Consider the following 57671-nt stretch of genomic DNA (forward strand, 5'->3'; position numbering starts at 1 on the left):
TCTCCGCGATTAGGTCACCCATCATTCTAACCCCAAGTAACTGGACCTACCCTGTTCCCCTACAGTACCCGGTGAAGTACGGGTACGTGGCTACCGTGAACCACCAAGTGGATCCCTCGCTATACTCCTTCTCCTTTCCCGTGTACATCTTTGTGATTTTATTCGTGTTAGTCGCAGTGGTCATGGTGAAGAGGAGACGGTCTCGTAAGGTGTCTTAATTCGTGGAGAGGGAAGAGGTGCATCTCGAGTCTCGAAGAGCTCTGGGTTATGTTGTCGATACTCGGTGAGGTCGAATCGGTCAGGCGAGATGAAACAATAGATAAACAAGCGTGATTCATTTCATGAAGACAAGGCTCGAGTCTCAAACCCAGTTTCCAATCAGTGTAGAGAGAACGTAAAGAGTCCCAAACAACATGAAAATCTGGGAGGTTTCCGCTGGAGAATCGGGCGGGAGTTCCCTAGAAATCTTAAGCGATCTTTTAGCCACGACGAGGCTGGTAAGAACTGATATCAGGCTAGTTGGGGGAAGTAACCTCGCCATCACAAGCATTACAATAATGACATAAGGAGATAACATGGAGAACAGGTACAATCTCCTCGAAAAATTAGGGAAAAGAATTGCAAGCGTCTTTCCTCCCTTTCTTTTATCGCTCTCAACATCCCTTAGGTTATTTACCAAGAGAACGCCGGCAATTGGAAGAGCCAGTGGGACTCCATCCAATACTCCGGCACTTGAGATCATCCCCGTGGAAACGTAATAGCTTCCAAGCACGATCAGGTCATATGTTATAAAGACCAGAACCTCCCCAAGCGCCCTATGCTTCAGATTGAAGGGGGGCCCATTATACATGTATAACAGGAGAACACCCAATAGGCCCAAGGGTAAGGCTAAGGGCCTATAAAGGGTGAGGTAAATGGCTAAGGACAACCCCATCACCCCCAACGCTATACCCAGGATTAAGGTTCCCCTCTCGCTCATGACCCCATGAATTATTGGGTGAAGCCTGTAACCCGTGTTCTCCCTTGTATCTATCTCCTGAACGTAGTCGAAGTAATCGTTGAGTACGTTCACTGAAGCGTTGAGCAGGACAGTTCCGAGGAGCACTGCGACGTAGAAAAGTGGATTAAACGTTCGAAACATGTAATATCCCAAGGAGAAACCAAAGGAAGTACAGATGGCGGGCATAACGAAGGACCAAGGTCTGCTTACCATGAAGATCTTTTTAGAACTTGTTATGAACCCTCTCATGGACACTTCAAAGGCCATGGTCAAGGAAGGGCCGTCATTCCTGGACCTATTCAACTCAACTGTTGATACCATATTAAAATTTTATCATATTAAAATTTATAGTAATTTTATGATAGACATCGCCAAAATTTTTAACCTTGTTTAGTGCTTTGATCGTAAGGTCGAGATTTTCAATGATTATAATACGGAGCGGATCATAGGTTACGTGACGCAGGCCGGTCTCCTTCAACTGGAGGAGATCTATGGGAAGGATGCCGTTGAACAACTGAGAATCAAGAGTGTGGAGGAACTGGTGAAGGTGTCCCTCAGAGTACACAGGGAGGATCCCGGTTCATGAAGAGGGCAGTGGAGGAGAGGTACAGGGGAATTAAGGAGTGGCATGAGAAGAACAGGATCTTGATTGAGTAATACTTTTTCCTGCGACGTTCCCAAGAGCACTACTTGGACCCCTGTCTTTAACTGGGGAGTTAAAACCGCGAAGCAAGCAAGGTTTTAATCTGGGCCTCCTCCCTTTTCCCATGAAGGGTTCAACTCTTCTTCTAGAACTACTGAAGGATTACGACGTGGATAGGGTTTTTGGACTTCCTGGAGAGACATCTATCCCATACTACCCCGAATTCGCAGAGCTTCAGGTGATAACTAGGGATGAGAGGAACGCCGTCTACATGGCTGACGCCTATGCCAGGGTTAGTTTCAAGCCGGGAGTGGTTGAGGGACCGAGCGTTGGCTCGCCCTACATGTTACCAGGTGTGATAGAGGCATACAAGTCCTCCTCTCCCGTGATAGTCATCACCACGGATACTGACCTCTACGGAGAGAGGATGAACATGTTGACTTCCCTGGATCAGACAGCCCTCTTCAAACCCTACACCAAGGAGTCCATCACCGTGACGAAGGCAGACGACCTGTCCCACGCCGTGAGGAGGGCCTTCAGGTTAGCAACCGGAGGGAGACCTGGACCAGTTCACCTAAGGATACCCCATCATGTACTCGAGGAGGAGGGATCCATCTACCTCCCACCGCAGAGGGAGTTCTCCAGGTATCCAGCTCAAAGGCCCGTCGCAGACCGGGATGCGGTGAGGCTCGCGGTCTCAGCCCTCCTGGACAGTTCCAACCCGGTCATTATCTGCGGTCAAGGAGCACTGTACTCCAGGGCGTGGGATGAGGTCGTGGAGTTGGCTGAGCTCATGGGAATTCCAGTGGGTACCACCATCACGGGGAAGGGATGCATCTCGGAGCTTCACCCCCTCTCCATAGGGGTAGTGGGAGGAAGAGGAGGGACTAGCTTTTCAAATTCCTTTCTGGAGGAGGCCGATCTAATCTTCCTTGTGGGATCAAACACGGACTCAGCCAACACAGATAGGTGGAGATATCCTCCCAGGACGAAGACCGTGATCCATCTAGATGTGAGTGAGGCTGAAGTGGGGAACAACTACAACTCCATAAACCTGATAGGGGACGCTAAGGCAACGCTTAGGGAGATAATCAGGGAGGTAAGATCCCGGGGAGTGAAGAGAAGGGAAGTGAAAGTGAATAGGGACGAGTTTGAGGCCAGGGTGAGGGAGATTGCCTCCATGTCCGGGGAAAGGGTCAACCCGGTCAGGTTTGTGAAGGAGTTGGAGAGGAGGGTTAGGGATCAGGTAATAGTAGCAGACCCTGGGGTAGGTGCAATTTACGTCTCCGCCCTTTTCAGAACTGGGAAGGCTGGAAGAAACTTCGTGTTCAACTACGGCCTTGGGGGACTGGGTTACGCGATACCTGCCTCAGTTGGGGCCCAACTGGGATCTGGTAGACAGGTTCTTGCCATGACCGGGGATGGTAGCTTTGGGTTCTCTGCGGGAGAGCTGGAGACAATTGCTAGGTTGAAAAGTGACGTGGTCTTGTTTGTGTTCAATAACTCCAGTTTCGGCTGGATAAGGGCAGAAATGAGGATTCAGGGTAGGGATGTGAGGGGGACCGACTTCTCGTCGCTGGATTACGTTAAGATAGCTGAGGGATTCGGGCTCAGGGGTTACAGGATCTCCACGGACCAAGAGATAGGCGATGTGTTGGACGAGGCCATGGAGAGCACTCCCAGTCTGGTTGAGGTAGTCGTGGATCCTGAGGATAAGTTCTACCCACCTGTGGCACACTGGGCTAGGGCACTACTCCACGACGTGAAACATGTATATTGAGAGGATGAAGTAACGAGTGGTGACATAATCTACGCCTGTTTCCCGCGATCGTGGAGTCATGATAGTCTTTCCAAGATTCATCGAGAAGTTCTTTTTCCATTTCCTCCTTCTCTCACGAGTTGTGTCGTTCAACTTCTTTCGTCTAGATCTCTCGACGTCGGAGGGATAACTGAGAAGTAGAAAGAGTGACCAATTCCTTCGACTAAAAAAGAATCCCTTCACGATTTAGGGGAATATCCGAAGAGCCTCTCAAGGTATGCCTGCTCCCATCTGTCCTTCTGTAGTGTATATTCTCTCTTGAGCTGAGGATCCTTCGCAGGCTTTGGCGGTTGGGTTGTTAAGTCTAGTTGGAACTGGAGGCTCTGGGTCTCAAGTCTTCCCTCGAGATTACCCATATAGGCCCAGCCCACAAACGCATACTGAACGGGAACTTTCTCCGTTACACCCTCCATCTCCAGAATCTTGTTGGAGGCGAAGAGGGCGCTCTCGAAGGCGATCTCCTGGTTCTTAGGGAAGGGTAACTTCGCTGCATCTCCCACTGCCAGGACGTCATCATACTTCGGATGTCTCAAGTCCTGCGGTGACCTAACCTCGACGAACGGCGTTCCTAGTCCAGCCTCCTCCACGAACCTGGGAGCCCTGTTGGGCTCCAGGAGGGCAAGTATGGTATATCCATATCTCTCGCCAGACTTCGTGATCACCTCTTTCTCATTCACCTCAACTATCTCCTGGTTAGTCACAAGCTCTATCCCGGCCTTTTCGTAGACCTGCTTCACAACGTCGGCGATGAAAGGCGGTTGTGTCTTATCGTTTGCGTCCACATGTATTATCCTGAACTTCTCCCTCACTCCCCTGTGCTTTAGCACTGTGTGAGCCAGGAGGGCCGTCTCCGTCGGAGCAGGGGCACATCTGTAGGGAGCCTTTGGGGCATAAATCAGGACTGTCCCCTCGTTCTCGCTCCATAGCCTTTGCCTCAACACGTTTACCCTTCCAGGGTCGTAGACCGTGGTGTTCCTCCACCAGTTCCTATCAAGCCCTGTGATCGAGGAGCCGTCATATACGACGCCAGGGGCAAGCACTAGATAGTCGTACTGGATTTCCCTGCTTGTCAGTCCAAACCCTGATTCAGACAGGGTTATCTTCCTATTGTCGGGATCAACCCTTATCACGTTCCCCGCGACCACCTTAATACCCTTCTCTCCCACCTTTTCGTATCCCCTCAGCATTCTTCCGTACTCTTGCTCGCCTGTAAGGAGCAATGGTCTCGAGGGCCCTGTCACGTAGAAGTTATCCTTATTGATCACGGTTATCTCTGCATTTAACTTACCTGCGAGAGTTGTGGCTACTCCCATTCCTCCTATTCCGCCACCAACTATTACAATTCTCTTGGCCATATGTGAGGATCTCGTTAACGGTATTTAGGACTACTTTTAATGAAATAAAGTAGAAAAACTTTTATTCCATGAAGGCTATATTATCTGTATATTTTTCTAAAAACGTTAGAATCTTTCAGAGATTTCCTTTGTTAACTAATTATGACTCTGAAACTAAGCTAGGTCTAGGGTTACACGAGATTTGAACGCGGTGGTGAGGAGTGCGGGAGGATTAGTGAACCATTCGTTAGGTAGATGGAGCTCCCAGTAGGTCTCCATTTCATGGGATCCGAACATCTCCACTACTTACCGGAAAACTTGCTAATTAGATATCAAATTTACCGGAAAACTTGCCAGTTAACACTCAATCTTTTAGGTAAACTTGCCACTTTACTATCATGTCAATGATATCGCAGATGAGCTTTCAAAACCCCTGGTGGACTCAACCCTCATCCATTGATGATGACGATCACGTGAGGAGGGCAAAGTATTACCTCCCACCCGTGAGGGAGAACCTGCTTATCCTAGGTCCGAGACAGGTGGGGAAAACTACTTACATGAAGACCGTGATCAGGGATCTACTGAGGGAGGTGGAGCCCAGGAAGGTGTTCTATTTCTCCTGCGACTCACTCTCCAGGAAGGACGAGTTAATCCAGCTACTTAACGAGTATCGAACCCTTGTGAACGGAGATGAGGCCTTCATATTTCTCGACGAGATCACGTCAGTAGATGCGTGGAACATGGGCCTTCTTCACCTCTTTAACGCAGGTTATTTCAGAAACTCCTTGGTTTACGTGTCTGGATCCTCCTCTCTTAACCTGAGTAGGGAAACTCTCCCGGGTAGACCGCTCAAGAAGGTCGTGTATTATCCGCTCAACTTTAGGGTTTACTTTGACCTTTTTACACGGAAATTGGACGTCCCCACACTCCCCGTGACCAGTCCCCATGAGATCATGAAGGAGGCGAAAAAGCTACTACCACACCTCTCGGCCCTCAACAAGGCCCTATTAAGTTACGTTGAAAGGGGAGGATTCTTCGCCACAAATCTAAGCTCTGCCTCGCTGTATGAAACGTATAGGGACACCGTTCTAAGCGAGATCGCGAAGACTGGGAGGAGTGAGGCCCTCTTCAAGCAGGTGATTTCCAGGATAATCGAGAGTTATGGTAGCAGAATTTCAGACAACGGGATATCCAAGGAGATTTCGGCATCCCACACGACGGTATCTGAATACCTGGAGCTATTGGAGAGGTTGTTCATTACGAGAACCTATAGGAAATGGGAAAATGGGAGGGTGAACTATAGGTCCTTAAAGAAGGTCTACATGATAGATCCCTTCCTTTTTAGGGTAATGAAGAGGTATTCCCTGGGGAAGGACCTGGAGACGGAGGACATACCCCACGTGATCGAGGGAATAGTTGGGGAGCACCTATCTAGGGAGTACGCAGAGAGCCTCTTCACCTTCTTCAAGGACGGTAGAGAGATCGACTTTCTAGTTAGGGGGATTGGGATTGAGGTTAAATGGAGTGAACGGGTGAGGTCTAGGCCTAAAGCACCAGAGTACGTTCTTACCATGGACGAGTTTGATGAGGAAAGGAGGTTAATTCCCGTGTCCCTATTCCTTTACCTCATTTCCTCGGACAAGGTGTTTTACGACCTGGGTTAGACTTGAGGGTGAAAGTGGAACAGTCCCAGACCCTGGTCTACGCAGTCCCAGACTAGAATTTAATGGGACTAGACTTCACTCGTCACTAAGCCCTATTCTGCATCGCGTTGATAGTTTCAAGTTAGAACTACCCCCGTCAAAAAATTCCTTTCTTAGTACCTTTCAAGTCACTTCATGATAGAATTGTAATCTTTTGATTTTACCCAGATCATACATTGAAATTAATGTTTAGTACCAACGGATGTATCTTTAAAAAATTCACACTCTGTTAACAAAGCTTAAGATCTATTTTTATACAATTATAGTGATGTATGTACAAGAGTTAAATCCTACAGGAAACGTGGGTTTAACCATTTTTCTTTCTCTTGTACCACTGATCACCCTTTTTATATTGCTCATGGTCTTCAGGCTTACCGCTTGGTTAGCCTCAGTTATTGGAGCTATCGTGGGGATAATTGACGCTATAGCGGTTTGGAGAACTCCACCATCCCTTGCCCTGACCTCGTTCCTCATAGGTGCCCTAACTGGGACATGGGCCATTTCATGGATAGTTTTCTGGGGGCTAACATTCTACAACACCCTGGTTCTCACGGGGAAGTATGACGCGTTTAAGCAATGGGTTCTCAGGAACGCCACGGAGGATTCCAGGATACAGGCAATCCTCCTAGCTTGGTCCTTCGGTGCCCTGTTTGAGGGGTTGGTCGGCTTCGGTTACCCGTGGGCACTCGTGTCCCCTGTCTTAATCGGGATAGGATTCGAGGAACTTACTGCGCTAAAGGTGACGGCTATAGCGAATAATGCCCCAGTGTCCTATGGTGCCCTGGGGACCCCCGTAATAATCTTGTCAGCGGTGACAGGTCTTCCCCTACTTTTCGTATCGTCATCCGTGGCGAAGATAGTCGCGATTCTAGCCCTTCTGCCTCCCTTCCTCCTTGCCTACCTCGTGGATGGATGGAGGGGGATCAAGGACGTGTGGCCCTTTGCCCTACTCGCCTCAATCTCGTACATTCTAGGCCAGTATCCCATGGCCTCCTTCGTTGGCCCATATCTTCCTGATATCACAGGTTCCATGGTCTCCTTCCTTATCCTTCTGGGATTCCTTAGGATTTGGAAGCCCAAGAACATTGTGTCCAAGACAGGGAAAGTTGAGAGATCCTCAGTTCCAGGGATAGGTAGGTTCTGGTTGGCTGTGTTGGCGGTGGTTATAGTGGTCACCCTCTGGACTGGACCCTGGTCCCCCCTCACCAAGTTGAACCTGGGGACGCTTGAACTTCATGCCTACTCTCAGCTCTATCATAAGACCGTGGCAGTTTCCTTTGCGTTCAACCCAGCGGTAGCAGGAACGGCAATATTCATGGCGTGGCTTGTCTCTCTTCCCATCCTTGGAGCAAAGCCCTCCACAGTCAAGGAGGCCCTATCCAGGTCCATTCACCAGTACTGGGGTGGAATACTCACGGGAGTCTTCGTGGTGGGACTGGCGCTTGTGTTCAACTACAGCGGGATGGCTTACTCCCTGGCCTGGAAGGCTGCAGATCTCTCCACCTTGTTCATCGTGGTCTCACCAATCTTTGGATGGATTGGATGCGCCCTCTCAGGCAGTAATACTTCAACCAACGCCCTATTTGGGGCATTCCAACTAGCAGTTGCCAAGGTGACGGGATTGCCTGTGGGACTAACTCCTGCTCTTAACTCTGTTGGAGCTGAGGTTGCTAAGCCGATTGCGCCACAAACTCTGAGTGCTGGGGTCTCCACCACGAGTTATGTGAGGAAGGAGGGGATAGTGGCTAGGAATAACCTACCGTGGACGATTCTTCTCTTGGTTTATCTCATCCTCATAGGCGTGCTATACTACCTTCTCGTCCCAGGTCTTTTCACTGGTTGATTTTTTATTTGTCGATAATTAGGTGATTAAGCATGACAGATCAGGTAAAGGTTGAGATAGATCCCCTGGTTAAGGAGAGGTACGGTGTTCTCTTCGGGAATAAGAACGTTAATGGAAAGGTAGTAAACGTTGAGCAGGTCATAGGGGAACTAACCCTCGAACTGAGGGGAGAAATAGAGAGGGCCATGTGGGAAAGGAGGAAGCTACTGGACTCTCGGAGAGAGGTTCGAGATAAATACTCATTCCCCCCAATGGAGGAGAAGTTCACACATCCAGTCACGGGAGAAGTGAGGACATTTCGTGAGATAGTTCAGGGACTCATAGACAATCTTCTGGACAGGAACACTCCCCTCAGGTGGAGGTTAAACGAAAACCTCCCAGTTCCTCCGGAGGTGGATCCATTCAAGGTACCTGGTCTGGAAATTACGGGACCTTGGAACCCCGTGGACATGGCCATAAAGCAGATAAATGCAGACGTTTCCGCAACCATGGGACCAGATGACGAGGACGCGGCTCCGCCAGACTTCATTCCCTTCGGTTCGCAGGAGAAGGAGGTGGGGCTCTACCTCTCAAGGGTCAACGAGCACATGATACTATCTGGGGAGATCTCTGAGGTCGAGATAACGAAGAAGGGCGAAAGGAGGAAGTATAGGATTAATAAGCCTAGGGAGAGGTGGCCCACGAGTATTCATAGGGTTCCGGGGATGCACTTACTAGACTTTCACGTAAAGGTCAACGGAAAACCTGCGCCGAGCATAATAGTTGACTACGTGATTCACGTCCTTAATGACTTCGAGCCCTTGAGGAAGAGGGGTTCGTTACTCTATTTCTATCAGCCAAAGGTTCAGTTCCCAGAGGAGGCCTCCATAATCGCCAAGATACTCTGGAAACTCGAGAGGATCCTGGGGGCAGAAAAACCTGGAACCCTGATCAAGATGAAGGCGCTCTACGAGGAGGGTAATGCGGGAAGGTTCCTCCCCGTCATCATGTGGTATTGGCGCTTCTGGCTTGTGGGACTTAACGTTGGGAGGTGGGACTACACTGCCAGCCTGATTGAGATGTGGAACCAGAGGGTCCTGCCTGATCCCCAGAACGGTCCGCTCATGGGAATGACCGCGAGGCATATGATGGCCTATCAGAGGTATAACGCCATCCTCAACATCATGGCAGGGGGATCGCCCATTGGTGGAATGAACGCGGTCATGCTTTATGCTGAGAATGATCCCTATGGGCGAGCTAGACACAACCCTGTTACCTTGAGGTCCATGTGGTTAGACAAAATGAGGGAGAGACTTGTGGGACTAATCTTCGTGCCGGAAGGTGAAGTGGAGAGCGTGACCCTTGAGGACATCCTGTCAGGAAAGGTTAAGGGGAAGCTCTATGACGGTTATAGGCAGAGCTGGGTAGCGTCTCCAGACGAGAGGTACGTGAGTGCTGGCAACTTACCCCTGAGGGCGCCTCTGGAGAAGCTACAGGCCATGCTCGTTGCCCCTGAGGAGTGGGAGACCGTGGATGGGAAGAGGGTGGCCCCTAAGGTTAGCAGTGGACTCACCGAGTCGGAGAGGAAACTCTTCATCTCCCTGGGTCTTCTGAACGAGAAAGGGAAGATTACCCCCTTCGTGTTGAGGGATATGACGCCTGAGGGTTTCCTAAAGTTGCTGGGAGGAGACCTTTGGGATGCCCTTTACAACATACCGCCAGGGGAGATCACGGTGGAGAACATTCAACACGCGTTCTACATGGCGGCAAACTACGGCTTCCAAATACTAAATGGAAACCTGGCCGCGGCCATCGACGATTACGTCCTCTTCCCTGGGAGGGTGGTGAGGTTCATGAACGACCTTGCAACCTACAGGATCTTTGTGACCTGGTTGTGGACAGTAGTCCAACATGAGCCCGCAGTGACCAAGGACGGATGGCTCAAGGGTCCAAAACTTACGGAGGACGGAGTCATTCCTGCGGATCCCGTGATTCAGCTCAAGGCCGGAGAGAGATTCACCAAGGAGCATTTCCAGAAACTCTGGGAACTGCACAACCAGTGGACCAGGGCATTCTTTGAGGAGTACGACAGGCTGACCGCAATTAGGATAGTTGCCTCCATAATATCCAAGAGAACAGGGATTAACGTTGATAAGTTGGTTCAGGCCATGATCAGGGGAGAGGCAGAGAAGTTAGTGGGACATCAGACCGAGATTGGGGCGATCCCCAGGATTAGGGAGATTGTGTCCAAGGCCTATGGTGCATATCCTAGATATGTAAGGGAGATCTCGCTAGAGGAGGCATCCCACAAGATCTCGGAAATCGTGGGGAATCATGAGTTGGTGAGGAGGGAACTGGAGAGTATGCAACCTAGATTTGACAGATCGAAGGCACCCCTAATAATGGATGTCTTAAGGAGACAGATGCTGTGCCCCAACTTGATACAACACAGCGGGAGAGTCCTCTTCATCATAGCTGACAAGGACGAGAGTACCAGGGAGAAGATCCTCGAGGCAGTTTACTATCTGGACCGGGAGGGTAGGCCGTTATTCAGGGATATGGGTAGGCCGTCACGCGTGCTATTGGCGAGAGCGGTAGAGGAAGGTAAGATGCCCAAATACGCGCTAGAGGCCCATGATTATGTATATGATATACCGGAATCCTGAAACTTGTCGTTCAAGCTAACATCTTTTCAATCTTTCCTTCTTTCAAGAAATTGATTTTGAGGTATTTCCCCACGTTATCTAGTGCAACACTGAATCTTATAGTCAGGCGAGAGCCCTCTCTCATGAGCGGGAATACTAATTAAGATATTAACAACTAGGAAATAGAGGAGCATATCATTTTACTGTAGCATATGGTAAGCGTCTCCGGCCGTTTAACTTTTCATTTAAACCGACAAAAGAAAAACTAGATGGATTTAGTCAATTGTTCGAGGGTCGCCTTGATTTTCTCGAGTTCCTTCCTCAGCTTCTCGTTCTCCTCGCTGAGAGTCGAGTTCATAGCCCTGCACTGCTCCTCTGTGTAATACCTCGTTATCTTTACGTTTTCGAAGTGAAGTTTCTTTTCCTCCCTGTTGTACCTGGCCTCAACCACGATCTTGACTAGATCTAGCTTACCAATTTTCATCTCAGTCAACTTGTTGAAAAGCTCCTTGTTAAGCTCCGAGATATCCCTTATTATTATCTCACGATCCACTATCCTGCTGAGTGACACGAGGGCTACTCTCCTTAACTTGTCCGCAAATCTTGCAGCTATTATGATCCCAGTGGATAGCTCGAACCTATTCTCACCTAGGGGAGACACCCTAGAGGTAGTCACTTCATATTCCTGTGCCCTCTCCATATCCCTATTAATTTCTTCCGCAGACATAATATAATATATCGAAAATTAAGTTAAAAGGTTTACTCGGTTTACATTGTAGTCGAGAGCGGTTTTAGACCCACGGAGAACCGCAAGATGTCACTTATTCGTCACAGGATCTCGCTCAGGATCTCTTCTTGGGAATAATTTTCCCACATGATTGGGCTTGATTTCAAATCATAAATTCCAGATTGCAATGAGTAGTCCGTATTTGCAGTTAACCTGGCGACGGAAGGCCTGGAGCTCCTCAAGTAAAATTACGAAAGGATCTATTCATTCCATATCCACAGCTTTCCCTCTCTTCTATACCTTTTCCTTACCTCCTGAAAAATCTTCTTAACCGTCAAGATAAACCCCTCGTCTCCGCACATGATGACCCCATCCTCAATTACCTCAAGAAGAAAGGTACTTCCGTCCCTCAACTTTTTCAGGAAAACCTCCGTGTTATAGGCTGTGGGAATGACCCTGGGCTCCTCTATTCTGTAGGCCATACGAAATGCCTCCCTTGGGTCCTTAGGAAGCTTATCTGATACTACCAAGATGTCCACGTCACTGTTATTTGTGTAGTTCCCTCTAGCATATGACCCAAACAGGATCACTAGCCTCGGGTTAAGATCCTGGAACAGATCACACCACACGTCCCTTCACCCAGTTTAGAACTCTTCTGGCACATTCCATACAACGCTCCGCATCTCCCCTATTGTAATAATCCAGAGGTCCTCCCTCGTCGTAAGCATCTGGATAACGTGACGGAATATAATGTTTGTCCAATTCTTGGGCACATTCCAGAACTTCACTGGGAACCTCTAAAGTGACAGCTCGTAATAGGAGTGTTATGGAGTGACCCCTTTCCTCCCTGTGTAGATGGGCTAGGAGGCCCTTGACAGCTTTCTCCGCGCATTGTTGCGACTCATAGCAGGACTCCTCATAGAGTCCGTGCTGATAGTTAACCTCGGCCGATTTAAGATTCCTCTCAGCTTGTCTTAACCAATCACTAGTTCTGCTAGGCATCTAAAGGAAATGGATGCCTGGCTTATTAAATATTCTAATTCAATTCAGGTAGTTATGCGAACGATCCTGCCCTTTCAGATGTGGGATCTCCACTTCTAGATGTGGGATCCTACCTCTTAACTCACTGAAAATTAAATAATATTATTAGACTTCTCTAGCTATATTTGACGTTAAATGAAAACTCAGGCCGTCTCAGCTTACAGGTTAAGGTGGGAATCCTTCATCTTGTACAAGGGAACAAAAAAGATTACAAATTATACTTAGGTAGCTATCACAACTTAGCATCAGTTGATATAATTTAAGATTCAATCAGTTTTCTATCGAGTCAAGGCACTTTAAACTATATTTCAAAGAATCGGATAGGTCCTATTTGTAATCACATCTGATATTCGCCGAAAAACTGTCTAGCATTCATCTTCTTGTCACTTGATCCCCATTATCGAGAGCTGACCATAACTTAAGCGAGTTTGCCCTTGATGATTAATATTTTGTTTATATTAACGACTATACTATTCAAATAACATACCAGCATGTTCACTCTTTGATATTTAATAGTTGATATTCTATATTTCCTGCAAATCCAAATCCATTATTGACGTGTTATTGAAATAAATTGTTAACAAGAATGCAATAAATCATGATTGGCTTTGTAAAGTTTTTAAAAAGAGAACGCTTTGACAGAGCTTATATACTAAATTGATAATTTTGTTATAAACTTTTAATAGATAACCCTGTTCTGGAGACTAAATGTATAAATAAATTCCGGAAGCTTTTAGATTATTATCAGAGAGTTTATAATGATGTTAGTCAAATGCTTAATAAAAGTTTTTAATCCTTTCATATCTTGAGATGACTTTCATGAAAAACGCTTTAATATAACTACTAAATGCAGTAAGTTATGAAACTTCGAAAAGGTATAAGTCGCACGTTGGTAGCAGGTATAATTGTGGTAATTGTTATAATAGCTGCAGTGGCGTTTATTTCCCTATCAAGACATCCCACAACAACTACCCCAGTCAACGTGACCCATACCACTAACACGACCACCACTAAGACTAACGTGACTGTGCCCACAACGAATGTCACATCGATTCCCTCATCAATTACAGTAGACGAGGCAACTCCGCCAGTTAGCGTGGATCCGGCGTCCAGTTTTGACGTTGCTGGGGGAGAATTGCTACAGAACGTGTATCAAACCCTCGTGTTCTACAACGGAACTAATACGTCCAGTTTTGTGGGAGTCTTGGCAGAAAATTACACAGTATTGAACAACGGAACCACTTACGTGTTCCACCTCTGGCCATTTATAACCTTCAGCAATGGTGATCCATTGAACGCAACCGACGTCTGGTTCTCGGTGTACAGAACAATGTTAATGAATCTTGGAATCTCGGTCTACGTTAGTCAAGGACTATCAGTCAATAACGGACTTGGATTTGTAGGGAAGCTACCCAGTGGCGCTACCGGGACTATCGAATTGCCCAACGGTACTCTTCAGGCCCTCGAATATGCTGGTTACACTTTCCCCTCAAACAAAACTCAGGCATACGAACAGGCAGCCTATGATTTGGCCTATATTCTTTCCCACTTCAATGTAAGCAATCAGACCATTCAAAAGGTCATGAGTTATCCCTATCAGGCAGTGGTCGTGGTGAATCCCTATACTGTTCAATTCAACCTTCAGTATCCATACTCTGCATTCCTAGCTGCAATTTCCACATCTGCTGGAGCCGTAGTTGATCCAGTCTTCGTAGACGAACATGGAGGAGTCCAGATAGATACTGCCAACACTTACCTTTCAACTCACGCCCTAGGCTCAGGTCCCTACATGTTGGAAACTCCACTGGGTCAGTCCTACGTAATCCTGCAGGCAAATCCCAATTACTGGGCGTCCAAGGTTCCTCAGTCTGAGAGAAACTTCATGTTAGCTATTCCCAAGATCGAGACCATCGTAATAGATTATCAGACCAACGAGGCACTTAGGATAAGCGACCTTCAATCCGGGAAGGCCCAAATAGCCCAGATAGATATTATAGACTTACCCCAGATAATTGGCTCGCAGGGGATTTCCTACATAAGGACCCATACACATTATCCTATCATGTATAATGGAACCTATGGGACAGTCTATGTTTGGGGACCATCCCCGCAGATTGACTTCTTGGCAATAGATGCTTACCAGTATCCGTTCAACATCACCAATGTGAGGCTTGCCATCGCGCATGCCATAAATGCTACGCAGATTCAACAACAGGTCTACGACGGATTAGCCCTAAGCTATGTTGGTCCCAATGATCCGTCCCTTCCCTTCTACAACTCCTCGATTCAAGGCTATACCTATGACCCCGCCCTTTCCATAAATCTGCTGACCCAAGCAGGATTTAGCTTAACCCTTCCCAACGGCACAACGGTTAACCCAGGTGGAACGCCCTTCCCAACCATAGTTTTGACCTACCAGACAGGTAGCACGGCACTTCAAGATGAGGCCCTCATTATACAGCAGCAGTTAGCTCAGATAGGAATAAAGGTCCAGTTAAACCCCGAGTCCACAGTTACCATTGTAGAGTCCTACCTCAACCCACCCAATTCCAGCAGCTATCCAGCCTTCCAGCTTGCAGCTAACTTCCCACCTGTCCTCAGCCCCATTGATCCTGCCATCTACCTAATGTCTCAGGCGAGGCTTCACCACGGCAATCCTGCTTTCGTCGATAATCCAGAGATAAACTCTCTCATAATTCAAGCAGTGAGGACTGATAATCCAGTTCAGCTCCAGAAAATCTTCAATGAGATAACAGAACTCTCGCTACAGCAGGCCCAATACGTATGGCTCGATGACTTCATCGCATATACAGTGACTGTCCATGGAATTCAAGGAATATATTACAGTCCAGGGTTTGACGGATTGTTCTACGCAACAATATACTAGGGAAGAGCATGGGGCTAGCGAAATTAATAGGAAAACGTGTGGCTGGGGCGCTCCTAGTTATTTTTGGTGAGTTAATTCTCGTCTTTTTCTTGGTAAACGTTGCGGCCCCGAATCCGGCTTCCATATGGGCTGGCCCAGAGGCTTCACCTGAACAAATACAGATTATTACCGAGCTTTATCATCTTAACTCCCCGTGGTACGTTCAGTTCCTCTATTATATCAAGAACTTCTTCACAGGAAATTGGGGGATTTCACCCCTTTATCAAACTCCCGTGATACAGCTCGTGGAGGAGTACCTTCCTGTTACGCTTGAGCTTGCGGTAATATCACTCGTACTCAAGTTGATTATTGAGATTCCTCTAGGTGTCCTATCTGGTCTCAAGCCAAACGGGCTTCTGGACAATGCCATCAGGATGATCTACACGATAACGAGAAGTGTCCCTCCCTTCTTCGTGGCACTGGGTCTCCTCCTCGTGTTAGCCTATGATGTACACGTATTCCCCGCATCATATCCTGTGGATCCAATCCTGGCCCTGAAGGAACCAAAGTTCGAGATATATGACCCATTTAACGGGAAGTATTACCCGTTCTGGCTCCTTGATAACATGCCCATCCTGAATGCCCTTCTGGTGGGAGATTTCAGTGCCTTTGCCTCTGCTCTGGACCACGCGATTTTACCGGCTCTCAGTCTCACCCTCTTCGGTTTCGGTGGAATAACGAGGCTCTCAAGAAACTCCATGATAGAGGCCCTCAACATGGATTACATAAAGACAGCGAGGGCGAAGGGTTTGAAGGAGAGGGTAATAATATTTCGTCATGCCCTAAGGAATTCCCTTCTCCCAACCATAACTCTCTCCAGCGTAATATTCGCCGGTTCAATTCAAGGGGCCTTAGTGGTGGAAACAATCTTTAACTATTACGGGATGGGGTATTACCTAGCCCAAAGCCTACTTGACCTTGACACTCCTTCCTTACTAGCAGGGACCGTTGTGGTTACCATAGTTGTAGTTATCTCTAACCTTGTCGCAGATGTGTTGTACAGTGTGGTAGATCCTAGGGTGAGGGAGACAACATGAGTGTAAAAACGGCGTTGCTCTCAAGTAAAACGTTATTGGTAGGTGCAGTCATTATAGTGGGATTCATAGTCACAGCCATTATCTCAGCCCTAGATCTGAAACTTCTCACCCCCTACGATCCCAACAAGATTAATTTCGCCCTAGCCAACCTTCCGCCGTCCTCTGCCCACCTGTTCGGTACTGACAGTGAAGGGAGAGATGTATTTACAAGAGTTCTGGCTGCTCTTCCCAACGATGTGGCTATACCCTACATTATTGCCGGCGCCTCTGCCCTTATAGGTGGACTAGTTGGGATGGTATCAGGTTACGTGGGAGGATTAGTGGATGAGGGACTCATGAGGTTCACCGACATTTTCCTAGCCTTCCCTGGAATATTGTTGGCCCTAGCCATAAGTACAATCCTTGGACAGACTCACGTGGCTGAAAGGTTATACTTCAGCATGATAGCCCTTATCGTGGTGAATTGGCCAATTTACGCTAGGCTTGTTAGGAGTCAGGTACTTCAGGTGAGGGGAATGCCCTACATTACCCTAGCCAAGGCAGCAGGCTTAACTAGGTGGGAGATCATGAGGAGACACATAATTCCAAATATATTATCCCTAGTTATAGTGTATATCACGCTGGATATGGGAACCATAATCCTGTTCTACTCTATCCTGGCCTTCTTTGGCCTAGGCGCTCCTCCTCCCACTCCAGAGTTGGGGAGGATGGTTTACGACGGCTTAACCGCACTGCCAGGGAACTGGTGGTCCTCCGTCTTCCCTGCCCTCACAATAACGTTAATGGCCGTAGGCTTCTCACTCTTCGGTGAGGGGCTTAGGGATTACCTGGATCCAAGAGGTGGAGATTATGTCAGAAGAGCTAACGCTTAGGGTAGAGAACCTTTGGGTGTCCTATTACCTAGAGGGAAGGGAGGCCTTCGCAGTGAGGGATGTTTACCTAGACGTAGGGAAGGGAGAGGTAGTGGGAATAGTGGGAGAGAGCGGTTCAGGAAAGAGCACCCTAGCTCATGCCATCATAGGCTTACTTCCCAGGAATTCAAGGATATCTAAGGGAAGAATTCTGTTTAAGGGAAAGGATATTACAGGAATTAAGACGGACCAAAGATATCTCTACAGGGGTACAAACATCTTCATGATATTTCAGGATCCAATGTCAAGCCTTAATCCCACAATGAAGATTCGCGACCAGTTACAGGAAGCAATAGACGTGAGGTTGGGAAAAAGGGGATGGAATATTGGAACGTGGAGACCTCCAAAGGGGAATAACGAAGAGGAGATCGTGGATTCGTTGGAAAGGGTAGGGATAAAGAGGCCTAGGGTCATAATGGAGAAGTATCCTCATCAACTTTCAGGTGGGGAGAGGCAGAGGGTCATGATTGCCATGGCCTACCTCTTAAAACCTTCCCTCCTCATTGCGGACGAACCAACCACTGCGTTAGATATGATAACCCAAGCACAGGTAATGAGGCTAATCACGGAGTTGAGGGAGAGTCTGGGACTTTCTGTTCTCTTTATAAGTCACGACATAGTCCTTGTGGGGCAGATAGCCGATAGAATAGTGGTAATGTATGCGGGGAAAGCTGTGGAGGAGGGTAAAGCTGAGGAGATAGTCGAGTCCCCCATGCACCCCTACACTAAGGGTCTAATTAACTCGATCCCAGATGGCTACAAGAACGAGAAAAGAATTGAGTCAATTCCTGGATCTCCACCCAATATTCTTAAACTGCCTCCAGGTTGTTCCTTTAATCCAAGGTGCAAGTTTGCCATGGAGAAGTGCATGTCAGAGGATCCGGAAACTAGAGTTTTAGGAGGGAGAAAGGTTGCTTGCCACCTATACTAACCTTGTTGAAACGGAGAACCTAGGAGTAGAGTTCACTGCGGGAGGTAGAGTCATAAGGGCAGTAGACGGAGTCTCTCTGGGAATAGGTGAGGGAGAGACTTTCACTGTGATTGGTGAATCGGGAAGTGGGAAATCTACCCTTGCCTTGGCCATTCTAAAGCTCATCAAGATCAAGTCAGGGAAGATCTTCTTCAAGGGACAGGATATAACCAAGCTGAAGGAGTCAGAAATGAGGTCAATAAGAAGAGAAATGCAGATAGTCCTTCAGGATCCCTACCTGAGCCTGGATCCTAGGTTGAGGGTGGGAGATATAGTCAAGGAACCCCTACTACCCCTAGGGGAGAAGGGAGATGATAAGGTGGATGAGGTACTTAGCCTGGTAGGGCTAGATCCTGGGGTGGCAACAAGGTTTCCCCACGAGTTCTCAGGAGGACAGAGACAGAGAATAGCCATTGCTAGGTCGCTTATCAGTGATCCCAAGTTCATAGTGTTGGACGAGCCTACATCTAACCTTGATGTCTCCATTCAGGCCCAAATACTAAACCTCCTCCTTGATATCCAGGAAAGGAGGAAGGTATCCTATCTCCTCATAACACATAACATGTTAGTGGCAAAGTACATGTCCGACAACGTGGCAGTGATGTATTCAGGAAAGATTGTGGAAAGGGGTTCAGCAAGGGAAGTAATAGGAAAGCCGTTACATCCTTACACTATGGAGTTACTCAATGTAACCCCTACGAAGGGCTTTATGGAAAGGATTAGGAAAATGGAGTTCATACAAGAAGGCGAGATACCCATCAAGGGTTGCAGATACGCCAACAGGTGCAGGTTTGCAAAGGAAGTGTGTAGGACCACCGAACCCACTCTGAAGAAGGTCTCTCAGGATCATGAAGTAGCCTGTTTCTTGTATTAACTCATGAACCAGGAGTTGAGGTCGTTGATGTCCACGAGTTCCGCTTTTTCCATCTTCTCCTTCGTGGAGAAGGACCTCGCAAACACCACGTAACGATCCACGGTATGACCTAGCCTCTCAACTTTCCTCTCCAGGTTGGCGAGGACGCTGTGGGGATTCACATCCTCGCTCCACTTACATTCCCCTGCAACCTTAACATTCCCTAATCCCATGACGTCAATTTCCACGTCCTTCCACCACTGTCTGCCCACTTTCTTAACGCGATATCTGTCTCTCACATACTCCCTGCAAATCCTCTCAAACACGTGGCCAAGGTAGTTCGCGTACTCCCCTTCAGTTATTTCGTACGTCCCTTCCTCTATAAGGCTTAGATTGGGGTAAACGAACCTAAACCAGAAGTTGGTGAAGTTATCCCTTATCACATACCTTCCCATCTTGGACCTGACGCTCTCGGTAACTGGAACTTCCCTTGTTACTAGCTCAATCCTCTCAAGTTTCTTGATGTAAGAGCTTATTTCACCTCCCACCTTCACGTAATCCCTAATCTCTGCGAGGGTGTTCTTTCCCATGGAAATTGCCCTTAAAATCTCCTTGTAAGTCCCTATTTCCCTAAACTCATACCTAAGCAGGAAATCAACCTCGTCCCTCAGGAACGAGTCAACTCTCTTGAGCTCACGGTTGACCCAATCCAGAAAGGGAGGAGTAACCCTGGTCAAGTACATGGGAACACCTCCCGCAAATCCGTAAATTTTCACCGCTTCCTCTACGCTGAACCCTAAATGACGTAGGTCCCTGAACTTGAGCTCCCCTACCTTGAGTGAGGCAGTTCTCCTCCCGTAAAGCGGACTCCTGTAGGAAAGGACGTCCTCCATGACGGAGATTGATGAGCCCAAAAGTATCAACTTGGTTCTGCTATCCCTGTTCTCGTCCACTATTCTCTGAAATGTGGACAAGATCGACTTATCCTCTTCAATCAGGTAGGGAAACTCGTCTATGATCACGACCTTGTCTCTCAGGAAGTGGAGGAGGGATTCCCAATCCTCCCTAGCATATCTCACCTCCGGGAACTTCCTTTGAGCTACCTCCCTAAATCTTTCCAAATTGTTCCTCTCCGTGGCATAATAATATACGGAGTCGTTTCTCCCAGAGATTGCCCTCAATATCAAGGAGGTCTTTCCTATTCTTCTCCTTCCGTAGACGATCACGAGCTCGAAGGTAGGGGAATTTAGTCTCTGCATCAAGGTCTGAAGCTCTTTCTCCCTATCCACGAATATCATATTCATGAATATCATATTTTAGAATATGATTTTAAGCCTTTCCCATTGGGTAGGTCTAGTCTAGGGAAAACATGATATCAGGGTCATGTGATCTGATAGGAGATACCTTTTAAGGGGACGAAATCCACACGGTATCATGAAATTTGTGGATCTTCATGAGGATTTGGCCTATTCCAACCAAATGGGGATAGATGTAATAGAGGGAGATCATCAATCGAGTCTAAAGCTCCTAAGAAACTTCGATTCCTTAGTCTTTGCGTCTCTCTTCCCTCATGTGAACACGAGGGACGAGAGGTCAGACCTTCTCACGTCTATGTATGGGTATACGACCCACTCCACCACCTTCTCCTGGGAGCTCCTCATGGATCAGATCAAGTTTTACCTGTACCTAGAAAGAAAGGGACTGGTTAAGGTAATTAGATCTCGTGAGGACTTAAGTGCTCCAGTGACCAAACTTCTGCTCTCCCTGGAGGGGGCTGACGTGTTAAGGGATTACACGGACATCTACATTCTCAGGGAGCTTCACGTTAGAAATCTGGGACTAACTTGGAATTATGACAACAAGTTCGCCTCTTCCTGCATGTCCAGAAAGGACTACGGTTTAACCTCTGAGGGGGAGGAGCTAGTTAAGTTGGCGAATTCCCTGGGAATAATCGTGGATCTGGCACATGCTGGCAAGAGGACTGTAATGGACGTAGCCTCAATTACTAGGAAGCCAGTGATAGTTTCACATGGGAACGTAATGAAGCTGAAAACTCACAGGAGAAACCTGGACGATGAGGAAATAGAGGCCGTCGTTAGAACTAAGGGAGTTATAGGGGTTACCGCGATCGTGTCAACCCTGAGGGAGCCCACGCTTCAAGGCCTGGTTGAAAATTTGAGATATATTGGAGAGTCTTACGGATGGGAGTACGTATCTCTAGGAACGGATTTCCTGGGCATAGAGAAGACACCCGAGGGATTTGATAACGTGTTGAAGGTTAATGACCTATTGAAATATGTGGAGGGCCATGAGGAGGAAGTACTTTGGAAGAATGCCATGAGAGTTATCATGGCAAACATGGTTTAGGCATTCACCATTCGTAGTTAGAAGCAACTCAGCATTAAAAACAAGGTCTTGGCCCTTTGCATAATTACAAATCCATGAACTCTCTCAGTTTCAGGTTATATCCTCTTTATGAACTCGTAGTGTATCTCCCTGAAACCTCGCTTCCTGTAGAAGGACTCGGCAATGATGTTCTTTGCGGGGAATCTAGCCATTATGGATCTCGCACCTTTCTTGGATAGCTCTGATATCACGAAGTCCACCAGTTTCTCACCTACCCCTTCCCTCCTGTATCCAGGCATCACGTATATCTCCTCTATGACTGCCATCTTCTCTGGAATGTAGTATTCCCTTCTCTCTAGCCTGACCCTCACAGCCCCTATTACTTTCCCTCCATCCTCTGCTACGGCCACGAGACTATCCTCACTCTTCAGGTCCTCGACAAGGCTCCTCTTCAATCTCTCACTGATCTCATCGTGGACTTGAAGGAGTGGGTCAAACTCTGAGTTCAGGGTGTACATTCGCTCGAACATGTCAGCAACGCTGTCAATGTCCTTGGGTTCAGCTTTCCTAATCAACATTCTGGATCGCCCTTATCTTATTCCTGGTCTGCTCTATCTTAGTTTTGGCCATCAGTCTAAACTCCTCCCTACTTAGCCTTACCCTGGCGTATCCCCTTTCCACCGCCTTTTCCGCAACTGCAGAGGCCAACTCGTAATAGGCGTCCCATTCATCCATCCTGGGGATAATGTAGGTGGGCGATATACCCTTCCTCTCGGCGAATCTCGCTAAGGCCTCCGCTCCCGCTATGACCATGGCATCATCAACCTTGGAGGACCTACTGTCCAGGACTCCCCTGAAAACCCCAGGGAAAATGAGCGAGTTGTTCACCTGGTTAGGGAAGTCGCTTCTGCCCGTGGCCACCACCTTGGCTCCGGCGTCTATCGCGTCCGAAGGATAGATCTCAGGGACGGGATTGGCCAAGGCAAAGACAATGGGGTCCTTCATGAGGCTAATCCATCTCTTAGGAATGGTGTTCGGACCTGGCATAGAGGCAGCAATTAGAATATCTGCTCCCTTGAATGCCTCATCCAACGTGGTAATGTTGAACCCGTTAGTCGTGACCGCAATTTCATACTTCCATTTATGACTGAACATCATTGCGTCCAGATCCCTCCTCTCAGCGTGAAGCACGCCTTCCCTATCAACCACTATCATCCTCTTGGGGTCGAAACCATATGCCTTGAGGAGTCTCACGGTAGCAATGTTAGCTGCACCGGCTCCAAATATCACTATCTTGCTGTCCAGTCCCTTTCCTGCGACTTTCATGGCGTTTATGAGGGCAGCAAGTACAGCTCCAGCGGTTCCCTGTTGATCGTCATGCCACACTGGGATGTTCATCCTTTCCTGAAGTTTTTCAAGGATGTAGAAACACTTGGGACTCTCTACGTCCTCCAGGTTTATTCCACCGAAAGACGGTTCTAGAGCAGAAACTACGTTTATGATGGTGTCAGGATCCCTCACAGCCAGAGGCAAGGGAATAGCGTCTACGCCTCCCAGGTACTTGAAGAGAAGTGCCTTTCCCTCCATCACGGGAAGAGATGCCTCTGGGCCAACGTTACCTAGACCCAAAACCCTGGTACCATCCGTGATAATAGCTACGTTATTCCACCTACTTGTTAATTGGAAACTCTTGTCCTTGTCCTTAGAAATCTCCTTGACTACCTCAGCAACTCCAGGGGTATATATCACCGAGAAGTCGTCGTAACTGGAGATGGGAACCTTGGGCATCACCTCAATCTTTCCCTGGTACTTGAGGGATATCTCTACAGGTTTCATAATGACAAATTAAGGAACTAGTATAAAATGTTATGTCCCTTTTCGGAGTTACTTCATTCATGGTGGATTTAGTAAGCCCCATGAATAGGTGTTCCATATGGATGACAGCGATGCAAAGTATACAAAATTGGTCCTCAGTGATCTTTCAAGACGTTAACCAGGGATCATGTGAAATTCATTTCAGAAAGATCCGAGATATGTTTAAAACAAAACAAAAAATAAATGGTATTCATATGCTCGTTTTATAGATTTCTAAAAATATTACCTTCACTACTTTACAGTTTTAGGTAAGTTTGCTCATAGCATGCTCACTGAAAAGTTAGGCGACCTCGGTTTTCACTGTTTCCTTGGCAAAATATATGGTGATCGCAGTGAGAATGGCAGTAGCTATCCCGAAGTCGATTATATACGGTAATGATACTACTATCCCTTTTCCACCTATGAGTAAGGGAATCACTAAAACGGACACTAGTCCCAATACCAGACTTCCCAATTGATATGCAATTCCGGATCCAGAATACCTGTACTTCGTTGGAAATAGCTCTGAAAATAGAGCCGGCGTTACCCCATCTCCCAACTTATACAGCGCATTTATCAGGACAAGTCCAGCAACAATTAGCGGATAACTCAGAGTTCCTACCATGAGGTAGAAAGGATAAAGGAAAATTGCCACCAATACTGAGGAAATTATCATTGTAGTTTTCCTACCTATCTTGTCTCCCAATAGGGAACCTAGGATAGTTGCAAATATTCCTCCACCCGCTGCGTAGGATACCGCAAGGGACAGAGACGCAGCAGGAATGGCATGTGTTTTGGCCACCACGAAGTCAAGGATGTAAGGTCCGCTCACAAATAGCCCAGGAGCACCCACAATAAAGAATGCCGTAGGTAGGAGTAGGAGAATTAGTTTCCACTTTTCTTTGAGTGCCGTCAAGATCGGTTGCTTTTCCACTTGATTTCTTTGTTTCAATTCTTGAAATAGTGGTGATTCCATGATTTTTAATCTTATAACTATTGCAAGGACTAGGATAGCTAGACCTATCGCGAATGGTATCCTCCACGCGAAGTTTAACAGCTCTGTTTTGTTGAAGATTGAAGCCACAGTAGTAAAGGCAAGGGATGCCAGGAGAACACCTATATTTACTCCGTTCTGTATCCATCCTGTAAGGAACGCCCTGTGCCTTGAGTGAGATAGGAATTCAATGGAAAATGAGGAGGCCCCAGCCCACTCCCCACCCAGACCAATTCCCTGTATCATCCTGAAAAGGACGAGCATGGAAACAGCTAAGGAAGTACCAATCACTTTGGATTCAGGTAGCACCGCAATGCCTCCCACACCTAGTGCGGTAAGCCCAAGTGTCCATACCAGCATGTCTCTTCTACCTATTTTATCTCCAAAATGTCCAAAAATGAACGCTCCCACTGGTCTAGTAATGTAGGTAATACCAAAAGTGATTAGGGTTAAACTGGCCTTGAGTGCGGCGCTAAGTCCAGTGAAGAATATGGATGGCCACACTAACGATGCAGCTGTGGAAACTATGAAAAGGTCGTAGTAATCTATTACCGTACCCAGAGAGCTAGCTAGAATTACCTTACCTATTATTCCCTTATCATCTCCCATTGATATATCAACTATATCAAGATGAACTGTCAATTATATATTATTTATGGTATCAAACAACTTAGTTAATTCTTAGTTTTTATGCCTTGCAGAATCCATCACTGCTTTATTTGGTGAACAGAATTGTTCATCACTAATGCTCAACAACTCTGCTTAACTATTTGGGTTAGGTTCGGACCACCACTCCTAAATGTGAGAAATTGATTACGTGCATTAGGAACTTGATGTTGCAAAAGCGGATACAGTGATGACAGCGAGCGCAAATTATAAAGTCTAAATGCTATATGAATATTTGCAATGATCGAATTTCATACACCTAGGAAAACTAGTCTAAGTTTTCTAAAAAACGATACAACCATAAGAGGTGGAGGAAATGGGTAGGAAACTTCTAGTCATAGGGGCGCATTTGGGAGATATGGTATGGAGAGCCTCTGGAACTGTGGCCAAATATATGAAGCAAGGGAATGAGGTCAGCTTGGTAGCTCTCACCTTCGGCGAAAGGGGGGAGTCTGGGGGCGCATGGAAGGCGGGAGCCAAGACCGTAGAAGAAGTAAAGGCAATAAGGAAGAAGGAGGCTGAGTGCGTGAAAGAATCCCTTGGAAGTCCAGTAATGGAGTTTATGGATTGGGGAGATCACCCTCTGATATTCAATGAGGAGAGGCTTATCACCATTGCCAAACTGATAAGAAAGTATTCCCCAGACATACTCATAACCCATGGGCCTGACGACAAAGTTAGACCTGATCACGTTAACACAGCAGAGGCTGTACTCAACGCCGTGAGATTAGCTGCAATAGACGGTCTGAAGCTCGAGTATCCTCCGGTCCCTGAGCCAAGGATATACGGTTTCGATCCTCATGTGGCTGATCAAGTGGGGTTCTATCCTCACGTCTACATCAACATTACCGACGTTTATGACAAAAAGGTGAAGGCCATGAATTGTCTTCAGTCCCAAAAGAACGAGATTGAATATTACCAGCTCAGGGATCAGTTAAGGGGATTACAGACGAGGAGGTTCGGAAGATCCTCATATTTCAAGTATGCAGAGGCCTTCTACATGTATAATCCAGTGATTGGAGAGGACTTTCCGTGAAACCTGTCATTGTTAGGGAAATTCCTAGATCTGAGAAGGATAAGGAAAGGATAGCGGAGCTCCTAAGATATGGGGTTGCGACGATATCGGAGTCTCAGGACAAGTTGGGCTTACTCTCTCCCGATATTAGACCTATACAACCTGGGCTCAAGGCCGCTGGAACAGCGATTACTGTGAGATGTGCTGATGGAGACAACCTTATGTTGCACGCTGCACTTGAGGTGGCTAGACCTGGGGACGTGATAGTCCTCACAACCATAAGTGGAGGATCGAGGAATGGTATGTTTGGTGAGTTGTTGGCCAATGCCTTCATCACTAGGGGGGTCTCTGCACTGATAACTGACTCAGGGGTTAGGGACGTGGCAAGACTTAGGGAAATGAAGTATCCCGTTTGGTCCAGGTATATCACGGCAGTGGGAACTTCGAAGAACACTCCAGGTTGGGTTAACGTGCCAATTGTCATTGGTGGGGTTAACGTAAATCCCGGAGATTTTATCCTTGCAGATGACGATGGTGTGGTTGTAGTCAGAAGGGAAGAAATAGACGTGGTATTAGAGAATGCATCTAAGAGAGAATCCAAGGAAGAAGTAACAAGGAAGAGGATACTTAATGGAGAACTAACCGTGGATATATACGGCTTTAAGAAAGTCTTAGCCGATCTAGGAGTTAACTACGTGGATAGGCTGTGACCTCATGACATGCTATTACCAAGGATGATGAGCTATTGCCTTACAGCTAACGAGGGCTTTGAGCGTTATAGTGTGATTAATCTAACACGAAAGAGATTCTTAGTAACATAATATTTGCTCTTATTGCCCATGAAAGAGACGTGTCCGTTTAATAAATAACCATTATTTTTCATTTAATCTATTATAATAACCTTATCATTGAGTTATAACTTCCTATGAAAGGTTATTAACTTGTTAGTTCCATTTCACCACGTGATATAATGGTTTCAGTTGAAGAGGCAAAGGAGCTTATCCGTGGAGGATATGATATACATCTACACTCCGCCCCAGATCTCCTTCCAAGGAAGGCTAATGATATAGAATTTGCTAGAATGGCCAAGGAGGCGGGCATGGCGGGGTTTGTCCTTAAGTCCCACTACATGCCCACAGCGGAACGGGCGTCACTAGTCAGATATGTTGTGGAAGGTTTCAAGGCCTATGGTGGTCTTGTTCTGAACTGGGGAGTAGGTGGAATAAATCCTGTTGCGGTTGAAGTAAGCGCCAAGTCAGGCGCAAAGGTCGTCTGGATGCCTACCATAGACTCAATCAACGAAAAGGGAAGATGGACTGATGTTAACGATTGGTCCAAGGCCCCCTACTGGGCTAAACTGAGCAAGGAACTGAAGTCCCTAAACAATGCAACTCCCATAGTGATCTGGAAAGGCCAAGAGCTTAAGGAGGAAGTATACGACGTTCTGGATATCATTAAGAAGTATAACATGGTTCTCGCTACTGGTCACATTAGTAAGGAGGACGGTCTAAGGTTCATCCCTCTTGCCTCTCAGTACGGAGTGAGGAGAATAGTTGTGACCCATCCTGAATTTCCTTCTACCTCTTACAGGGTGGAGGAGCAAGTTAAGCTCCTGGACTATAACCCAGTCTTTGAAAGGTGCTTCACCACTCCCTTTTCCAGGAAAACGACATGGGACGTCGTGATAAGGGGAATAAGGGAGACGGGAATAGAAAACAACGTATTGTCCACCGATCTAGGTCAGCCCACCGCACCCTATCCTGTGGAGGGAATGATAATGTTTGCCCAAAAGCTACTGGAAGCTGGCTTTTCAGGGGATGAAATACATAGGATGATAGCGGACAATCCTAGAAAACTATTGGAGGAGTGATGTGGGGTCGACATCATGAAACCAGTTGTTGGTATAGATTCCTCGGTTATAGTTGAGGAACTAGACCAGGAAAAGGTTAGGGAGTTAAATTCGTTAGCAGAAATTGTATACTTCAATCCATACGCTCCAGAGGATCAGATAGTCTCCCTTCTAAGGGACGCTATTGCCATAGTTGACCGAAAGGCTAAGATATCGTCGAAGATAATTAGGGAACTTAGAAACTTGAAACTCATAGCTAGGACTGGTGCAGGAGTTGATGAAACTAGGGTTGACCTCAAGGCAGCTAAGGAAAGGGATATCATCATTACCTATAACCCTGGAGGAAATTCGGTCGCCGTCGCTGAACTTACTATTATGCTGGCAATTGCACTTTATAGGAAAGTAATTCCACTTGCCTTGTCTGTGAAAGCAGGAAAGTGGAGTGAGCTTAAGCCTAAGGACACCATGGGACATGAATTGGAGGGAAAGGCCTGGGGAATCCTGGGGTTTGGGAACATAGGGAAAAGGGTTGCACAACTTGTCACTTCACTCAACTGCAAGGTACTGGGATATGATCCATACGTGTCATCGGAGATAATGGAGAAACACGGGGTCAAGTCACTCTCACTGGAGGAACTTCTATCAAAGTCAGATATAATCTCAATCCATGTACCATTAACTGAATCCACCAGGCATCTTATCAACAGCGAAAGATTGAAAACCATGAAAAAGACCGCCATCCTAATAAACGTTAGTAGAGGGGGAATAATTGACGATAAGGCATTATATGAGTCCCTCAGGAATGGGGAAATAGCGGGGGCAGCCCTCGATACGCCTGAGGAGGAGCCAGTTAAAGTAGACAATCCATTGCTCTCCCTAGATAACGTGATTATTACTCCCCATATTGGAGGTTCAACCTTTGAGGCTTCAATAAAGAACGCTAATTCTGCAGTAGAAGAAGTTATTAGGTTCTTAAAGGGACTGCCTCCCCTGGTCCCCTTTAGGTATTAGCTCACGTAGCAACTAGATCTAAAAGTTCCTTATTATTTTGGATCAATTCCCTTACATTTTTGACGTGAGTCCTTGCCCACAGCTCAGCCTCGTTCTCGTCATGGTTTTTCAATGCCTGGAAAATCCTGAAGTGTTCGTTCCATGAAACTTCGGCTCTCCCTGGTACCATTACAGTCCTAAATTGGTATCTAATCATCTTTAGCTTTAGAGTTGACAAGAGGAGCTGGGCCGTGGTGTTTCCAGAGGCTTCGTAAATTATGCTATGAAACCTTTCATTTAATTGCGAGTACCTCAAGAATTCCCTGTTTTCTAAGGCAGTCTTCATCTCCATCAGGGTTGACTCAAGTCTCTGGAGGCTCTCCTCAGATATCCTGGTGGCAGCCTTTCTTGCCAGGAATCCCTCAATTACTTCTCTCACCTCAAGTATTTCCACAGCCTCCTTTAGGTCAATGAACGACACAATAACACCGCTGGTAGTTCTCTTAACTATTCCGTCATTTTCTAGCCTCGTGAGGGCGAGTCTAATGGTGTTCCTACTTGAACCGTATTCCTTGGCGAGGGCGTCCTCTACTAGTCTTTGGCCAGGCAAGAATTTCCCTCTCTGAATATCAGTTTTCAACCTTTCATAGATGTAATCGCTTTTCTTTCCTCTTGTCTGTGTCATTTGTTCCATCTCTAGTTAATCAATTTAAATCATTGACATATAAAAGATTTTCCTGTATACTCAAAATACGGGGTAAATGAATCTAGATCGTGAACGTAAGGCGAGGGAGAGGAATTTTAAGGCCAGTAATTCAAATGTTCTACCATCTTGATCCAATATGTATAAATAAAGTTTCTGATTTAATTTATTGCCTATAGCTATATAATTGATTTAACTTCTGTTTCTCCTGATACATATCTAGTACAGTGAATAATAGTTAGCATGATTCCTTATAAAATTAAAATCTTTTTCTCAACTTTTAATAGCGTCATCACTCCATTCAATGTAACAGAGATAAACGGCCAAGACCTAGGGTAGGAATAATTGTAAATAAAAAACTAGATTATTATGAGCCTTTAACAATACTATATTAAAAGATATTCAGGAGATTAAATCGCACTATATTTCACATTACTATTTGGAGTTGTGACTCCAGATCTCAAGTTCCATGAAATCGACTGAGAACCTCAGCTAAGTTTATACGTTGAATTATTACTTGGAAAATCACCAAATAGTTATGGAAACACTTAAGGAAGTGTTTGGCCGTGATCTCAGTAAGTACGAGGAGGAAGCCGAGGAAATAAGCCTCGAGCTGAGTAGGAAGCTTGGCAATTCTTTCCCTTATGCTTTAACCAAACAGAAAAGGATAATCCTCTACGCCGTTGTTAAGCAATGTAACCCAGAAATAGTAATCGAAACTGGTGTAGGTCCAGGTGTATCGTCTACGATGATCCTCTCAGCACTGGAAAGGGGAGTACTCCACTCCATAGATGTCAGGGAAAAACTGGAGAACGGGATGGCGTTAGGTTTCTTGGTTCCTGAGAGGCTAAGGGGGAAGTGGAGACTGCACATTGGCAGGAGTATAGACGTATTAGCTAACCTTGTGAGGGAGATAGAGGTGGACATATTCCTTCATGATAGCGAGCATACGTTTGAAAATGTGATGTTCGAGCTTAGAACAGTGTGGGATCACCTCAGAACTGGAGGGATAATATTCATCGATAACCTAGACTTCACTGATGCACCAAGGACCTTTGTCAAGGAGAAGAAGGTGAGGCTTTACAGGTTGTCGGAGGAGGCAGGAGGCTTCGGGATGATAGTGAAGGAGGCTAGATAAGATACTTTAACACTGCAGTTATCTACGCTTGTTCAGTAAACCGACTTAATGAACCTCACTGCGTCGTCGTCCGTCATCTTTCTCGGACTCTCAGAGGAATTCGTTAACTCCTTCAGAACCCTAGAGTACTTTAAGGCGTCATCCAATCTAGAGTAGTTTGAGAGTCTCTCCTTCACCCCGTGGTTCTCGAGGAGGGTCTCAAGGGTCTCAACCACGTTACCCAGCTTGTTTGCTCCACCGTTGAACTTTACCGCCTCCACCAGGGATATACATGACGTGACGCCGTGGGGTATGTTAAATGCAGGGCCAAACACGTAACCGAATACGTGACTTAGTCCTCTACCTGCATACATGAATGAGAGCGAGGCTAGCCAAGTTCCGACCTGACAGAGGCCCAGATTCCAGCTCTCAAGGCACTTGACCAGGTACTCGTAACCCTTTGATGCTAGCGCATCAGTGAAGGGGGAACTCCGAGTGGAGTAACTTGCCTCCACAGCGTGATCCAATGCCCTAAATGCCGTGGTCACCAATAGCCTCCTGGGGGTCCACTGAAGGACCGTAGGGTCGAGTATCACCACGTTGGGGGGAGTGACCCTCGCGGATTTCTTAAGTCCGCCCTCGCTGTATCCGGCAACCGCCGTATGCTCAGCTCCTGAGAGAGTGGTGGGAATTGATACGTGGAACCTAGGAGAAGACAACTTGACAGCGTCTATCACGCTTCCTCCACCCAGGGAAAGTACCACCTTATTCTCGATTAGTGACGAGAGACTCTCGAGTTCCTCCTTAGGAGTGTGCTGGGAGGGGCCCCTCACCACCTTGAAGTTCCTCAAAGACGAGACAACCTCCTTGAGCAGTGGAGAATCTAGTAGACTTCTGGTGGTCACGACGACAACATCGCTCAGTTGAAGCTCCCTTAGGTGCTCAAGTGATCCCTCCCCGTAAACAACCCTCGTGTCGTAGAACTGTGTAACCCACATATCTATTTCCTCGAGGTGATGGTCAAATAAATTCCTATCAAGGTAATGATGGAACCAATTGCCTCCCCAGCTGAGGGTATCACGCCCAATGTAAGGAAGCTAAGGATATACGCTGCAATGGGGACCAGAAGGGAACCCGCTGAGGCCCTAATGCTTCCCATTTCCTTCAGGGCGTTAAACCAGAGGATATAACCTAGCGCTTGCCCCAGTATCCCTAACAAGATCAAGAGAACCAGTGCTAGGGGCGTAAAGGTAAAGTAGTAGTCCAGCGGGGTCATGGCCAAGGTCACTGGAAGTGAGACCAAGCTCATGAAGGCATTAAGTTTTGGAATGCTCTCACCCTTGAGATTTCTTGAGTAGTACACAGTCCCTATGGCCCAGCTTATCCCTCCTGCAAGCGCAATCAGAATTCCTAGGTCGAGGCTCGCCTAAGTTATGGAGAAGGCTAGCCCCAAGATACCTAGGAGAATTCCGATTACCGACCTAGTGGAGATGCTGGTTCCCAGAATTCTCTCAAAAATAATCACGAAAATGGGCTGAGTGTAGATCATTAGTGCTGCTAAACCTGGGTTTGAAGATATGGATGTTCCCACGTTGAGGCATAACATAAAGATAGTGAAATTGAAGATCGCGGTAACTAGTTGTTTCCTTCCCACTGAAATCTTGAAGCCTGAGACGATCAAAAAGAAAAGTGCTCCAATCGCGAATCTGACCCAAGTAATTATTATGGGGGAGACATCCGCTGAAACTATCTTGGTTAAGGGATACGTCAATCCCCACACAATGGCCAGGGGGCCTAACCATCTTAAACCCTTGAGAGAGGCGTTGGACACAGAGATATTACATGTTTCTTTAAGTTTAAATAGTTAATTATTTTTCTTTTTAGGACTTGGTTAGTGTCTCCTGATCTTGTACAATAACTTGGACCATACAAGTATCCTTGCTTTCTAGATAGAGGATTAACAGTAACATGGTGTAGCTCTATCACTTCAATTTTACCCTTCTAATAGCACCTTATCTAAGGTCATTCATGTTTAGCTATCTTTACCCTCTCATCGAAAACTCGTATGTACAAGGAATAACCCATGTTGATCAAATCCCAAAGAAAGTTAATATTTAGATGGTTAAGCTTAATACGTATTTTCCTAGATTATAGGATATGTTAAAGGAACATTATCCCATAGTAGTGGGAAAGTCACTCTACATAGATGATATAACTCCCTCAAATACTGCTTACCTTCACGTAGTTAGATCCCCGATAGCTAGGGGAGTAATCAAGTCCGTGTCGGGTCCGGAGAAGGCCCTTCTAACCTTTACGTGGGAACAGGTGAGGAACTGGATCCCCGTAAGGCTCTTTGGACCCTCAGAAGGCCTTCAGGTTACCAGAATGCCAGTCCTAGCGAATGGAAGAGTGAACTTTGTGGGTCAACCAGTAATAGCCTTTGTGGTACAGGATAGGTATGAGGGAGAGGACCTCGCGGACGACGTTTCTGTAGATTACGAGGAGCTAAATGCCGTTACTGATCCTGAAACTGCCCTTGAAAGCGAGCCAATTCACCCAGAGCTCAAGAGCAATATCTTCATGGATCAACTCCTTCAGGGAGGCAACCTCTCCCTTAAGGACAAGGCTGACGTGGTGGTGAGGAGAAAGATTAAGCAGAGCAGGGTGGCGACAAATCCCATGGAACCAAAGGGCATACTGTGCTGGTGGGATGGTGACACGCTGAACGTTAAGGTCTCGACTCAGGCCCCCTTCGGTGTGAGGAATGACCTTCACGAGTTGTTAGGGATACCTCCGGAGAAGATCAAGGTGAGCTCACCTCCAAATGTGGGGGGAGGTTTTGGAAACAAGAGCGGAGGATACCCTGAGTACGTTCTGGCCGCTCTGGCCTCCCTAAAGCTGGGAAGACCCGTGAAGTGGATTGAGACGAGGTCTGAGATACTTAACAACGCCCAATCACAGGGAAGAGGAGAAGTCTCAGACATGAAGCTCTACGCTACCAGGTCAGGAGAAATGCTAGGAATGGAGGGAGAGGTCATAGCGAATATGGGTGCATACGCATATGGAATAAATTATTTCACCTCTCAGTTCGTGGCTAGGCTCTCCAACGGTCCCTACAAACTGAAGTTCGCCTCAGTTAGGGCGATTACAGTCTACACCAATACTCCGCCCATGGGCTTTTACAGGGGTGCAGGGAGACCCGAGGCGGCATTGATTCATGAGACCTTGGTGGAAGATCTGGCGGAGGAGCTTGGAATGGATCCTGTGGAGATAAGGAGAAAGAACCTAGTTGACGACTCTGGTTACGTGACTCCACTAGGCCTGAGGTACGACGCAGCTGGATACAGGGAAGTTTTTGATAGGGCCGCGAACTACTATAGGAAGCTCAGGGAAACATCTAAGGGAGTCTCCCTAGTTACCTTCACAGAAATTGTCAGAACCTCCCCAGGAGAGAGCGCCAGAATTGAGGTCAAAGACAGGAAAGTGATAGTTCACCTAGGGTTGGGCGCTCATGGACAGGCCTATGAATCCTCGTTCAGGACAGTCGTGGCTGAAGAGCTGGGGATTGACCCAGAGAAGGTTGAGGTCAAGACTGGAGACAGTGAAGGGGTTAAGGAGGGTATAGGGAGCTTCGGTTCCAGAGGGGGAACGATAGGTAGTTCAGCTGCGCTAGCTGCAGCCCAGGAACTCAAGAGGAAGATGGGAGGAAAGGTGGATCTGAGCAGGGAGATGAGTGTTGAGGTCTTTTACAGGGCAGAGGACATATTTGCCCCAGGGGCACATGTGGCTAAGGTAGAGCTTGACCCTGAGACGGGGATCTTCAAGGTCGTGGAGTACTATGCCGTAGATGACGTAGGGAGAGTCCTAAACCGTGAGGAAATTGAGGGTCAGATCATAGGAGGTGTCCTTCAGGGAGTTTCTCAGGTCATGATGGAGGCAGTGAAGTTCGATGAGAGAGGTAATCCCATGTGCAGTTCCGTTGCAGATTGCGGGATGTTAACGGCGGTGGAAGGGCCTAGAAGGGTTAACGCAGAGTACGTTGAGTTCAGGTCATCCCTGTTGTCGGGGTCCAGGGGAGTGGGCGAAGCTGGGACAACAGGAGCCCTTCCCGCCACCTTCATAGCCCTAGAAAAGGCCCTAGGCAAGAAATTGAGTTCATTACCGTTTGAGCCTCAGTAGTACTCTGAATCGATGCGTTTTGCGTGGTGAACTCGTGCTCACAACCAGGGCCACAGTCGTTGCTGTCTCTAGATCACGAAATCACATCGTAAGGTAAGTTTAGCGTGCATCTATCAAAATATTTAACATATATTGTCTAACATATCGCACATGAAGATCGTTGTTATAGAGGACGATGTTTACAGGAAACTTGTGGAGATAAAAGGAGACAAGAGCTTTAGTGAAATTATAGAGAACTTGATTGAAGAATTGAAAGTGGCTAGAAATAAGAGACTAATGAAGTTTTTTGGTATATTGAAGGAAGATGAGGCCAAACAGTTAGAGGAAGATGTTAGGAGTGTCAGGGAAGAGTTTTAAAATAAGATTTACGAATAAAGACCTTCAAAAATTACATTTATCCTTTAGATCGCTCGAGATTATTGCAAATTTGAAGTCTGAGATATCTAGAACATGCGATAAATTGATCAAGTCTATCTTCTAGTTAATAACGGAAGTATCACGAGTCGTTCTGATTTTACATGAACTCGAGTTAATTCCCTTAACCTTCCCCTCCCGATCACGCGAAGTTTACGGTTAGGAGATCCATTTAATATCTTCATGGCTTTACTTACTATTCCTTTTCGGAGTTCTAAATTCCTTCGTCTAGTCTCCTATTATTTATGTCAGGATAATGAGAATTGACAACTTTTCGTTAAACATGAGCAAAGTTTAATATTTACGATGAAGATATTGTCAGGAAAGGCGGATTTGTTGATATTCGACGAAATTTCAAGGGACATAGTTAGACTTCTTCACTTCCCCGGTGATGAGATTGCGTTTCATTATCCCACGCCCTCTAGGATATCCACTAAGCTCGGGCTGAACTTCAGTAAGGTGGAAAGGAGGCTCAAGGAGATGAAATCCTCCGGGTTTCTGTCAGAGAAGCTCTACATGGCCCTCAACCTTGATTACCTAGGCCTCTCTAAGTATATTCTCTTGGCCATGGCCCCCACGCGTGAGGTGATGGCGATCTACGATCGTGTGAAGGGTGATCCCCCAACGTTCCTGGAGAGTTTCTACAGAACCAACGTCGGTCCTCCCTCGGACACCTCCCTAGTGGTTATGGAGGTTGTGTCTGAAGAGGGAACGTTGAAGGAGAAGCTAGAGTACATGTCCCTCAAGTACAAGATAGACGTTCTAGACAATACCGTAACCAAGGCCAGTTACGTATCAGTTAAACCTGAGACCCATCACGAGGAAGTCGTCCTTTCCAACCTGAGAAGGAAAGACTCCCTAGAGCGAAAGATTCTGAGGGTGCTCTGGGATGATACCTCCCTTACCGTCCCCATGATAGCTGAAAAGGTTATACAAGGAGAGGGTAAAAGCAAGTATAGGACGGTGAAGAGGGCCCTGGACTCCATGGTGAAGCTAAGGGTCTTTTGGCTCTATCCGCAACTGGACTCGACCAAGTTAACGGGTAAAACCATGTTTGCCCTAACCGTTATTTGTGACGATGAGAAGAAGGTAGAAACCACGAACAAGGTTCTAAGGCTTCTCTCTGACAATTACATAATGTTCAGGGACTATTATAGGGGAATGATTCCCATTGGTTGCGTTTACGAGAATCGTGATGAGTACATTAACCTATTGCAAAGACTAAACGAGTCCCACATAGATTACATGGTTTATGAGGACTTTTACGGATTCTCTACGGGGAAATGGCCCATTCCCGAGTAATTAGTGTGTTAATCATAAAATATTTAATGTTCCTCCGAACACGTAATGCATGCAAAGGGACGTCTTTTTATTAATGATCTCGAGGGTTGCAAGGAGCTTCGCAGCGGGTCTTCTTGCTGTCATTGTGGGGTTGTATTACGTTCATGTACTTCACTTGTCGCTTCTCCAGGTAGGAATACTGTTTGGCGTTGGGGCGTTCGTCACCCCCCTCCTCACGTTGATCCTGGGATTCTACTCCGATAGGTATGGAAGAAAGAAAATATTGCTCATTACCCTCTCTTTCCTTCCCTTGTCCGTGTTGATTCTGCTCCTCACATCCAACTTCTTTCTACTCATGTTGTCCTCAGCCCTTGGCGGTTTCGGGATAGCGGGAGGTTTAGTCGGAGGAGGTGTAGGTGCAAGCGTCGCCCCCATGCAAACTGCCCTCCTCACCGAGAAGGTGAAGCCTGAGGAGAGAACGAAGATTTTTTCGTGGTTCACAATAATCTCCAGTTACGCAGGTTCCGCTGGAGCACTCCTGGCGAACGGTTCGAGTTACGAGGAGTTATTTATCATTTCTCTTCTAGTGTCGGGTCTCTCAGCCCTCGCGGTTATCCCTGTGAAGGAGAACTTCAAGCCGAGAAGGAAGGAGGAACCTAAGGCCGCAAGTAAAGATAACGATGTTATTAAGAAGTTTACCCTCACTGGGATTCTGAACGGGGTATCACAGGGGCTCATAGTCCCATTCATACCCATCATCTTTAGTGAGGTATACGGTCTATCACAGGGCTTCATTGGAGATCTCGTATCCCTGGGAGGGGTTATATCTGCGAGCGCCATGCTTGCCACTCCCGCGTTAACGGAGAGGCTGGGATTCGTGAGATTAATCATAATCACAAGGACAATATCTGCGGTCATGGTACTTCTTTTCCCCTTCCTTGGAGTGTGGTACCTTGCCTCCATAGACTATGTTCTGTTTACCCCACTTAGGGTTATAGCACTACCAGCCCAGCAGGCATTAATGATGAACCTGGTGGGAGAGGGTAGGAGGGCGACTGCCACAGGAGCTAATCAAGCTGGTAGACTCATACCCGCAGCTGCGTCAACTTCTCTCTCAGGCTACATAATGCATGCTCTCTCGTTTGCCATACCCTTCGAGGCGGCCTTTGTTGCCACAATTGTGAACTCGTTTCTCTATTTTAAGTTCTTCAGGGGTGTAGATAAGGCGGTAGCCGGGAAAGTCGTACTGTCGGAGGGATAGGAGTTCAGGTGCACGGAGGGTCTGAGATCCTGAAGAGGTCTCTAGTAAATCACGACGAGGAAACATAATCATGCCCGTCTCTCATCCTCCATGAAAGGCCTTGCCCTAAAATGGGCAGAGATATATTAACCCTACTAAGATCTTTTCTCAATGATACTTGCAGAGAACCTCACAAAGGTGTACGGGAAGAGGCCAGTTCTAGACTCGCTTAGCTTCCGCGTGGAGAAGGGTTCCATCACAGGGTTCATTGGCCCCAACGGAGCAGGGAAGACTACCACGATCAAGATAGTCACGGGGTTACTTAAGAGGACCTCAGGGAAAGTGGAGGTCATGGGAATGGATCCCTGGAACAACCCTAGGATCTACGAGAAGGTTGCAATCATCTTCACAAGTATATACCACCCCCAAGAGGTCAAGGTAAAGGAATATCTCCACGACGTGGGGAGAGTATACGAAAGGGATCCCAGGGACCTCATCGAGGAGTTTGGCCTAACTCCTCATCTGGACAAGAGGCTCTCCCAGCTCTCCTCAGGGCTGGCACAGAGGGTCCAGTTGGTCTCAGCACTCATAAGGGATCCAGATCTGATCGTCGCCGACGAACCGACGGCCAACTTGGATCCCAAGGCAAGACTCGAGTTCTATGACGTAGTCGGGAGACTTCACCGCAAGGGAGTGACCTTCTTCATTTCCTCCCACATCCTTTCTGAGCTCGAGAAAGTGATAACTCACGTGGTGTTCATCAATAGGGGAAGGGTCACCTTTTCGGGTACAATAAATCAAGCCCTCAAGGTCGAGGAGGGTGAGATCTACCTCCTCGTTGATGACCCGGAGAGGGCACTCCAAGTTCTCGGAAAGGGCGTGCTAGAGGGAGGCTACATAAAGGTGTTCGGGAACCTTCGTGAGGTCGTGGACCTCTTGGACGAGCATGGCATCAACGTGATCACTGTGAGGAGGTCGTCTCTAGATGAGGCATTCAAGAGGTTTTCAAATATTTAGGATAATTTTCAGGGAGAGGTACAGGGAACCTACCCTGGAACTCGTGGTGCCAACGATGCTGGTTGCCAATATCTTCTTGTCAGCGTTTTACGAGAGGGGAAACTTCAGTCTACTTGGGGTAGTCCTAGGTTTTACGCCTGTGATTAGCGTGTCCGAGACCCTGGCCTTTGCCCTTGGCTTGAGAAACGCCATTTTCGTCACTGGGGATCACGTTTACAAGGGAAGTATCATCTCCTTCCTTACAATGCCGGTGAGGAGGGAAATCCTCTTCGTCTACATCTACTTATCAGATGTAGTGTTGCCCTGGTTTCTCTGGCTATTGACCTCAGTCCTGTACTCCTCACTTTCGGGGATCCCGGTACCCTCACTGATCCTGGCAACCTTCACTGCAGGTTACTTCTTCTCGCTCAATGTGGTCCTGCTTCTCACGATACTCCTGAGGAGCCCAGGGGTAGCAACCTTAACCTCCATGTTCGTCCTAGGTTCAATCTTCGTGTTCGGAGGTGCACTTGGATATTACCAGATACTCGAGGGTAATACCTCCCTCCTCTACCTAAGTTCCTTTGCCAATCCCTACGTGCTTTGGATAGCCGATTCACTGGGAAAGAACCTAGTTCCGCAGATCGTTACTGGGATTTGGGCTGAGGCCTTCGTCGCAGTAATCACGCTTATGATAGCCTTCACGAAGTTTAGGGGGTTAGAGCCATGAAGATTGGAACTCTCCTTCTTGCGCTTGGAATTGCCGTTCTTGCCCTAGGTAGCGTGAGCATTAACGCCCACGTCAAGTATGACCTAACGCTAGGACCTCATCCCGTCAACCTCGTGGTTCCTCCCACTGCCACGGGGTCTATCTCGATAATCGAGAACGCAACTAACACCACAGTTTACGTCTTGATCAACCACGATGGGCAGAACGTGGTGAAGCTTCCATACTCCTCCGCCCTAACTCCTGGGAATTGGACTATTCAAGGATATAAGGAGGTAGTGGTTACGGTGGCCAAGGAGGTAATCACCCAGAACGAGACGCTGAAGTGCGGTAACGTTACAACACAAAGGGTTGTAAGTCACGTGGTCCAGAACGTCTCCAACAACGTCACATCCCCCGTCTACATTCACGTTGAGGTTGACAGAATGAATCTGGTTCAGGACCCAACACTGGTGGACGTAGCTGGAGGGATTCTAACAGCTCTCGGGATTACCCTTGCCATTCTCGAGAATCGTCGCTCATTTTAGTTTCGGTAATCCCTCTCTGAAAATTTAAACCGGGAAGAGGAAATTATGCCATGGGTAGAACAATTCCGTCATATACGGGATCGGTGGATAGGTTCATCTCGGAGTTGGAGAGGATATCGCAGAGGACTGGATACCTTGAGGACGTGCTCGCGGAGACCAAGAGGAGGATAAGGTACTTTCAGAACGCGTCCTACGACGAGAGTATAGATACTCAAACCCTGGTGTTAGTAGCAATGATATCGGTGATAGAGGATATGTGCAAGGGCAGGCTAAAGGACAGATCTCAGAACCCCAGCAATGTGGTGAATGGCTAGTTTACCGGCAGTTATCCACTCGTAGAAGGACAGGAAGCCGTGAATCATTCCTTGATATCTAACCAAGGTTGATACGTTTCCAGCCTCGTTTAGGGAGTGAGAGTAGGTCTCTCCCTGATCCCTTAGGGGATCATACTCTGCAGTGATCACCAGTGAGGGTGGGAGGTTATGTAGGTCAGCCAAGGCTGGAGAGGCGTAGGGGGATACCGCTTCCCTTCCAGAGGAGAAGTACATGGTCCCGAACCAGTTCATCATGGACCTGGTGAGGAAGTATCCCTCGCCGTACTCCCTGACGGATGGGGAGTTATCGACCATGTTCACTGCTGGGTAGATTAGGACCTGATAACTAACCAGTCCCTTACCCTGGTCCCTGTCCAGGAGGGACACCACGGCAGACAGGTTTCCTCCAGCACTATCCCCAGCCACGGCAAGTCTCGAGGTGTCGAGCCCCAGCTTGCCTCCGTTCTCCGCGATCCAGAGAAGCGCATCCCACGAGTCGTTGACTGCGGTGGGGAACTTGTGCTCAGGGGCGAGCCTATACTCCACGGAGATAACCGCAATCCCAGATTCCTTGGCAATAAGGGATGCGAGGCCGTCGTAGCTGTCAACGCTACCGAACACGAAGCCACCGCCGTGATAGTAAACAAGGACGGGTAAGTTTTCCTTACTTGAGGGGGTGTAGACCCTGGCCCTGATTCGTGCGTCCCTAGTGGGTATCTCAAGGTCCTCAACCCTCTCCAGGCTCTCCCTCCTCCCTGAGAAGGCTAAATCCCAGGCCTTCCTCAGCTCCTGCACGTTTCTGGAGAAGTCCTGGGGAGGTAGCTGGGAAAGTAATTTCTTTACCTCTGGATGTAGGGGCATATTAATAATGGGTAGACCTAGTTAATAACAACTGTCCTAAAGCCGGGGTGGGAAAGGCTCGTCACAACTCCTTCAGTATCTTATCCCTGACGAGCAAGGCCGAGAGTGTCACCATGGGAACTCCTATTCCAGGTTGGGTATATTGGCCCACGTAATACATGTTCCTGAGTTTCCTGTTCCTCATAGGTAACCTGAAGGGACCTGTCTGGTTCAGGGTGTGGGATAACCCAAAGGCAGTCCCTTGATACGCGTTGTAATCGCTCACGAAGTCCTCGGGACCATAAATCCTCGAGTACTTGACCTGTATCTTACTACCGGTCTTGATCTCAAGGTCCCTCAGTGCCACTCTCACTAACTCTGGGTTCGTTCTGGTACCCGGAGCCACTGGTATTAGGATCACAAGGTCCCTCCCCAGGAGGTTCTCATCCGTAGCCCTCCTGTAACTCACGTAGTAGGACATGTTCTCGGGGGTAGGCAATCTCCTCTCCTCTAGGGAGTTGAAGTGGTCTTTCCAATCTCCGTTCACGACCACCGTGTGATGTGGCAAGTTCATCTCGCCCTCAACCCCAAGGTAACCTAGGATCGTCGAGGGGGCCAGCCTCTTCCTCCACCACTCCCTTTCAACCTGAAACTCGTCAGGTAACAGGGTATCAGAGTAGTGGTAATCCATGTTAAACACGAAAACGTCGCCCTCAACCTCGCCTGAGGGCGTGACCACTGACTTAACCCTGTTCCCGTCAACCTTTACCTTCGTGACGGGTGAATTTAGCCTGAACTCTACTCCCGCCCTCTTACACGCCTGATACAGTTTATCCACATACCCCTCAAACCCTCCCTTTGGGTAATACACGCCCTTACCGTAAATCGCGTAATTTACCATGGCGTACACGGCAGGAGTATTGAAGGGAGAACCACCCAGGAAAACGGATGAGAAACCCATGGCCTTCCTCATGAGGTCGGTGTTGAAGTACCTTGAGTTGAACTTATCTAGGCTCTCCCACAGGGGAATCCTCCCGAGATTTGATAGAATCTCCTTGTCCAGGAAGTCAAGGTAGGTCATCTCCTTGTTTAGGAACTTTCTAAGGGAAACCTCATACATGAAACCCGTGTCCTTCAGGTAACCCTCCATCTCCTCTGTGATCTCGTGGAAGGTTATGGATTCGCCTTTCTCCCCCAGTTTACCATTCTCCACCCGCACTAGGGGATTGACCTCAATCACGGGATGGGGACTCTCGCCTACCTCATGGAAGAACCTCTCGAAGACCTCGGGCATTAGATACCAGGAAGGCCCCATGTCAAACTTGAATTCTCCTGCCTTGAATGACCTCGCCCTGCCTCCCACACTGGAGTTCTTCTCTATTACAGTCACTTCCTCAAACTTTCCCTTGAGGAGGAGGGCCGTGGAGAGTCCGCCAATCCCTCCACCCACTATAACTGCCCTCATGTCACTTCTTCACCTGAATCTCTGGAGGTATCTTATCAAGACCCCTTATCACGAACAGGAAGCCCCAATTCCCCTCGCCCTCGGCGTGGTGAACCTCGTGAACCAGGATTAATTCCCTGAAGGGACTGTGCCTCGTTCCCCAACTCCTGAGGTGAAGATGCCTATCATGAATGATCATGTCATGCACGAAGAAGTAGGCCACCCCATAACCTGTTAAACCTAATCCTGCACTTAGTGCTAGAAGGTTCCCGTGAAGAATACCCTGGAAGATCAGGAGAATCGCAACTCCTGCAAACAAGAGCCCGAACAGATCGTTCTTCTCTATCTCTGCCTGCCTCTCCCTGTGATGATCCTGGTGGACCGACCACATAAACCCGTGCATCACGTATTTGTGCATTCCCCTGGCCACGAACTCCATTCCCACAAACGTGGCGAGGAAAACGCCCGCATACTCTAGAATATTTTCCATAATCATGAGTGTGTAGACGATCTACCCCTTTTAAATATGAATTAGACTTCTTCTTTCAGTTCCCTATAGTCTTCAGTTAAAGAGTTTCTTACAAATGCATTAAGCTTGTTTAACAGGGTTTAACGTGATACAACTTGAACAAACAACTTGATGAGATTTTCAAGCGGGGCAGCACCACTTATTACAACAGTACCCTGTTCTTTCCACCCAAGATCAGGGAAGACGTGACGAAGCTTTACGCCTTTGTGAGGGTCTTTGACGACCTAGTGGACAGCGTTCCACAGAGGAGGGAGGAGTTCTACGCGTTGAGGAAGTTTTATGAAAGGGAGAGGGATGGGTATAACACGGGGAATGCGGTTCTCGAGAACTTTGTGGAGCTCATGAGGAGGAAGGACTTCGACGAGGAGTGGGTCGAAGCTTTCCTGAACGCCATGGAGACTGACCTTCACAAGAGGGTGTATTACACCCTAGGGGAGACGCTGGTGTATATGTACGGCTCGGCTGAGGTTATAGGCCTCTTCATGATGAAGATCTTGGATCTTCCTAAGGAGGCTGAACCCTACGCTAAAATGCTTGGGCGGAGCATGCAGTACCTGAACTTTATCAGGGATGTCAAGGAGGATGAGTATCTAGGAAGGCAGTACTTACCAGTCGAGGACATGGAGAGATTTGGCGTTGAGGGGCTCCAGTGCACCGACGGTTTCAAGGAATTCATGAGGTTTCAGGTTGAGAGATACTTGGATTTCGAGAGGGAGGCAGAGAGGGGTTATAGGTTCATACCCAACAGGTATCTGATACCGATCAAGACGGCCTCGGAAATGTATAAGTGGACAGGGCTAACCATAAGGGCCTCTCCCTGCATTGTCCTCTCTAGGAAAGTGAAGCCCAGGAAAAGGAAGATAGTTCTCTCGGTCATGAAGAACTCTGTGGGTGTGTATCTATGGAGATCCCTTTCCTCATTGGTAGGTTTGCCTACTCTGAGATAGACTCCATGATGTTCTTCCCGACCCTGGCAATATCCCTGTGGATGGGCGGGAGGAACTACCTGGCACTTCTCAAGTCGATTCTGGTTGTAGCTCCCCTCTACCTGTTCTGGGACTTCCTTGCAACCTACAGGGATTCGTGGGTCTTCAATCCCTCGTACGTGTTGGGAGTGTACGTGTATAACTTGCCCGTAGAGGAGGTTCTATTCTTCGTAGTAACTCCGTTTGCTACGATCATGATTTATGACTTCCTTAGGGGAAGGCCGGACAGGAGGGTGAAGTGGGGCTCCTGGATGGGGGTCGTGGTGGGGGTACTCTCAATCTTGTCATCGCCACTCTTCATGGCCCATTCCTACACCTTTGTGGATTTGTTGTATCTGGGAATGGGACTAATCCTGACCTGGGTAATGGACAAGGGAATGCTCGAGTCCCTAAACTTCTGGAAATTCATGGGATTGAGTTATGTCCCCTTCATGGTTTTCGATTTCTTCTTGACCGCTCTCCCTGTGGTGGAGTATGGTTCCGGTAGCATACTTGGGGTAAGGGTAATCACTATCCCTGTGGAGGACTTCATGTACTCCTTCTCCATGTTAACCCTGTATACCCTCTTTTACAGGCACTTTCTCGGGATACAGAACACGGTGAGGTGATTGGATGCCCAGCGTGACAATCACGGAGGAAATTGAGAGGTTGTTTAGGGGTTCCCCAGAGGACGTGAAGACGATATACTCAAGGTTCTCTAGGGAGGATATAATCAAGTGGATGAGGGAGAGACCTAGCGCAGACATGAGGTTTGTGGAGGTGGAGGGGGACAAGGAAGTAATCGTTGTGGTTCCCACGGCAAATGCCTCAGGGGAACTCGCGAGGAGGACTAGGTCACATTTCGCTGGTCTTCACCTCGTCTTCGTGGAGAGCAACGGTCCCCTATTCAATTACGCGAGGAGTGTGAACGCGGGCGTGAACCTTGGGCTAAGTTATGACCCCAAGTGGGTGGTGATCTCGAATGACGATCTAACCAGGGTGGAGGGCGTGAGTAAACTCAAGGATCAGTTAAGCACCGTATCTAACGCTGACCTGGTCATGGCCTCTCCGAGCAGTTACCACACATATCCCGTACTTCTCATGGAGCCCAAGTCCTGGTTCATCAAGGGGATGGGCGTCTTTGGAAAGATGTTCCGTATGCCCCCAGCCAAGGTTTATGGTGAGCTCCTAGCCTTTAGGGAGAAGCTGGGGATAAGGTACGTCACAATGATAGAGAGCATGGTGGGGCCCATGGCCAAGGTTGCGGGGAAGAGCATCAGGGTTTTGAACGCTGGAAGTTTCGCTGTAATAAGGCCTAGGAGGAGTCCCCTGGACGAGACCTTCATAAACTCGCATGAGGACCTTGTGCTCTCAATGACCTCGAGATACACAGTGATCAAGTACAAGATTGACGAGGAAAGGGGGGCCAGCCTGGGATTCGGTGAAGCTAGGTTCGTTAGGACATTTGTAAACGAGATATACCTAAACTACCTCTTGGAGAAGGGATTGTTACCTATCTAGAACTGAGGCTAGATGTGCAATCCCACCGTGATCCTTCCCAAAACTTGAAGGATTGACGGAAAACTCAGATTAACCACCATCTTCTCCTTATCTCCCTACATCCAACTCTGGAGTAAGACCTTATGGCAGGAATGTTATCTTCCCTAACATGTAACAGGGGAATAGCTCCGTTGCTTCTAGCCTCCCACGCCATTGCCTTCACTATCTCTCCCGCGTAACCCCTTCCTCTATACTCTGGCAATGTGAAGACTCCTCCTATGATCCATACCTCCGGTAACTTAACTAGGAAACTTCCAATGGAAACTAGTTTACCATCTATCTTGACTCCAAAGGTTTTCCCTATCAACCTATTGGCTCTCTCGTATGAAATCATTCCCGTGGAGATTTCCCTGACCTTGACAAGCATGTCCAGATCCTCATCTCTCAACCTAGTCACAACTGCGCTAGGCTCTGGAGATTCACATACCATGTCAATATATCTCGTGGCCTTGAGCCATGGAAACCTACTTGAGATGAGATCAACATTCTCAAGGTTATACGTTTGAATATTGTGTACCTCCACGTCAGGGATCAGTTTTACCGCATCTCCGTAGATCAAGATATCGTTTCTTCCAAGGCCTTTCCAAATAAGTACCATGGAATCCTTATCCATGATCAGGGATGTCCTCACGGCTTCCTCTGGAGTAATTAGATCGTAGTAGGGGTAGGCGTAAGTCAACGGATCTTTGGCATAAAGACTGCTTATCCTATTCTTGACATCTTGAGTAAGTTCGTTAAGGGTATTATATGAGTACATAGTGAATACAAGTAATAACAACGTTATATTAAGTCATTATTCGAAAGCATAGATGTTGGATCCGCCCTGAACACTGGAGGCGCTTGGCTCAAATAAGAAGGAGTCGTGTTTTTAACATTACCACTACGATTTTCTGAATGATTCATACTTACCATTTATACATGAAGTTAAGAGACGATCAAAATAGGGTATGTAACCTTATATTAATGATATAGGCAACTTCACGTCTTAGTCTTATAGTATAAAAATACCAATTTTACTTTATTCTGCTCTAATCACGTGTTCATCTCTGAGACAATAGCTTCTTTGCCTCCTCGACCTCCTTCTTGTCCACTTCCTTATAGGTTAACCACCACGCGAAACCCTTGAACTGTTGTAGCCTCAGCCTTGAGTCCTTAACTGTTCTAGGTGGAGGGTTGAGCACGTTATCACCAATTATCTCGTTGTTGGGCCAGTTTGCGGGTATCACGTTACCAGTCTTGTCCACTAGTTGTAATGCCTTGATGCTCCTCAGTATCTCACTTATATTTCTTCCAATTTCTAGCGGATAATACATGATTAGTCTCACTATGCCCTTGGGATCCACTATGAAGACTGCCCTCACGGTAGCTGTTGAGGACTCTGCATGCAACATTCCCAACTTCTTCGCAACGTTACCCATGGGGTCAGCTATGATGGGGAACGGGATCTCCACCTTCAGGTTTTGCTCGATCCAGTTAACCCATTCGATATGGCTAATGTTACTGTCCACGGAAAGTCCAATCAATTCCGTGTTAAGGTTCTTGAATTCCTGATATCTCTTGGCGAAGCTAACAAACTCTGTCGTACAGACTGGAGTGAAATCGCCAGGGTGGGAGAAAATTACGAACCACTTACCCGAGAATGCGTCGGGTAACTTAATCCTACCCTGGGTTGTATCTACCTCGAGTTCAGGGAACTTTTCACCTATGAGAGGTATTCTCTCACTCATCTCCATTTTTTCACCTAAGTGTAATTTAGAGTTACTCTTATTTAAAGTAAACTTCTAAACACAACTAGATACAGCTGGTGAACCTCGTTGAAAATATGTGATGAAAACGGGAAAACAAGCTCCCTGATATTCGTGAGCTAACTTCACAAATAAAAAATGAAGAGGCTTTCCCTTGATACGGGTTAAGCGGGTTCATGAAGTTTGAATCAACATGTAACGTCTAAATGATTCATAAAGCATCGCCATTGAAGTAATATTTAAATCAACTAGTTTTCAATATCTCCCCATGTGCAGGATGGTCGCTTACCGCGGAAGTGACAGGGCAACGCTCAGGGAGTTAGCCGATTGTCTGGTTAAGGCCGCCGAAGACGACCCCCTCAAGGGATGGTCTCACCCACACGGGTGGGGGATGGTTGCACTCACTGAGGACAAGTTAATTCATCATAGAAGTTCAAGGCCCATCTTTGAGCCCTCTGAGAGAAGTACGCTCATTAACCTGGTTGATTCGCTCTCAGGAAAAATGATGGTGATTATTCACGCCAGGAAGGCCAGCGACCCTTCCCTGGTGTCCTCGATGTACTCTCACCCCTACCAAGAATCAAATGACAGGGAGGTGATCTACCTAGCCCATAATGGAAGCGTAGATCTATCGCTAGCCAGGGAGGTGGGAATGGGGATTGAGGGCGTAGTTGACTCGGAGCTCGTTGCGAAGTATATCTCAATGAAGGGGATTGCTAGCGTGGGAGACTTAATTCCATACACTAAGTCAGCGCTAAACCTTCTGATTCTTCAGATCCCCCGTGGTGTTGGATCCCCACTCTCCCGGGCCAAGCTCTACTATTTTAACTGGACAAACTCAAACGATCCCTATTACGATCTTTACGTAGGAAGTGGATTCGTTACGTCCTCATCCCTGAGCAAGGTGGGTTGTAGAACCTCGAGGGTTGCAGAGAAGGGAAAACTTCTTGAGATCCATGAGACATGAAATCTGGATCTGTGAATGTGGCGTGACCGGGGCATCTTGGTTAACCTTATATTCCCATCAACGAACAGCCTTCCGTGGATATAACCCTAGTTCTCCTGGAGATCTCAATACTCATCTTCTTTGCTGAGCTCATGAGAACATCTCTTCGAAAGTTCGTTCCCTCCATTGTTGGCGAGATCATAGCGGGAATGGTGTTAAGTCCCTTCGCTGTGGGAGGTCTACTGGATCACATCCTCAACCTAGATCTGTTCTCCCTGAACCAATATCTCCTTTTCCTATCCGAGTTTTCCATGATCCTCCTGATCTTCTCCTCCGGACTGGAGCATGGAGTCTCAGCGATCAGGTCAGCGGGAACGTTTGGATTCCTGGGGGCAACGGCAGGTGCACTTTTTCCCGCCCTAGTGGGGATACTGGTCTTTCAGGGAATAGGGTTTGACACGTCGCTCATCCTGGGAACTGCCATAGGTGCCACAAGCTTAGCCTCTGCTGGTTCTATCATTTCTGAACTTAGGTTGAAAGGCAAAGGGGTTGATCTACTCATGTCCATGGCGTCATCTGATGACGTTGTGGACCTAATCTTGCTCTCAGTGGTGCTGGGAACCCTGGCTGGGGCAACATCTGTCAAGTCCATAGCGACGCTGGTGATCTATTATATAGTCGCCTGGATTGTGATATTCGTGGTTGCCGTGAGGGTTATTCCCATGATCGCTAACAGGTTGGACGAGGTATACATTGAGGAGTTCTCCATGTTAGTTATATTTGGGTTAACGGCCATCATGACTGCCCTGAACTTCTCCCCCGTAATTTCAGCATTCATTGCAGGAGTGGCCATGGCTGAGAGCGTGAAAAAGGAGAGGGTTAGGCAAATAATCGACGTTCTTCTGGCGGTGTTCGGAAGTGCCTTCTTCGTAGTAGTGGGACTCCAGGTTAATCTGTCAGGTCTCACCAATTTCTGGTTAATGGCAGTGGAGCTCACTGTGATTGCTGTGATTTTCAAGATATTGGGAGTTTTACCCTTTGCCTACCTGGGATTGAGGAAGTGGAGAAGCGCGTTAGCCGTCTCCCTTGCCATGGTTCCGAGGGGTGAGACTGGACTGGTTGTGGGATCCATAGGACTAAGCTATAACGCGCTCAATCAGAACGAGTTCGGTGCCCTAGTTTTCATGGCAATCCTAACCACTGTAATTGGCGCCTCATTTTTCAAGGGTATGGCCCATTGGTTGAGGGAGGAATAGTGAAGAGAATTAACCTAGAGTAGGCCCTGATGACACTAAATTATAGTAAAACCACCATGGATTGGTTTTGTTCAGGCTCTCCACTTGATTTTCCACTGACAACTTATTTATAAGACTTTGTCAGTGAGCTGACAACTTACGGATTTAGTGACGTGGTTTGAACGTGATTGTCTAGCTAGCTGTGGAGTGAACTTAGGAAAAATTCTATCTTAGCCGAGACTTTCGTTAAAAGGTTAATATCGTATATCCCTCGTTAGCCAACTTGACGATGACGTCAGCTCCTCTGCTTACCTCATCCGTGTATACCAGTTCCTCCTTGCTCACATTGTAGTTTTTCATGGCCATTTCACAGGCGTAGACCTTCACCGAATTCTTCTTTAGCGCGTCGACGTTTTTGCTAACTATTTCAGAAAGCTTGCTCTTCCTGTCCAGCGCGGTGATCCCAGGTCCTAGGAATACCATTTTCACGTCCTCTGCGCCCATTGTCTTGAGCCCGTTGGCAACGTTGACGGCAGTATTCACGTTTAGCTGATCTTGCGATTTTACCACAAGTAGGAATTTGGCCATGAAGTTAAAAAATGTTTTAACAATTTTAAGTTTTTCTTTGTTAAACACCTTTCAGAAAAGGATAGAGGAAGTTGTTGAACGTGTTTGCACAGCACGATGTAGAAATAGACTTAACCTTGAATTGGTTCAATTTCGGAGATGAGACGGAATTTCAGCCAAAACTGAAATTTGCCGAATTCATTCAATTCCACCGAGTTCCTCATCAAAGAAATTTTCTTTATGATCCTTGAGATAGGGATTAAAGTGCCCTATTAGTAACTAATAGGGGTATTCGTAGTATTTCACGAGATTCAGTTGTTTTTACCCAGTAGACAATAGGGATAAACTTGAGTGAAAGAGTCCAAACTTGATAGATCGGCCCTAGACAACTCCCATTACGCGAAGGGAGTTAATTTCTCGTATGAAATTCCTACTCGTAGGCAGAACTAAAAATCACTCTATCCGAAGCTTATCAACCTTATCCGTGTATGCCTTTCTGAAGGTGCAGACTAGAACACCATTGTTGAGCTTAACCGACACCGGTTCCACTGGTCCTGGAAGTGATATTTCCTTCTTTTTCCCGTTCCACTCAACCAGCAACTTAACCTTATTCTTGAGAGACACCTGGATGTCCTCCTTCTTCACTCCTGGGATTTCCATGGTAACAATGACCTTATCACCGCTCTCCACGACCTCATAATCTCCCTCTGGAGGCTCCACGTCCTTCTCCTTAAGCTCAGAAACTGGAACGCCGTTAACGTACTCCTCTACCCTTGGTTGACCATCGGGGCCAACGGTCACTCTCCTGGTATAGGTCCTAACCTCGCCGTTTTCCATGAGCTGTTTAAGCATTTCCTCTTGCATCTTGAGAAACTGATTGAAGATCTCATCGAAGTCAGCAAATGGTGAGTATGCAGGTCCACTATTCTCTATTTCCACTGGCCGAGTATCCTCATTGCTTACGTCCTGTTTCTTCTTGTCCTTCTTTCTTCCGAATCCGAACATGAATGAGAGTCGAATTGGGAATTTAAAAACATGTCTTTATGGTGGGTAGACTCCCCTAAAAACGATACAATTAGCGTTACTAAAGTCAAGTGTATCCCCCACACTTATTACTTGGTGGTCAACTCTACCTACATGAATTTTCTCGATAAGTTTCACGAAAACAGATATGAGATGGCCATGGCCCTAGCCGAGAGGACCTACGAGGCTCAGGGCTTCACCTACGTGGAGACCATTGACCGTCTCAGGGACTTCGTCATTGGTCAAGATCAGGGGATCGTTTACGTTCTAGAGGTGCATAAGAACTGCGTAGACGTGAGGAAGTGCCTAGGCATCAACTACCTCTATCATGAGCCCTACCAATTTCAGGACGGTATTTCCATAGGTGTCTTAGACCTAGTCGTGAAGGTGGTCAAGAGCTTCAGGGATGAGTCGGAATTGAGGAGTTACATCCTAGACAAGGAACTAATTCAGTTTGAGGCCAGGGATTACATGTACCTTAGGAACCTCAGTGAGACTGAACACGTGTATCAGAGTTTCGTGAACTCCCTCCACGATAAGGAGGTCGAGGAGCTGGCTTTCCTATCAAGGAATTACATGGAGATGTACCGCATACTAGATAGAAACCCAGAGGGAGTGGACAAGCTCGAGGAGAAGTTTAGGGAGGTGGAGGCTGAGATACTTCGTATTGCCGGGAAAAACGGGGTTGAGTATGTAGAGGGATACGGAAAGTTGGATCCTGACGAGCACATATCCGAGGACGAGGAGCACATAGAGAGGGAAGTGGAGAGACCGCTGGACGTTCTCCACATTCTTGCCCAGGTGAGGGCTAGGAAGGTGAGGGAGAACCTGGAGTCCTTCCTCAGGTACCTGAGAGAGAGTGAAGGTCCCGTTAGCTGGGGACCAGTCAAGGTTAACGGAGTGCTCCTTGACTCCTTCGAGAGGAGGACGGGAACTTTCCTGATCCTCAGGCCAGGGGATCTCGTGATTAACAGGGGAGGAGAGAAGAGGATTCACGTGGAACCTGGTATCGTGGTTGTGGAGAACCTTGAGTAGGGGGAACTGGTTAGCCAGGCCTCAGGGTCCCCATGAATACCCTGCTCACGTACTCCCCAGGTCTCTCGCTTTTCCTTGCCTCCTCCACCACCTTGAGGTGAGCGTTCATGATCCTAAAGAGACTCGAGTTCCTCACATCCACGTCTTCCCCCACGAGCTTTCTGTACATGAGTTCAGCATGCATGAGAGAAGGCCTTATCCCCTCCCCCGTGATTGGGAAGACAGCACCTCCAGCCTCTCCCACAAAGTTTCCCTGCCTGAGACCACCCATAGAGATCCTCGCAACTCCGTAACCTACCTTCTCCCCCGCTAGGATGGAGTTTAGCCTTTCCCTCAACACGGGGAGAGGGGCCTCTCCGCCAATCCCAATCCTTGCCCCGTAAGGTCCAGGGAAAACCCAACCATATCCCACGAAGTCCGAGTAAAAATAAGAGTTCAACACGTTCTCCTCTGCATGGTACGTCGTGTCGTACTGGATTGCAAGGACCGTGTCCTGAGACAGGGCCTGATATCCGCGAGCATCCACGACAACGTCATACTTTACCCCGTTAATCTCATCTCCCTTGATGACTCCCCTCTCCCACTTAATCTCAACTCCCTCAGAGAGTCTCTCAAGGAACCTTGGTTTGTCAATTATGTAGGCGAAGGGCTCCTTGGAGTGAACCTCGTGAATTAGCTTGTTGTCAAGGAAGATCCTGTAGCCCGTTATCTTGAACAGGATCTCATCCTGGGTTATGAGATCCTCGATAGAGGACAGGACAACCCAGCTACAAGGTTTGACACCTAACCTCCTCTCCCTTTCGTAAACCACTGCCTCCTCTCCGAGCTTTTGGGCAAGGAATAGGCCTGCGGGTCCAGCTCCCACGATCCCGACTTTCATGGGAGAGAGTAGTCTTTATGGTAAAAATGGTTTTATGAAGGGAAATCGAGGCTGAGCGGTTTGGACGTGCTGAGCGTGGAGGAGTGATGAGGAGGGTGGAGGTCCTGATTAACCAGTTGGATTTGGCGATAGGTCGGTCAATTTACTCGTGAATGGGAACCTCGTACACGATCCTTGTTACGATCTCAACAACTTGACGATCCTTGTCCTCACATCCATGGCAACCTCCTTTCCCAACTTCGTTCCAGGCCCCGCAAAGTATCCCTCCCCCACGACACTACCTACAGCTACCGCATCACTTACGGTCCCTGTTAGGTTGAGGCCCAGATCCCTTAAGGCCCCAGACTTAGCCTCAGTAACCGTTCTCACCAGATCCACTAGTCCATTCAGATTGAGACCCTCCTTCACGAATACACCCACGTTGATCGTGCATCCAGCGTCCTCACCACTCTCACCGATCCCAGCACTAACGTAAAGTTTCCCCCAAGGTCTGTCCTCGAAGGAGTAAGAGGTTGCTGCGGTGATGAAGGCAACCTCATCCCTTCGGCACAGGGCTTTCACGTCGCTCCATGGATCCTGGTTACAGTAGCTCTTATCCACAAAGATTGCACATATTCCCCGGGCGAATGCCACCCCCTCAGGGTAGAGGGCAGAAGTCAACACAAGGTACTCTCGATCTAACGAGAGGTGTACTACCTTGATCACAGCAATCCCTCAATTTCCTGCGATGAGCTCACGATAGGTTGTATGTTGGTGAGGTTCATCATGAGCTGTGAGGGGGAATACCCAGATATGTCGGAGGGAGAATAGAGATAACCTATTATCATGTAGGTTCCCTTACCCCCTGAAATGATGATAGTTGAGGGTATATGCGAGGGGCTTCCAAGATCGACCGCCGGCCTAAAGAACTCTCCCGAGGCAGGGTTCTGAACCTCGTACTTCTCCACGAGTGGATAGGCCCAGGGGGCCTCCTGCCTTATCACCTGAAGACCGTAATTAACGTAATTGTTGAGTGCTGTACCGTTGGCTGAGGCGTTAAGGTACTCGTTGTATAGGTAAATTACCTTAAATCTCACTGTTGAATTTGGTGTGAAGTTCAGGAAAATTAAACCTGAAGTGTTAGGATATTCGTCTAAGGGATCGGAATGGTTTGGGATCACGTTGAGCTTGCCGTAGTGGGACATGGCAAGGTAAAGGGGCCAGCTGTCCGTTGCACCGTAGGGGCATCCGTACCAGGATATGAAAAGGACGCAGGTTTGAGTCGTGAGTTGTTGTGACGAAACCTTGAAGGGAGTGTCAATGGGTACTCCGTACACGGGTAGGGAACCAAGGATAAGGATGAGCGCTATCACTGCGGAGATTCCTGCGACGATGATTTTCTGATTCATGAACTGAGTGTCGCTGGGAGAAATAAAATGGTTGATGTCCTGAGTGGGGTGAAGGAGTGATTCGCAACTAGATCTGAAAGTTTATCTCGGTCATAAACGCGGGTTCAGTCCTGAGATGCCTCCAGTTGTCAAGCCTTCTCTCTCAGGTATTGCGCGAGTTTCTCCAGATCCCTTGCAATTACATCAACTTCTAGGGCGAGCTTCTCCATTCTCCTGTTAAGGTATATGGTACCCATTCCCGCATTTCTAGCCCCCATGAGATCAAACCAGTTCGAGGATACCAGGAACGCCGGGTAACCCACGCTCTCCATGAAGTGTTTATAGACCCTAGGCGAGGGCTTGTATGCCCTCACTTCCTCGGCGCTCACTATCCCCTTGAAGAACCCTAGGATCCCGTTTCTCCTCAGGTGGTCCTTCACTTCCTCGACGGATCCGTTACTTAGGGCAAAGACGTCAGCTAGTGCTGATATGTCCCCCAAGAACTTCACGTCGGGATACGCCTTCAGGTTCAACCACGAGTTCATCAACTCTTCCTCCTTCCCCTCGTTCACGAGAAGGTAGTCTCTTATGGCCTGCCTGGTGATCTCCCTGAAGGGAACAAACTTTTCCATGACAGTGTAAACCCACGTAAGTTCCAGCTGTTTCCTCCTTATCTCTTGTGGAAAGCTGGAGGTATCTAGAAGAGTTCCGAAGACGTCGAAGGCAAGTATAAGTCTCATGGTTAGAAGTATCAATCAAGGTTTAAAACCTTGAATTATCCGTGAGGGGTCTAGGATCTTTAAACCTCTCCCTCTATCATTAAGGATTGGCAGCATCTCCTAACCAGTTTTCCTTTACAGACTTTGAGCTCGTTAAAGGTGTGCAGGTATTTGACCTCGTTTAGGAAAACCTTCAGAACCGACTTTTTCTAGTTATTCTAATACTCGTAAGTTGCATGAGTTACCTGGTAGAATGAAGCTGACTGGCCGAAAAAAGCAGGGTTAGTTCTTACTCCCTGTCAGGCAGGTTCTTCATATCCTTAGGGAGTAAGATTGAGGCGAATAACTAACACCCTGTTAGTAACCTAACACCCTGTTAGTTTTGCCCTTTGCGAGTACGAGTAACCCTTCTTCATTGAGTGAGCGGCTCCGTTATGGAACAGTCCTTACACACGAGCCGTGGCTCTCCACTGCATAGACTACAACTTCCACGTCCTCACAGAACCTGGTGGAGATTTAACCAATCTCGCTTTTCCACACCAGGCCAGAAGGTTTCACCCCAAGGGACGATCTCGACATCCCGTGTAAATTTCTTTACATCAAGGTTTTTACCCTCTAGTTCTTTTCATACTTATGAAAATTTGTACTGTCGTGGACGACCAAGATAGGATAAAGGTATTCTCAAAAGGGAAGTTCTTGATCCTCTTTGATGATAAGAACAAGGAGGTGATGGTAAGGGAGGAGAACCCAGCTCTTCACTCCCCTATGAAGAGGCCTACGGTGGCTAAGGAATGCGTGAGGCTCGGAGCAAACAGGGTTATAGCAGCTCACGGTTCCTTGTGCTATCCCTCATACTCAATTTTGAAGAGGAATGGAGTCGAGATGGTTGTGGGGAGGGAAGGGCAAGGAATCTTCGAGGAGTTCCGCCCTGTAACCATGGGGGAGGTCATGTACTCGAGCCTTCAAGCCATGTGGGAGAGGGTTAAGGGGCACTAGGTGAAGCCTCTAAACTTGATCACGATGGATCCAGATGAACAACCACTCCCTCAAAACCATTTATACCCTATAACCGAGTCTTCTGTATGGATGAGGAGTGGCTGAGGAGGAAAATTGAGCAAGAGAGGGAGGCCCGCGAGATGAGGAGGAAATCAGCTGACTGGAACTTCATCAAGTCCCTCCCACCCAAGCTGAGGATTGCTCTCGAGTACTACGTTGACAGCGGAGATTTCAGGGGAGCGTCGAGGATTGCTGACATGTCTGTGGATGAGTTTCTCTATTTCGCAAAGGAGAAGGCAAACATAGTTGATATGTCGTGAGACTAGCTGGCCCTCCTGACTCTCCTCATCAAGGACGTGATCTGTTCCAGTTGCGTGGGGTGTGGTTGGCTTATCCTAGCTAGCTCGTAACTGGTTAGTCTCTCTCCCACGGCAAGTGCCAGTTCCCCGATTAACATGTCTGCGTCCTCTCCCACAACCTGTGCCCCGAGGATTCTCTGACTACCCCTCTCTATTACGACCTCCATCCATCCCTCGGCGAAGCCATCTATCTGTGCCCTTGAGTCCAAGGAGAGGTCGTATCTCCTAGTCTCCACATCAAATCCCCTGGCGATAGCCTGTTCCTTCCAGAGTCCTACCCATGCCACTTGTGGAAAAGTGTAGACCGCGAAGGGGACGGCGTTGTAGTCCATCTCCACAACTTCCCTGTTACCCTCCAGGATGTTCTGGGCGGTTACCCATCCCTCTAGAACGGCCACGTGGAACAACATGAACTTACCGTTCACGTCGCCTGGGGCGTAAATGTTTTCGATGGCGCTCCTCATTCCAGGGGTAGTCTCAATCTCCCCCTTCTTTCCAAGGGGTATTCCGTTCACAGAGGATGTATTGGGTCTTCTTCCCACAGCCACTAGAACCTCGTCGAAGCCCTGATACTTCCCCTTTTCAGTAAGGACCACCTTCCCATTCTCCTTCAGAACTCCTGTGCTCCTTTCCTTGACTATCTTGACCCCAGCATTGATCAGCTCCCTTTCCAGTAGACTCTGAACCTCTTGGGACACCTCCTTGATGAGGTGTGATGCGAAGAGGGTGACCTCCGAACCTAGTCTCGCGAAGATTGAGGCCATCTCCACACCTATGTATCCTCCACCCACAATTGCGAACTTCCTCGGTACTTCCCT

General features: G+C 47.6%; 58 protein-coding genes (2 of these 58 cut by a window edge). 33 read left to right on the plus strand and 25 right to left on the minus strand.

Features of this window, described 5'->3' with window-relative positions:
* Positions 1-218: the end of a phospholipase C gene (locus MSED_RS05245; protein WP_012020987.1), read on the plus strand. It extends 1138 nt beyond the left edge of the window; only the last 218 of its 1356 coding nucleotides appear in the window; the start codon falls outside the window, past its left edge; it ends in the stop codon at positions 216-218.
* Between the two features lie 143 nt (positions 219-361).
* Here the strand turns inward: MSED_RS05245 and MSED_RS05250 are convergent, their stop codons facing one another.
* A complete protein-coding gene (locus MSED_RS05250) occupies positions 362-1321 on the minus strand; it encodes a prenyltransferase (protein WP_048060041.1) in 960 nt (319 codons plus the stop codon).
* A gap of 133 nt (positions 1322-1454) precedes the next feature.
* Between MSED_RS05250 and MSED_RS12465 the strand changes: the two genes are divergently transcribed.
* Complete coding sequence (locus tag MSED_RS12465) at positions 1455-1586, plus strand: hypothetical protein (protein ID WP_256464113.1); 132 nt, start codon at positions 1455-1457, stop codon at positions 1584-1586.
* Positions 1587-1767: 181 nt separating this feature from the next.
* Positions 1768-3423 (plus strand): thiamine pyrophosphate-binding protein, encoded by a 1656-nt coding sequence (locus tag MSED_RS05255; RefSeq protein ID WP_012020989.1) that lies wholly within the window; start codon positions 1768-1770, stop codon positions 3421-3423.
* A 218-nt stretch (positions 3424-3641) separates the two neighbouring features.
* Here MSED_RS05255 and MSED_RS05260 read toward each other — a convergent pair whose 3' ends face one another.
* Positions 3642-4817: an FAD-dependent oxidoreductase gene (locus MSED_RS05260; protein WP_012020991.1), complete on the minus strand. Its 1176-nt coding sequence runs from the start codon at positions 4815-4817 to the stop codon at positions 3642-3644.
* Positions 4818-5194: 377 nt separating this feature from the next.
* On the opposite strand from MSED_RS05260, the gene MSED_RS05265 reads away from it, so the two are divergent.
* The 3 genes from MSED_RS05265 (at position 5195) to MSED_RS05275 (ending at position 10987) form a co-directional block, all read left to right on the plus strand.
* Positions 5195-6460, plus strand: a complete 1266-nt coding sequence (locus MSED_RS05265; protein WP_012020992.1) for an ATP-binding protein — start codon at positions 5195-5197, stop codon at positions 6458-6460.
* Positions 6461-6767: 307 nt separating this feature from the next.
* A complete protein-coding gene (locus MSED_RS05270) occupies positions 6768-8342 on the plus strand; it encodes an L-lactate permease (RefSeq protein ID WP_012020993.1) in 1575 nt (524 codons plus the stop codon).
* A 32-nt stretch (positions 8343-8374) separates the two neighbouring features.
* Positions 8375-10987, plus strand: coding sequence for an aldolase/citrate lyase/malate synthase family protein (locus MSED_RS05275; protein ID WP_012020994.1), 2613 nt, complete (start codon positions 8375-8377; stop codon positions 10985-10987).
* A gap of 244 nt (positions 10988-11231) precedes the next feature.
* On the opposite strand, the gene MSED_RS05280 is transcribed toward MSED_RS05275, so the two are convergent.
* From MSED_RS05280 to MSED_RS05290, 3 genes are all read right to left on the minus strand, one after another.
* Positions 11232-11693 (minus strand): DUF2258 domain-containing protein, encoded by a 462-nt coding sequence (locus MSED_RS05280; protein ID WP_012020995.1) that lies wholly within the window; start codon positions 11691-11693, stop codon positions 11232-11234.
* Positions 11694-11953: 260 nt separating this feature from the next.
* Complete coding sequence (locus tag MSED_RS05285; protein WP_012020996.1) at positions 11954-12322, minus strand: nucleotidyltransferase domain-containing protein; 369 nt, start codon at positions 12320-12322, stop codon at positions 11954-11956.
* A complete protein-coding gene (locus tag MSED_RS05290; RefSeq protein WP_012020997.1) occupies positions 12312-12695 on the minus strand; it encodes a HEPN domain-containing protein in 384 nt (127 codons plus the stop codon). The genes MSED_RS05285 and MSED_RS05290 overlap by 11 nt, the downstream gene beginning before the upstream one ends.
* Positions 12696-13593: 898 nt before the next feature.
* On the opposite strand from MSED_RS05290, the gene MSED_RS05295 reads away from it, so the two are divergent.
* From MSED_RS05295 to MSED_RS05315, 5 genes are read left to right on the plus strand one after another with little or no spacing between them, the layout of a single operon-like run.
* Positions 13594-15621, plus strand: a complete 2028-nt coding sequence (locus MSED_RS05295) for an ABC transporter substrate-binding protein (protein WP_012020998.1) — start codon at positions 13594-13596, stop codon at positions 15619-15621.
* An 8-nt stretch (positions 15622-15629) separates the two neighbouring features.
* Entirely contained in the window at positions 15630-16697 is a 1068-nt protein-coding gene (locus tag MSED_RS05300) for an ABC transporter permease (RefSeq protein WP_012020999.1), read from the plus strand.
* On the plus strand, positions 16694-17569 hold the full coding sequence (locus tag MSED_RS05305; protein ID WP_012021000.1) for an ABC transporter permease: 876 nt from the start codon (positions 16694-16696) through the stop codon (positions 17567-17569). Before MSED_RS05300 ends, MSED_RS05305 begins: the two co-directional genes overlap by 4 nt.
* Entirely contained in the window at positions 17547-18539 is a 993-nt protein-coding gene (locus tag MSED_RS05310; RefSeq protein WP_012021001.1) for an ABC transporter ATP-binding protein, read from the plus strand. The genes MSED_RS05305 and MSED_RS05310 overlap by 23 nt, the downstream gene beginning before the upstream one ends.
* Positions 18520-19452 (plus strand): ABC transporter ATP-binding protein, encoded by a 933-nt coding sequence (locus MSED_RS05315; RefSeq protein WP_012021002.1) that lies wholly within the window; start codon positions 18520-18522, stop codon positions 19450-19452. Before MSED_RS05310 ends, MSED_RS05315 begins: the two co-directional genes overlap by 20 nt.
* Here MSED_RS05315 and MSED_RS05320 read toward each other — a convergent pair.
* The gene (locus tag MSED_RS05320) at positions 19449-20744 is read right to left on the minus strand and encodes an ATP-binding protein (RefSeq protein WP_012021003.1); all 1296 of its coding nucleotides are present in this window, start codon (positions 20742-20744) and stop codon (positions 19449-19451) included. The two genes, MSED_RS05315 and MSED_RS05320, sit on opposite strands and share 4 nt — an antisense overlap.
* Positions 20745-20865: 121 nt before the next feature.
* Between MSED_RS05320 and MSED_RS05325 the strand changes: the two genes are divergently transcribed.
* Positions 20866-21798 carry a membrane dipeptidase gene (locus MSED_RS05325; RefSeq protein ID WP_012021004.1) on the plus strand — a complete coding sequence of 311 codons (933 nt, stop codon included), beginning with the start codon at positions 20866-20868 and terminating at the stop codon, positions 21796-21798.
* 95 nt (positions 21799-21893) lie between these two features.
* Here the strand turns inward: MSED_RS05325 and MSED_RS05330 are convergent, their stop codons facing one another.
* The 3 genes from MSED_RS05330 to MSED_RS05340 form a co-directional block, all read right to left on the minus strand.
* On the minus strand, positions 21894-22355 hold the full coding sequence (locus MSED_RS05330) for a GNAT family N-acetyltransferase (protein ID WP_012021005.1): 462 nt from the start codon (positions 22353-22355) through the stop codon (positions 21894-21896).
* Positions 22345-23613: an NAD(P)-dependent malic enzyme gene (locus MSED_RS05335; RefSeq protein ID WP_012021006.1), complete on the minus strand. Its 1269-nt coding sequence runs from the start codon at positions 23611-23613 to the stop codon at positions 22345-22347. The genes MSED_RS05330 and MSED_RS05335 overlap by 11 nt, the downstream gene beginning before the upstream one ends.
* Before the next feature lie 319 nt (positions 23614-23932).
* Entirely contained in the window at positions 23933-25234 is a 1302-nt protein-coding gene (locus MSED_RS05340) for an MFS transporter (RefSeq protein ID WP_012021007.1), read from the minus strand.
* A 373-nt stretch (positions 25235-25607) separates the two neighbouring features.
* On the opposite strand from MSED_RS05340, the gene MSED_RS05345 reads away from it, so the two are divergent.
* The 4 genes from MSED_RS05345 to MSED_RS05360 all read left to right on the plus strand — a co-directional run bounded on the left by MSED_RS05345 (position 25608) and on the right by MSED_RS05360 (position 29166).
* Entirely contained in the window at positions 25608-26327 is a 720-nt protein-coding gene (locus MSED_RS05345; protein ID WP_012021008.1) for a PIG-L deacetylase family protein, read from the plus strand.
* Entirely contained in the window at positions 26324-27016 is a 693-nt protein-coding gene (locus MSED_RS05350) for a 4-carboxy-4-hydroxy-2-oxoadipate aldolase/oxaloacetate decarboxylase (protein ID WP_012021009.1), read from the plus strand. Before MSED_RS05345 ends, MSED_RS05350 begins: the two co-directional genes overlap by 4 nt.
* Before the next feature lie 260 nt (positions 27017-27276).
* Complete coding sequence (locus MSED_RS05355) at positions 27277-28176, plus strand: DUF6282 family protein (RefSeq protein ID WP_012021010.1); 900 nt, start codon at positions 27277-27279, stop codon at positions 28174-28176.
* A gap of 15 nt (positions 28177-28191) precedes the next feature.
* The gene (locus tag MSED_RS05360; RefSeq protein WP_012021011.1) at positions 28192-29166 is read left to right on the plus strand and encodes a hydroxyacid dehydrogenase; all 975 of its coding nucleotides are present in this window, start codon (positions 28192-28194) and stop codon (positions 29164-29166) included.
* A 1-nt stretch (position 29167) separates the two neighbouring features.
* Here the strand turns inward: MSED_RS05360 and MSED_RS05365 are convergent, their stop codons facing one another.
* Entirely contained in the window at positions 29168-29830 is a 663-nt protein-coding gene (locus MSED_RS05365; RefSeq protein ID WP_225938857.1) for a GntR family transcriptional regulator, read from the minus strand.
* A 556-nt stretch (positions 29831-30386) separates the two neighbouring features.
* Here MSED_RS05365 and MSED_RS05370 point away from each other — a divergent pair.
* Entirely contained in the window at positions 30387-30986 is a 600-nt protein-coding gene (locus tag MSED_RS05370) for a class I SAM-dependent methyltransferase (RefSeq protein ID WP_012021013.1), read from the plus strand.
* Between the two features lie 32 nt (positions 30987-31018).
* Here MSED_RS05370 and MSED_RS05375 read toward each other — a convergent pair whose 3' ends face one another.
* Genes MSED_RS05375 through MSED_RS12475 form a run of 3 tightly spaced genes read right to left on the minus strand, consistent with a single transcriptional unit; the run spans position 31019 to position 32796 of the window.
* Positions 31019-31963: an iron-containing alcohol dehydrogenase gene (locus MSED_RS05375; protein WP_012021014.1), complete on the minus strand. Its 945-nt coding sequence runs from the start codon at positions 31961-31963 to the stop codon at positions 31019-31021.
* Positions 31964-31965: 2 nt separating this feature from the next.
* A complete protein-coding gene (locus tag MSED_RS12470; protein ID WP_309498313.1) occupies positions 31966-32373 on the minus strand; it encodes a DMT family transporter in 408 nt (135 codons plus the stop codon).
* 18 nt (positions 32374-32391) lie between these two features.
* On the minus strand, positions 32392-32796 hold the full coding sequence (locus MSED_RS12475) for an EamA family transporter (RefSeq protein ID WP_225938856.1): 405 nt from the start codon (positions 32794-32796) through the stop codon (positions 32392-32394).
* Positions 32797-33122: 326 nt separating this feature from the next.
* Here MSED_RS12475 and MSED_RS05385 point away from each other — a divergent pair, with 326 nt between their 5' ends.
* From MSED_RS05385 to MSED_RS05420, 8 genes are all read left to right on the plus strand, one after another.
* A complete protein-coding gene (locus MSED_RS05385) occupies positions 33123-35144 on the plus strand; it encodes a xanthine dehydrogenase family protein molybdopterin-binding subunit (protein ID WP_012021015.1) in 2022 nt (673 codons plus the stop codon).
* A gap of 150 nt (positions 35145-35294) precedes the next feature.
* A complete protein-coding gene (locus MSED_RS05390; RefSeq protein ID WP_012021016.1) occupies positions 35295-35501 on the plus strand; it encodes an antitoxin VapB family protein in 207 nt (68 codons plus the stop codon).
* A gap of 363 nt (positions 35502-35864) precedes the next feature.
* Positions 35865-36860 carry a hypothetical protein gene (locus MSED_RS05395; RefSeq protein WP_012021017.1) on the plus strand — a complete coding sequence of 332 codons (996 nt, stop codon included), beginning with the start codon at positions 35865-35867 and terminating at the stop codon, positions 36858-36860.
* A 49-nt stretch (positions 36861-36909) separates the two neighbouring features.
* Positions 36910-38100, plus strand: coding sequence for an MFS transporter (locus MSED_RS05400; RefSeq protein WP_012021018.1), 1191 nt, complete (start codon positions 36910-36912; stop codon positions 38098-38100).
* A 150-nt stretch (positions 38101-38250) separates the two neighbouring features.
* Positions 38251-39096: an ABC transporter ATP-binding protein gene (locus tag MSED_RS05405; protein ID WP_012021019.1), complete on the plus strand. Its 846-nt coding sequence runs from the start codon at positions 38251-38253 to the stop codon at positions 39094-39096.
* Positions 39065-39805, plus strand: coding sequence for a hypothetical protein (locus MSED_RS05410; protein ID WP_048060043.1), 741 nt, complete (start codon positions 39065-39067; stop codon positions 39803-39805). The genes MSED_RS05405 and MSED_RS05410 overlap by 32 nt, the downstream gene beginning before the upstream one ends.
* Positions 39802-40329, plus strand: a complete 528-nt coding sequence (locus tag MSED_RS05415) for a hypothetical protein (RefSeq protein ID WP_012021021.1) — start codon at positions 39802-39804, stop codon at positions 40327-40329. The genes MSED_RS05410 and MSED_RS05415 overlap by 4 nt, the downstream gene beginning before the upstream one ends.
* Positions 40330-40379: 50 nt before the next feature.
* On the plus strand, positions 40380-40643 hold the full coding sequence (locus MSED_RS05420) for a hypothetical protein (protein ID WP_012021022.1): 264 nt from the start codon (positions 40380-40382) through the stop codon (positions 40641-40643).
* Here MSED_RS05420 and MSED_RS05425 read toward each other — a convergent pair.
* The 3 genes from MSED_RS05425 to MSED_RS05435 form a co-directional block, all read right to left on the minus strand.
* The gene (locus MSED_RS05425) at positions 40599-41504 is read right to left on the minus strand and encodes an alpha/beta hydrolase (protein ID WP_012021023.1); all 906 of its coding nucleotides are present in this window, start codon (positions 41502-41504) and stop codon (positions 40599-40601) included. The two genes, MSED_RS05420 and MSED_RS05425, sit on opposite strands and share 45 nt — an antisense overlap.
* Positions 41505-41565: 61 nt before the next feature.
* Positions 41566-42948 carry a phytoene desaturase family protein gene (locus MSED_RS05430; protein ID WP_012021024.1) on the minus strand — a complete coding sequence of 461 codons (1383 nt, stop codon included), beginning with the start codon at positions 42946-42948 and terminating at the stop codon, positions 41566-41568.
* A gap of 1 nt (position 42949) precedes the next feature.
* On the minus strand, positions 42950-43423 hold the full coding sequence (locus tag MSED_RS05435; protein ID WP_012021025.1) for a sterol desaturase family protein: 474 nt from the start codon (positions 43421-43423) through the stop codon (positions 42950-42952).
* A gap of 128 nt (positions 43424-43551) precedes the next feature.
* Here MSED_RS05435 and MSED_RS05440 point away from each other — a divergent pair, with 128 nt between their 5' ends.
* The 3 genes from MSED_RS05440 to MSED_RS05450 are packed head-to-tail and all read left to right on the plus strand — an operon-like array spanning position 43552 to position 45942.
* The gene (locus MSED_RS05440) at positions 43552-44403 is read left to right on the plus strand and encodes a phytoene/squalene synthase family protein (RefSeq protein WP_012021026.1); all 852 of its coding nucleotides are present in this window, start codon (positions 43552-43554) and stop codon (positions 44401-44403) included.
* The gene (locus MSED_RS05445; protein ID WP_048060044.1) at positions 44358-45050 is read left to right on the plus strand and encodes a lycopene cyclase domain-containing protein; all 693 of its coding nucleotides are present in this window, start codon (positions 44358-44360) and stop codon (positions 45048-45050) included. Before MSED_RS05440 ends, MSED_RS05445 begins: the two co-directional genes overlap by 46 nt.
* Before the next feature lie 4 nt (positions 45051-45054).
* Complete coding sequence (locus MSED_RS05450; RefSeq protein WP_012021028.1) at positions 45055-45942, plus strand: hypothetical protein; 888 nt, start codon at positions 45055-45057, stop codon at positions 45940-45942.
* A 64-nt stretch (positions 45943-46006) separates the two neighbouring features.
* Here MSED_RS05450 and MSED_RS11825 read toward each other — a convergent pair whose 3' ends face one another.
* Entirely contained in the window at positions 46007-46738 is a 732-nt protein-coding gene (locus MSED_RS11825; RefSeq protein WP_012021029.1) for a GNAT family N-acetyltransferase, read from the minus strand.
* Positions 46739-47021: 283 nt separating this feature from the next.
* The gene (locus MSED_RS05460; protein WP_048060297.1) at positions 47022-47708 is read right to left on the minus strand and encodes a peroxiredoxin; all 687 of its coding nucleotides are present in this window, start codon (positions 47706-47708) and stop codon (positions 47022-47024) included.
* A gap of 286 nt (positions 47709-47994) precedes the next feature.
* Here MSED_RS05460 and MSED_RS05465 point away from each other — a divergent pair, with 286 nt between their 5' ends.
* Positions 47995-48693, plus strand: a complete 699-nt coding sequence (locus MSED_RS05465) for a class II glutamine amidotransferase domain-containing protein (RefSeq protein ID WP_012021031.1) — start codon at positions 47995-47997, stop codon at positions 48691-48693.
* 74 nt (positions 48694-48767) lie between these two features.
* Positions 48768-49928 carry a cation:proton antiporter gene (locus MSED_RS05470; RefSeq protein WP_012021032.1) on the plus strand — a complete coding sequence of 387 codons (1161 nt, stop codon included), beginning with the start codon at positions 48768-48770 and terminating at the stop codon, positions 49926-49928.
* 225 nt (positions 49929-50153) lie between these two features.
* Here MSED_RS05470 and MSED_RS05475 read toward each other — a convergent pair whose 3' ends face one another.
* Positions 50154-50495, minus strand: coding sequence for a DsrE family protein (locus tag MSED_RS05475; protein WP_012021033.1), 342 nt, complete (start codon positions 50493-50495; stop codon positions 50154-50156).
* Positions 50496-50927: 432 nt separating this feature from the next.
* Positions 50928-51479: an Hsp20/alpha crystallin family protein gene (locus tag MSED_RS05480; RefSeq protein ID WP_012021034.1), complete on the minus strand. Its 552-nt coding sequence runs from the start codon at positions 51477-51479 to the stop codon at positions 50928-50930.
* 132 nt (positions 51480-51611) lie between these two features.
* On the opposite strand from MSED_RS05480, the gene MSED_RS05485 reads away from it, so the two are divergent.
* Positions 51612-52532 (plus strand): hypothetical protein, encoded by a 921-nt coding sequence (locus tag MSED_RS05485; protein WP_048060045.1) that lies wholly within the window; start codon positions 51612-51614, stop codon positions 52530-52532.
* 10 nt (positions 52533-52542) lie between these two features.
* On the opposite strand, the gene MSED_RS05490 is transcribed toward MSED_RS05485, so the two are convergent.
* The 4 genes from MSED_RS05490 to MSED_RS05505 all read right to left on the minus strand — a co-directional run bounded on the left by MSED_RS05490 (position 52543) and on the right by MSED_RS05505 (position 55519).
* Positions 52543-53412 (minus strand): NAD(P)/FAD-dependent oxidoreductase, encoded by an 870-nt coding sequence (locus MSED_RS05490; protein WP_012021036.1) that lies wholly within the window; start codon positions 53410-53412, stop codon positions 52543-52545.
* Positions 53413-53589: 177 nt separating this feature from the next.
* Positions 53590-54117 (minus strand): adenosylcobinamide amidohydrolase, encoded by a 528-nt coding sequence (locus MSED_RS05495; RefSeq protein WP_012021037.1) that lies wholly within the window; start codon positions 54115-54117, stop codon positions 53590-53592.
* A complete protein-coding gene (locus tag MSED_RS05500) occupies positions 54114-54800 on the minus strand; it encodes a DUF929 domain-containing protein (RefSeq protein ID WP_012021038.1) in 687 nt (228 codons plus the stop codon). Before MSED_RS05500 ends, MSED_RS05495 begins: the two co-directional genes overlap by 4 nt.
* 128 nt (positions 54801-54928) lie before the next feature.
* Positions 54929-55519, minus strand: coding sequence for a haloacid dehalogenase type II (locus MSED_RS05505; protein ID WP_048060046.1), 591 nt, complete (start codon positions 55517-55519; stop codon positions 54929-54931).
* Positions 55520-56131: 612 nt separating this feature from the next.
* Here MSED_RS05505 and MSED_RS05510 point away from each other — a divergent pair.
* On the plus strand, positions 56132-56494 hold the full coding sequence (locus tag MSED_RS05510; RefSeq protein ID WP_012021040.1) for a NifB/NifX family molybdenum-iron cluster-binding protein: 363 nt from the start codon (positions 56132-56134) through the stop codon (positions 56492-56494).
* A gap of 86 nt (positions 56495-56580) precedes the next feature.
* On the plus strand, positions 56581-56814 hold the full coding sequence (locus MSED_RS05515; RefSeq protein ID WP_012021041.1) for a hypothetical protein: 234 nt from the start codon (positions 56581-56583) through the stop codon (positions 56812-56814).
* Positions 56815-56816: 2 nt separating this feature from the next.
* On the opposite strand, the gene MSED_RS05520 is transcribed toward MSED_RS05515, so the two are convergent.
* Positions 56817-57671, minus strand: the 3' portion of a protein-coding gene (locus MSED_RS05520) for a dihydrolipoyl dehydrogenase (protein ID WP_012021042.1). The gene runs 480 nt beyond the window's last position; only the last 855 of its 1335 coding nucleotides appear in the window; its start codon lies beyond the right edge, outside the window — the gene reads right to left on this strand; it ends in the stop codon at positions 56817-56819.

It is taken from the genome of Metallosphaera sedula DSM 5348 (assembly GCF_000016605.1).
Taxonomy (GTDB): domain Archaea; phylum Thermoproteota; class Thermoprotei_A; order Sulfolobales; family Sulfolobaceae; genus Metallosphaera; species Metallosphaera sedula.

Bases quoted from the DNA above. Each gene is read 5' to 3' on its own strand.
- MSED_RS05250 (WP_048060041.1), bottom strand. From the start codon at position 1,321: ATGGTATCAACAGTTGAGTTGAATAGGTCCAGGAATGACGGCCCTTCC.
- MSED_RS05255 (WP_012020989.1), top strand. From the start codon at position 1,768: ATGAAGGGTTCAACTCTTCTTCTAGAACTACTGAAGGATTACGACGTG.
- MSED_RS05260 (WP_012020991.1), bottom strand. From the start codon at position 4,817: ATGGCCAAGAGAATTGTAATAGTTGGTGGCGGAATAGGAGGAATGGGA.
- MSED_RS05265 (WP_012020992.1), top strand. From the start codon at position 5,195: ATGTCAATGATATCGCAGATGAGCTTTCAAAACCCCTGGTGGACTCAA.
- MSED_RS05270 (WP_012020993.1), top strand. From the start codon at position 6,768: ATGTATGTACAAGAGTTAAATCCTACAGGAAACGTGGGTTTAACCATT.
- MSED_RS05275 (WP_012020994.1), top strand. From the start codon at position 8,375: ATGACAGATCAGGTAAAGGTTGAGATAGATCCCCTGGTTAAGGAGAGG.
- MSED_RS05280 (WP_012020995.1), bottom strand. From the start codon at position 11,693: ATGTCTGCGGAAGAAATTAATAGGGATATGGAGAGGGCACAGGAATAT.
- MSED_RS05290 (WP_012020997.1), bottom strand. From the start codon at position 12,695: ATGCCTAGCAGAACTAGTGATTGGTTAAGACAAGCTGAGAGGAATCTT.
- MSED_RS05295 (WP_012020998.1), top strand. From the start codon at position 13,594: ATGAAACTTCGAAAAGGTATAAGTCGCACGTTGGTAGCAGGTATAATT.
- MSED_RS05300 (WP_012020999.1), top strand. From the start codon at position 15,630: ATGGGGCTAGCGAAATTAATAGGAAAACGTGTGGCTGGGGCGCTCCTA.
- MSED_RS05305 (WP_012021000.1), top strand. From the start codon at position 16,694: ATGAGTGTAAAAACGGCGTTGCTCTCAAGTAAAACGTTATTGGTAGGT.
- MSED_RS05310 (WP_012021001.1), top strand. From the start codon at position 17,547: ATGTCAGAAGAGCTAACGCTTAGGGTAGAGAACCTTTGGGTGTCCTAT.
- MSED_RS05320 (WP_012021003.1), bottom strand. From the start codon at position 20,744: ATGATATTCATGAATATGATATTCGTGGATAGGGAGAAAGAGCTTCAG.
- MSED_RS05325 (WP_012021004.1), top strand. From the start codon at position 20,866: ATGAAATTTGTGGATCTTCATGAGGATTTGGCCTATTCCAACCAAATG.
- MSED_RS05330 (WP_012021005.1), bottom strand. From the start codon at position 22,355: ATGTTGATTAGGAAAGCTGAACCCAAGGACATTGACAGCGTTGCTGAC.
- MSED_RS05335 (WP_012021006.1), bottom strand. From the start codon at position 23,613: ATGAAACCTGTAGAGATATCCCTCAAGTACCAGGGAAAGATTGAGGTG.
- MSED_RS05340 (WP_012021007.1), bottom strand. From the start codon at position 25,234: ATGGGAGATGATAAGGGAATAATAGGTAAGGTAATTCTAGCTAGCTCT.
- MSED_RS05345 (WP_012021008.1), top strand. From the start codon at position 25,608: ATGGGTAGGAAACTTCTAGTCATAGGGGCGCATTTGGGAGATATGGTA.
- MSED_RS05355 (WP_012021010.1), top strand. From the start codon at position 27,277: ATGGTTTCAGTTGAAGAGGCAAAGGAGCTTATCCGTGGAGGATATGAT.
- MSED_RS05360 (WP_012021011.1), top strand. From the start codon at position 28,192: ATGAAACCAGTTGTTGGTATAGATTCCTCGGTTATAGTTGAGGAACTA.
- MSED_RS05365 (WP_225938857.1), bottom strand. From the start codon at position 29,830: ATGACACAGACAAGAGGAAAGAAAAGCGATTACATCTATGAAAGGTTG.
- MSED_RS05370 (WP_012021013.1), top strand. From the start codon at position 30,387: ATGGAAACACTTAAGGAAGTGTTTGGCCGTGATCTCAGTAAGTACGAG.
- MSED_RS05375 (WP_012021014.1), bottom strand. From the start codon at position 31,963: ATGTGGGTTACACAGTTCTACGACACGAGGGTTGTTTACGGGGAGGGA.
- MSED_RS05385 (WP_012021015.1), top strand. From the start codon at position 33,123: ATGTTAAAGGAACATTATCCCATAGTAGTGGGAAAGTCACTCTACATA.
- MSED_RS05390 (WP_012021016.1), top strand. From the start codon at position 35,295: ATGAAGATCGTTGTTATAGAGGACGATGTTTACAGGAAACTTGTGGAG.
- MSED_RS05395 (WP_012021017.1), top strand. From the start codon at position 35,865: ATGAAGATATTGTCAGGAAAGGCGGATTTGTTGATATTCGACGAAATT.
- MSED_RS05400 (WP_012021018.1), top strand. From the start codon at position 36,910: ATGCAAAGGGACGTCTTTTTATTAATGATCTCGAGGGTTGCAAGGAGC.
- MSED_RS05405 (WP_012021019.1), top strand. From the start codon at position 38,251: ATGATACTTGCAGAGAACCTCACAAAGGTGTACGGGAAGAGGCCAGTT.
- MSED_RS05410 (WP_048060043.1), top strand. From the start codon at position 39,065: ATGAGGCATTCAAGAGGTTTTCAAATATTTAGGATAATTTTCAGGGAG.
- MSED_RS05415 (WP_012021021.1), top strand. From the start codon at position 39,802: ATGAAGATTGGAACTCTCCTTCTTGCGCTTGGAATTGCCGTTCTTGCC.
- MSED_RS05420 (WP_012021022.1), top strand. From the start codon at position 40,380: ATGGGTAGAACAATTCCGTCATATACGGGATCGGTGGATAGGTTCATC.
- MSED_RS05425 (WP_012021023.1), bottom strand. From the start codon at position 41,504: ATGCCCCTACATCCAGAGGTAAAGAAATTACTTTCCCAGCTACCTCCC.
- MSED_RS05430 (WP_012021024.1), bottom strand. From the start codon at position 42,948: ATGAGGGCAGTTATAGTGGGTGGAGGGATTGGCGGACTCTCCACGGCC.
- MSED_RS05435 (WP_012021025.1), bottom strand. From the start codon at position 43,423: ATGATTATGGAAAATATTCTAGAGTATGCGGGCGTTTTCCTCGCCACG.
- MSED_RS05445 (WP_048060044.1), top strand. From the start codon at position 44,358: ATGGAGATCCCTTTCCTCATTGGTAGGTTTGCCTACTCTGAGATAGAC.
- MSED_RS05450 (WP_012021028.1), top strand. From the start codon at position 45,055: ATGCCCAGCGTGACAATCACGGAGGAAATTGAGAGGTTGTTTAGGGGT.
- MSED_RS11825 (WP_012021029.1), bottom strand. From the start codon at position 46,738: ATGTACTCATATAATACCCTTAACGAACTTACTCAAGATGTCAAGAAT.
- MSED_RS05460 (WP_048060297.1), bottom strand. From the start codon at position 47,708: ATGAGTGAGAGAATACCTCTCATAGGTGAAAAGTTCCCTGAACTCGAG.
- MSED_RS05465 (WP_012021031.1), top strand. From the start codon at position 47,995: ATGTGCAGGATGGTCGCTTACCGCGGAAGTGACAGGGCAACGCTCAGG.
- MSED_RS05475 (WP_012021033.1), bottom strand. From the start codon at position 50,495: ATGGCCAAATTCCTACTTGTGGTAAAATCGCAAGATCAGCTAAACGTG.
- MSED_RS05480 (WP_012021034.1), bottom strand. From the start codon at position 51,479: ATGTTCGGATTCGGAAGAAAGAAGGACAAGAAGAAACAGGACGTAAGC.
- MSED_RS05485 (WP_048060045.1), top strand. From the start codon at position 51,612: ATGAATTTTCTCGATAAGTTTCACGAAAACAGATATGAGATGGCCATG.
- MSED_RS05490 (WP_012021036.1), bottom strand. From the start codon at position 53,412: ATGAAAGTCGGGATCGTGGGAGCTGGACCCGCAGGCCTATTCCTTGCC.
- MSED_RS05500 (WP_012021038.1), bottom strand. From the start codon at position 54,800: ATGAATCAGAAAATCATCGTCGCAGGAATCTCCGCAGTGATAGCGCTC.
- MSED_RS05505 (WP_048060046.1), bottom strand. From the start codon at position 55,519: ATGAGACTTATACTTGCCTTCGACGTCTTCGGAACTCTTCTAGATACC.
- MSED_RS05510 (WP_012021040.1), top strand. From the start codon at position 56,132: ATGAAAATTTGTACTGTCGTGGACGACCAAGATAGGATAAAGGTATTC.
- MSED_RS05515 (WP_012021041.1), top strand. From the start codon at position 56,581: ATGGATGAGGAGTGGCTGAGGAGGAAAATTGAGCAAGAGAGGGAGGCC.